This is a genomic window from Pseudomonas fluorescens, from assembly GCF_902497995.1.
Classification (GTDB): Bacteria; Pseudomonadota; Gammaproteobacteria; order Pseudomonadales; family Pseudomonadaceae; genus Aquipseudomonas; species Aquipseudomonas fluorescens_BK.
Genome location: NZ_CABVII010000003.1, coordinates 284,615 through 339,905, shown reverse-complemented (window position 1 = coordinate 339,905; position 55,291 = coordinate 284,615). Strand labels below are relative to the sequence as shown.

Below are 55,291 nucleotides of genomic sequence, written 5' to 3'. Positions count from 1 at the left end.
GCATGGTGCCGGTAGGCACGTCGGTACGCATCATCAGCGATCCGTACAAGTTCGGCGTCAGTGGCGGCAAGGTGTATCTGGAAGCGCACACCCCGCTGGACGACGCCGGCAACCCGTCGGTGGTGGACAAGCACACCGCCGTGATCAACGCGATGCTCAAGCGTGAGGACATCACCAACAACCTGCGCATGGACTGGGATGTGGTGCGCGACGTAGTGGCCGCTGAAGATGGCCTGCCGGTGGAAATCGGCGTGCCGGACGCCTCGGCATCGATGATGACGAGTGCGCCGATCGATCCACTGCAGTAACGCTTGAAACGAACCCGCCGATGCTGACCGCGTCGGCGGTTTTTTTTGCCTGTACGAAACAGCGGGCAAAAAAAAGCCGACCCATGAATGGGTCGGCTTGATAACAATCCCGAAGGACTATTACTTGCGGCTAGCTTTTTCCAGCATGCGCAGAGCACGCTCGTTAGCTTCGTCAGCAGTCTGTTGTGCTTTTTGAGCAGCAGCCAGAGCTTCATCAGCTTTACGGTAAGCTTCGTCTGCACGAGCCTGGGAGCGAGCAGCTGCGTCTTCAGTAGCAGTCAGACGTGCTTCGGTTTCTTTCGATACACTGCTGCAACCGGTAGCCAGAACTGCGGCCAGCGCCAGAGCAGAGAATTTCAGAACGTTGTTCATCGTGTTCCCCTTCAAGGACTTTCTATTTAGTAGCTGTCTCCTCAGAGTGAGGAAATCGCCGGCGTACATACTACCCATTACTTCTAGTAAGTAAACTGACGTGTAGCAACGAGCAAAAAAATTGTAGGCTTTGATTCTTTTTCAAGCAACTTTTAACTGCGTTGTTTAAAAAACATCCAGCTGTGAGGCCCGGGTTGAGCGAGCCTGGGTAAAAAAGTTCCCCGTGCCCGCAGCTGTTTTACCGGTCTTGGCCAAAGTCTGTCTACATGGATTCGTCTACACTTTTGTTCAGCATGTGTGCGCCACCTCTCACATCTTTCTCCTAGTTGAGGTGACTTTAACGAGGGGCGCTCGTCTTAAGTCTCAACATCCGGCAATGTTCGGGCTCCGACCCGGGGAATACCCGGTCGAGCCGTCCCTGCTCAACCCGGAGCGGCACCCGCCAACCTGCGTGATGACGAGCGTACCTTGAGCATTTTTGCCAATGGTGCCTACTATTTGTTCGTGCCCGGTTGCGCGAGATCGTGCAGCTCTTCTCGGTGTCCATTCAGGCACGGGGTGGCGTAGCTGTTCCTTCGCCGGAAAAACATCGGTAAGGTAGGGGTCTAAATTCAAGACCCGCGAGGAGTAGTGATGAGCGAGGCGTTGTCCATCCACCATGACCAGGCTGGTCATCAATTCGAGACCAATGTGGACGGTCATCGTGCCTACCTGACCTATATGGATCTGGGGAAACAGACCCTGGATATCTATCGCACCTTTGTGCCCAATGCATTGCGTGGTCGCGGCATTGCAGCCGCCTTGACCGAAAAGGCGCTGGAGTACGCCGAGGAAATGGGCTACACCGTCATTCCTTCGTGCTCCTACGTGGAGCGCTACATGGAGCGTCATCAGCGGCATGCGGCCAAGCTGAGCCAGTAAAACCAACGCATAAAAAAAACGCCGGGCTCAGCCCGGCGTTTTTTTGTCTGGCGCTTTTTTTTCTGAAGCAGCGATCAGGTGCGATCGCGTTTGGGCAGCACATCCTTGAGCTTGGCATGCATGCTGCGCAAGGTGGTTTCGGTGGCGGTCCAGTCGATGCAGGCATCGGTGATCGACACGCCGTATTGCAGGTCGGCGAGGTCTTTGGGGATCGCCTGGCAGCCCCAGTTCAGATGACTTTCGACCATCAGCCCGATGATCGACCGGTTGCCTTCGAGGATCTGGTTGGCGACGTTCTCCATCACCAGCGGTTGCAGGGCCGGGTCCTTGTTGGAGTTGGCGTGGCTGCAGTCGACCATGATGTTCGGCTTGATCGTCGCCTTGTTCAGCGCTTGCTCGCAGAGCGCGACACTCACTGAATCGTAGTTCGGCTTGCCGTTACCGCCACGCAACACCACATGACCGTAGGCGTTGCCCTTGGTGGTGACGATCGACACGCCACCTTCCTGGTTGATGCCCAGGAAACGGTGTGGGCTGGAAACCGATTGCAGGGCATTGATCGCTACGGTCAGGCCACCATCGGTACCATTCTTGAAACCGACAGCCGAGGACAGGCCGGAAGCCATTTCACGGTGAGTCTGGGACTCGGTGGTGCGTGCACCGATGGCGGACCAGCTGATCAGGTCCTGCAGGTACTGCGGGGAGATCGGGTCGAGGGCTTCGGTCGCGGTCGGCAGGCCCATTTCGGCCAGGTCCAGCAGCAACTGCCGGCCGATGTGCAAGCCGTCCTGAATCTTGAAGGAGTCGTCCAGGTACGGGTCGTTGATCAAGCCTTTCCAGCCGACGGTGGTGCGTGGCTTCTCGAAATACACGCGCATGACCAGATACAGGGTATCGGACACTTCGGCCGCGAGTGCCTTCAGGCGCTCGGCGTATTCGTGGGCCGCCTTGATGTCGTGGATCGAGCAGGGCCCGATGACGACAAACAGGCGATGATCGGTGCCATCAAGAATGTTGCGAATGACTTCGCGACCCTTGGTGACGGTGCGCAGGGCAGCGTCGCTCAGAGGGATATCACGCTTGAGCTGATCAGGAGTGATCAGCGTCTCGTTGGAGGCGACGTTTAGGTCGTTGATCGGTAAATCAGCCATCGTTTACTCGTCAGGTCACGGGTGCCGGCCGCCAGCGAACCCGCGCGGCGGAGCACAGCAAATTAAGCGCGTCGGGGAGCCGAACCTTAGCGCGTTACACCGTGGCTCGACAATGGGCAGACAGCGGTTTGCGGCAACAACGCGGCGGGAAACCCACCGAGAACGCTCCCTAATCCAGCACCGGCTGTGCAAATGCCCGGCGAACCTTGTCTTGGGAGAACTCGTCGGCGTGCTCCTGGACCCATTCGAGGGCCAGTGCCTGGTTATCGTGCAAATCGCTGTGGGTGTCACGCATGCGGCAATAACGTTCGATCTGGCACACCTGCTCGCCCATCCGCGCAACGAACAGCGTCTGTTCGTCAACGAAGGCAATGCCCACCAGATAGCCATGCTTTCGTCGCAGGCACCAGGCTACGTAGCCCAGGCAGCGCAAGTCCGGGTTCACCGTCGGCATGCGCACTTGCAACGCCGTCCCGTGGCGCCACGCACGGTGGTAATTGCAAGCCATGCCCCCGAGGCTGATAGTGTGCAGCTGTTGCCGCGAAATACACTCGGGTGTGAGCAACGTCAATTCTACGGGTACATCGTCAGTATGAGGAAGAAAACGTCCCATGAGCACGGACTCCATGTGTCGGCCATCTGACAGTGTTCCCACCAGTATAGTGGTCGAATTGGAGCTGACGGATTTCGACGCCGACCAACGGCTACTGGCGATGAGCGGTGTTTCGCTGGTGATTTTCACCAGTGTCGGTTGCGCCAACCAAAGGGGAAAGGGGCATGGCCAAGACTATCGATGACAAACTGGTGCTGGCGATTTCCTCGCGAGCGCTGTTCGACCTGAGCGAGAGCCACAAGGTCTACCTGTCGAGCGGCGTTGAGGCCTATCGCCAGTATCAGATCGACCATGAAGACGAAATCCTCGAGCCCGGCGATGCATTCCCGTTGGTGCAGAAACTCCTCAACCTCAATACCCAACTGGGCCGCGCCCGGGTCGAGGTGATCCTGGTGTCGCGCAACAGTGCCGACACCGGCCTGCGGGTGTTCAATTCGATCCACCACTATGGCCTGGCGATTTCCCGGGCGGCATTTGTCGGTGGGCGCAGTCCTTATCCTTACCTCAAGGCCTTTGGCTGCGACCTGTTTCTCTCGACCCATGCCGAAGACGTGCGCAGTGCGCTGGAGGCCGGGTTCGCCGCGGCGACCATTTTGTCCGGCGGCGCCAGTCGTGCCGCAAGCGATGAGTTGCGCATAGCCTTCGACGGTGATGCGGTGCTGTTTTCCGACGAATCGGAGCGCGTCTATCAGGCCGCTGGCCTGGAAGCCTTTCAGGCCAGCGAACGTGAAGCGGCCCGCGAGCCTTTGCGCGGCGGCCCGTTCAAAGGCTTCCTGGCAGCGCTCAATCTGTTGCAACGTGAGTTTCCCGATGACGCCTGTCCGATTCGTACGGCCCTGGTGACGGCGCGTTCGGCACCGGCCCATGAGCGGGTGATCCGCACCTTGCGCGAATGGGATATTCGTCTGGATGAGTCGTTGTTCCTCGGCGGCCTGACCAAGTCGGCGTTTCTCGAAGCCTTCGCCGCCGACGTGTTTTTCGACGATCAGGCCGGTCACTGCGAGTTGGCCCGGGAGGTGGTCGCCACCGGCCATGTGCCCCATGGCATAAGCAACGAGCAAAAGGTTTAAGCCCGCGCTTCAAGGTGTTGCACGGCACGTCGTACTCGCCAAGGCACTGCTAAGCTGAATCAATCTCCGCCATGTTGGCACTCGAGGAGGTCATATGATTCGTTCAATGCTATATGCCACTGACCTCGGCCTGTACGCGCCTTTGGTGATGCAGCATGCCCTGGCGCTGGCGAAAACATTCAACGCCGATCTCTACGTGGTTCACGCCGTCGAACCGATGGGGTTGTTCGCCGAATCGGTGCTCCAGAGTTACCTCGATGAGCAGGCGCTGAACGAGTTTCACAGTCAGGGCTTGAATACGGTGATTGCCAATATCGAGCGGCGGGTACTCGACAGCTTTCGTGAAGAACTGGGGGAGGACGGTGAGCAGGACCTGGAACGGATCAAGGCGGTGCGGGTGCTGCAGGGCGATCCGTCGCAGGTGATTCTCGACCAGGCGCAGAAACTCTCGGTGGATTTGTTGATCGTAGGTAGTCATAGCCATGGGGCTGGCGCGGAAACGCCGCTGGGCAGGACCGCCGCGCGGGTACTGCAATTGTCTCGGGTTCCGGTCTATCTGGTGCCGCGGGTGGAGCGTCGGCGCCAGGATCGCTAGAACACGAATAATGGCCATTTGACAAAAAAGTTCTAGATTTATTCTTCAAACCATTAATATAGTTATATACCGTCGCTGATGCCCGTGGCGTCTACCTGCTTTGAGGGATTGATATGAAGCTTCAACAACTGCGCTACATCTGGGAAGTGGCGCACCACGACCTCAACGTCTCGGCCACCGCCCAAAGTCTGTACACCTCGCAGCCGGGCATCAGCAAGCAGATCCGTCTGCTGGAAGACGAATTGGGCGTCGAGGTCTTCGCCCGCAGCGGCAAACACCTGACCCGTGTCACTCCGGCTGGCGAGCGCATCATCACCACCGCCGGTGAGATTCTGCGCAAGGTTGAAAGCATCAAGCAGATCGCCCAGGAGTTCTCCAACGAGAAGAAGGGCACCCTGTCGATCGCCACCACGCACACCCAGGCACGTTATGCGTTGCCGCCGGTGATCAGTAATTTCATCAAGCAATACCCGGACGTTGCCCTGCACATGCACCAGGGTTCGCCGATGCAGATCGCCGAAATGGCCGCTGACGGCACCGTGGATTTTGCCATTGCCACCGAAGCGCTCGAGCTGTTCGGCGACCTGGTGATGATGCCGTGCTACCGCTGGAACCGCTGCGTGGTCGTGCCGCACGGCCACCCGCTGACCAAGCTGTCGAAGCTGACCCTCGAAGCGTTGGCGGAATACCCGATCGTGACTTACGTGTTCGGTTTTACCGGTCGTTCGAAGCTCGACGAAGCCTTCAGCCATCGCGGTCTGACGCCCAAAGTGGTGTTCACGGCGGCCGATGCCGACGTGATCAAGACTTACGTGCGGCTGGGCCTGGGCGTGGGCATCGTGGCGAAAATGGCGGTCGATGCCAAACTCGACAGTGACCTGGTGGTGCTCGATGCCAGCGAGTTGTTCGAATCCAGCATCACCAAGATCGGTTTCCGTCGCGGCACCTTCCTGCGTGGCTTCATGTGCGACTTCATCGAGAAGTTCGCCCCGCACCTGACCCGCGAAGTCATGGCCAAGGCCATCCAGTGCCACAACAAGCAGGAACTGGAAGAACTGTTCGACGGCGTCGAACTGCCGGTCCATTGATTTCCTTCAGATCACCTCGGTGACAGCAAACTGTTGCCGAGCGCCCGCCACCAGAATCTCCACCTCGTCGCCGTCGAACTTGCCCAGCAGGCTTTTGCCCAGAGGCGAGCGAGGGGTGATGACGGTGATCGACTGCCCCACCAGATCGATCTTCAATCCGGCCGCGTCGGGGGCCAGGAACAGCCATTGCTCACGACCCTTCTCGTCTTCCAGGCCGAGCAGGGCGCCGACTTCAATACCGCGCTGGTTGTCGTAAGGACGCAGGATCAAGTTCTGGCACAGCGCCAGTGACTGCCTGATCTCTTCCACTCGCCTGGCCTGTCCGGCCGCCAGGTAAGACGCCTCCAGCCCCAGGGTGTCGTACTTGTTTTCGGCGATGTTTTCTTCATGGGTCGCGGTTTCGTAAGCGGTTTGCGCGGCACGCTCGGCGATGTCGAGATCGATGCGCAGCTTGTCGAGAATCAGTTGGTGAACGGTTTGTTTATTCATGGATCGGCAACGGACGGCGCGGGTCGGGACGGTAGGGCATGGCTGCCTCCTGGCGGGTGGTCGCGGGCAAGTGGCGATTGTCGCATGAAGATTAATCGCCGTCGGGTCTTCTGTACGGGGTAATTTATGCGGACAATCGGCGCCTTTGCCAACGGGAGCCTGGAATGCCTGAACTGAACACCCGCTGGGATATTTTTTGCACCGTGGTCGACAACTATGGCGACATCGGTGTGACCTGGCGCCTGGCCCGACAGCTGGTGGCCGAACATTCGGTGACGGTCCGTTTGTGGATTGACGACCTGCGGGCCTTCGAGCGCTTGTGCCCGGACATCGACATTGACGCTTCGCAACAGTGGCAGCAGGGCGTCCAGGTGTGCCGGTGGCGTGCCGACTGGCAACCCACCGAAGCCGCTGATGTGGTGATTGCCGCGTTCGCCTGTCAATTGCCGAGTGCCTACATGGACGCCATGGCCGAGCGGGAAAAGCCGCCGCTCTGGATGAATCTCGACTACCTGAGTGCCGAGGACTGGGTTGTCGGCTGCCATGGCTTGCCGTCGGTAAAGTACAAGCACGTGCAGAAGTTCTTTTTCTTCCCCGGGTTCCAGGAGGGCACCGGTGGCTTGCTGCGTGAAAGCGGATTGCTGGAGCGGCGTCGGCAGTTTCAGCAAAGTCCAAAGGATCAGCGAGAATTCCTCCAGGGCCTGGGGGTTGATCGTGCAGAAGGCGCGCTGCTGATCTCGCTGTTTGCCTATGAAAATAGCGGCCTGGCGAGCTGGCTCGAGACGATGGCCAGTGATTCGACACCCACGCATCTGTTGGTGCCCGAAGGGCGGATTCTCGCTGATCTCGAACACTGGCTGGGGGTGGACGGGTTGGCGGCCGGGGCCGTGCATGTGCGCGACGCCTTGACCGTGCAAGTGCTGCCGTTCGTCCGACAGGATCAGTATGACCTGCTGCTGTGGAGTTGCGATTTCAACGCCGTTCGCGGCGAAGATTCCTTTGTCCGTGCCCAATGGGCGGCGCGGCCACTGCTCTGGCACATCTATCAGCAGGAAGAAGATGTCCACCTGGACAAGCTCGAAGCCTTCCTTGAACGCTACGTGAAAGGTCTTTCGCCGCCCGCCAGCGAGGCGATCAGTGGTCTCTGGCGGGCGTGGAACGCGGGTGAGACAATGGGCGATCACTGGCAATCGACCCGCAAACATTGGCCCGAGCTGCAAAAACATGCCGACGCGTGGTGTCTGGAACAGGCCTTGCAGGCTGATCTTGCCGCGGCGCTGGTACAGTTTTATGTAAATTGGATATGATACGCGGCCTAGATTTATGTAAATCCCATCCAAATTCGGATATTCGCAATGAAAACTGGTAAAGAACTGAAACCCGGTACCGTGATCCGTCTCGAAAACGATCCTTGGCTGGTTCAGAAAGCTGAATTCACCAAGTCCGGTCGTAACAGCGCGATCATGAAGACCAAGCTGAAAAACCTGCTGACCGGTTACAAGACCGAGATCGTTTACAGCGCTGACGACAAACTGGACGACGTAATCCTCGACCGCAAAGAAGCGACCTTGTCCTTCATCAGCGGCGACACCTACACGTTCATGGATACCACCGACTACACCATGTACGAGCTGAACGCTGAAGACATCGAAGCCGTTCTGCCTTTCGTTGAAGAAGGCATGACCGACGTTTGCGAAGCGATCTTCTTCGAAGAGCGTCTGGTTTCCGTAGAACTGCCGACCACCATCGTGCGTCAGGTCGACTACACCGAAGGTTCCGCGCGCGGCGACACTTCCGGCAAGGTCATGAAGCCTGCCAAACTGAAGAACGGTACCGAGCTGTCGGTGGCTGACTTCATCGAAATCGGCGACATGATCGAGATCGATACCCGCGAAGGCGGTTCCTACAAAGGCCGTGCCAAATAAGCACCGCTTCAGGAATGAAAAAGCCCGACCATTGAGTCGGGCTTTTTTGTGCGCGCCACAAACATGCGGGCCGATGCGCGGCCGGGTGCATGCCCCATCCCCTGTAGGAACTGGCTTGTCGGATCGCCGCACCGCAGCGAAGGCGTACTGTCAATCGACAACAACTTCGGATGAGATACCGTCTTCGCGGGCAAGCCTCGCTCCTACAGGGAGGGCGGTGTTATTTCAGAGTTGACTGCGTAGGATGAACGCACTGACACAAGGGAATGGGCAAGTGATTGAGTTTTTGATGTATGCAGTGTTTGGCGCTGCCTTGGGGACCCTCGGTGGATTGTTCGGGATCGGCGGCGGTTTGGTCGCGATTCCGCTGCTGGGCGTGCTGTTCGGACTCGATCAGCAGATCGCACAAGGCACGGCGCTGGTGATGGTCGTGCCGAATGTAATGCTGGCGCTGTGGCGTTATCACCAGCGCAACCGTATCGAGATGCGCCATGCATTGCCGCTGGCTTCGATGGGCTTCTGTTTTGCCTGGATCGGTTCGATCTGGGCAGTGGGCATAGATGCGCAAACCATGCGTATCGCTTTTGTAGCCTTCCTGATTGCTCTGTCCGCCTACAACCTGGTGCGAATGTTCACCACCCCCACGCCGCCTTCTGCACAGATGAACCACTCGCCACGATGGCTGGGTGTGCTCGGTGCCGCGTCGGGCAGCATTGGCGGATTGTTTGGCGTGGGCGGGGCGGTGGTGGCGACGCCGGTGCTGACCAGCATCTTCGGCACCAGCCAGGTGGTGGCGCAGGGGCTGTCACTGGCGCTGGCATTGCCCAGTACCGGCGTCACCCTGGTGACTTACGCGGTGCACCAGGAAGTGAACTGGACGATCGGCGTGCCCTTGGCGGTCGGCGGTCTGATGAGCATCAGTTGGGGGGTGAAGGTCGCCCACGCCTTGCCGGAACGGCTGTTGCGCGGGCTGTTCTGCGGTTTCCTGGTGCTGTGCGCGGTGATGCTCGTCTTTAAAGTTTGAAGCCTTCGACGATGTGCTCGGCCAGGCACTCGGTGATCGGCGACGGGTTGTGCAGGTTGCGCACCAGCATGATGCTCGCCTCCGGCAGCACCGGAAGGTCCTCGGCGTCCCCCAGAATGCGCATGTCGGGTGTGATCAGGCTTTCCAGTTGCGCGGTGATGGCCAGGCCGGCGCTGACCACCGCCATGATCGCCGACAGGCTGGAGCTGTTGTAGGCGACGCGGTAATCGCGGCCCATGGCGTCCAGCGCATTGCAGGCCCACAGCCTGCAGAAACAGTCACTGTTGAACATCGCCAGCGGCAACGGCGTCTGCTCATGAACGCTGTAGCACTGCGCTTCGGCCCAGACAAACCGCTCCTTGCGCAGCAACTGGCCGATTTCGTTGCCCGGTTCCCGGGTGACGATGGACAAGTCCAGGTCCTGACGCAGCAGCAGTTGTTTTGATGATTCGCAGTGCACCTCGATCTGGATCAGCGGATAAGACTGGGCAAATCGGCGCAGGATCCCCGGCAGAAAACGCATGACGTAGTCGTCCGGCGTGCCGATGCGCACCAGGCCGACCATGTGCGGTTCGCGCAAGGTATTGAACACCTCGCTGTGCAGCTTGAGGATGCGCCGGGCGTAACCCAGCAGCACCTGGCCTTCAGCCGTCAGCCGCACCTGCCGTCCATCGCGCTGGAATAATTGGCGCTGCAGCACGTCCTCTTCCAGTCGCTTCATCTGCATGCTCACGGCGGACTGGGTGCGATTGACCAGTTCGCCGGCGCGGGTAAAACCGCCCTGGTCGGCGATGGCGACGAAGGTGCGCAGCACTTCGGTGTCGATACTCGGGTAGGCGGACATTCATCAATCTCCGAGATGTGTTGCATAAGAAACATTCGTTGGATTGATCTTAGCCCCGGCGCGACACTTGAGCCATCCAAACGGAGGGCAACACGATGAAAGGTCAAAAAGGTTTTATCACCGTTGAAAAACATTCCATCCACCTGGTGACCGACCTGCTGCACAAGATCAATCGCTGGTACGAACTGCACCGCGAACGTGAAATGTTGGCGGGTATGAGCGATGAAGCGCTGAAGGATATCGGCCTGACCCGTGCAGACGTCGCGCAGGAAGCCGATCGACACTTCTGGCAGGACCCCCTGAGCAATGGAAAATAGGCTGAACGCTCTGCGGGAAATCCCTGGTCACAACCCCATGATTGCGGCGCAAGCCCCTGAAATGGGGTTCGTGGCGACCTGAAACAGACGGTCATAGACATTCGCTGGAGCCTGCCCGACACCTGGCCAAGACTGCCGCCTCGACGCTGAGGAGCATCATCATGGAACGATTATTTATTGCAAGGCGCAGCACGTTACAGGCATTGAGCCATGGATTGGGCAGGTTCTGCCTGCCGCTGTCCCGGGCAACGGCGCAACTGATGCGCTGGCGACAACTGAGTAGGAATCGTGCCGAAATGGCGCGCTTGAGTGATGACTGCCTGCGGGATATCGGCTTGAGTCGGGCTGACATCATATTGGAGTCGTCCCGGCGGTTCTGGGACGATCCGCTCAAGGGATGAAGCGGCGGCGCTGGCGTTTTATGCGCAGGTCGCTAAGGTGGGGGGAGACCTCGCCATGAGCCGTTGAATGTCTACTTCCTCGAGCTTTTCCTTGAAACAGGCCAGGCGCCTGGTGCTGACCGCCCAGGGTTTTACCGGGCGTCAGCCGTCAGCGCCGGTCAAGCCGGCCCGGATCAATCGATTGATCGAGCGGCTGGGTACGGTGCAGATCGACTCGGTCAATGCGTTGGTGCGTTCGCACTACCTGCCCCTGTTCTCCCGCCTCGGCCATTACTCGCATGATTTGCTCGACCAGGCGGCCTGGGGTCAAGGCCGGCAGCGCACGCTGTTCGAATATTGGGGGCATGAAGCCTCGCTGCTGCCGTTGTCGATGTACCCGCTGATGCGCTGGCGCATGTTGCGCGCGAGCCGTGGCGAGGACATCTATCAGCAACTGGCGCGTTTCGGCCGTGAGCAGCAGGACACGATACGCCGGGTGCTGGCCTCGGTTCAGGCGCTTGGCGCGCTAGGGGCCGGGAGCCTGTCGACCCGTCAGGAGCGGGCAGGGCCCTGGTGGGACTGGAGCGCGGAAAAACATGCACTGGAATGGTTGTTCGCCGCCGGTGAAGTGACCGTGGCGGGGCGGCGCGGGTTCGAGCGCCTTTATGATTTGCCGGAGCGGGTGATTCCTTCGGCGATTCTCCAGCTGCCTCTACTGTCGGAAGCCGAGGCGCAGCGGGGTTTGCTGCTGCACGCCGCAACAGCCTTGGGTGTCGGTACGGAAAAAGACCTGCGCGACTATTTTCGCCTGGGTCCTGCAGACAGTCGTCCGCGGCTGGCGGAGTTGGTCGAGGCCGGTGACTTGCTGGCTTGCGAGGTTCAGGGTTGGCGGCAAGCGGCTTTCTGTCTGCCCGAGCCGAAGGTGCCGCGCAAGGTCGAGACCAGCGCGCTGCTGTCACCCTTCGACTCGTTGATCTGGGAGCGCAGCCGCACCGAGCGGCTGTTCGATTTTCGCTATCGCCTGGAAATCTACACGCCCCGGGACAAGCGAGTCTACGGCTATTACGTGTTGCCGTTTTTGCACAACGAACGGATTGCCGCGCGGGTGGACCTGCGCGCCGAGCGAGCGCTGGGCAGGCTGGCGGTGCACGCCGTGCATGAGGAAGAGCCGGGGCTGGACGAGGAGGGGATGCTGGCGCTGGCGGGCAATCTGCGGCGCATGGCGCAGTGGTTGGGGCTGGAGCGGGTTCAGTTGAATTGTCCGCGGGCGAGTGCGGTGCGGTTGCGGGTGGCATTGGCGCAGTTTGGTGGTGATTGAACCGACGCCTTCGCGGGCAAGCCTCGCTCCTACAGGATTTGTGTCGCCCACATTGCCGATGGACAACAAAAATCTCGTAGGAGCGAGGCTTGCCCGCGAAGGCAGCGACGCGATTTAACGCCGGACTTGCTTCAACGTCTCGGCAATCAAAAACGCCAACTCCAGCGATTGATCGGCATTCATCCGCGGGTCGCAATGGGTGTGATACCGATCCGACAACCCATCTTCGGTAATCGGCCGTGCCCCACCGATGCACTCGGTCACATTCTGCCCGGTCATCTCGATGTGAATACCGCCGGCATAACTGCCTTGCGCCTGGTGAACCTGGAAGAACTGCTTCACTTCGCCAAGGATCTGCGCAAAATCGCGGGTCTTGTAGCCGCTGCTGGCCTTGATGGTGTTGCCGTGCATCGGGTCGCAACTCCAGAGCACCTGCTTGCCTTCACGCTGCACCGCCTGGATCAGCTGCGGCAAGTGATCGCCGACCTTGTTCGCCCCCATCCGCGCAATCAGGTTCAGGCGCCCCGGATCGTTGTCCGGGTTGAGCACGTCGATCAGGCGGATCAAGTCGTGAGGGTTCATGCTTGGGCCGACCTTGACCCCGATCGGATTGTTCACCCCGCGCAGGAATTCGACATGAGCGCCATCCAGCTGACGGGTGCGGTCACCGATCCACAGCATGTGCGCCGAGCAATCGTAATAATCGTTGGTCAGGCTGTCGCGACGGACGAAGGCTTCTTCGTAGTTCAGCAGCAGCGCTTCGTGGGCAGTGAAGAAACTGGTTTCGCGCAATTGCGGCGAACTGTCCATGCCACAGGCACGCATGAACGCCAGGGTTTCATCGATGCGATCGGCCAGGTGGCTGTACTTTTCAGCCAGTGCCGAATTGGCGATGAAGTCCAGGTTCCACTTGTGCACCTGATGCAGGTCGGCAAAACCGCCCTGGGCAAAGGCGCGCAACAGGTTCAGGGTCGCGGTGGACTGGTGGTAGGACTGCAGCAGGCGCTCCGGGTCCGGCACGCGGCTTTTTTCGTCGAAACCGATGCCATTGACGATGTCGCCCCGGTAGGCCGGCAGGGTCACGCCATCGATGGTTTCGTCATTGGCCGAGCGCGGTTTGGCGAACTGCCCGGCCATGCGCCCGACCTTGACCACCGGGCAACCGGCAGCAAAGGTCATGACGATCGCCATTTGCAGCAGCACTTTAAAGGTGTCGCGGATTTTCGCAGCGGAGAACTCGGCGAAACTCTCGGCGCAGTCTCCGCCCTGCAACAGAAACGCGCGACCCTGGGTCACTTCGGCAAACTGACGGCGCAACTCCCGGGCCTCACCGGCAAACACCAGCGGCGGATAACTGGCCAGGGTTTGCTCGACGTGCTGCAAATGTGCGGCGTCGGGGTAACGGGGTTGTTGCTGGATCGGCAGGGCGCGCCAGCTGTCAGGGCTCCAGGGTTGGCTCATCACGGTCTCTAGTGTTTTACGCTCGGACTGTCATGTTATCAGCAATTAGTGCGTGACCTGCTCCCGTCGCTTCGCGGACAATCGCCCCTTTGCCGCGCCACGCCGCGGTTTCAATGTGTTGCCTGCCGGGCGACGATCAGGAGACAAGATGACTGAGGAGCGCGTCGAGCATTTGCTCGCCGAGGTACAGGATGAGTTCGGCGTGATTCGCGTGCTGGAAGTGGCCGATTACCGTTTTCTCGAGTTCGGTGATGCCATCGAGCAGAGCTGCGTGTTCACCGCGGACCCCAGCTGGCTCGAATACGATTACACCCGGGCGATGCTGATCGGCGCGCTGTGCCACGAACAGCCGGAAAACGCGCTGTTCCTCGGATTGGGTGCCGGTACCTTGACCCAGGCCTGCCTCAAGTTTCTGCCGCTGGAAGACGTCGAAGCCATCGAGCTGCGCCCCGACGTACCGCGCCTGGCCCTCGAATACCTTGGGCTGGATGACGATCCGCGGCTGTATATCCGAGTCGGCGATGCACTGGAGCTGCTGGATACCGCGGAACCGGCGGACCTGATTTTCGTCGACCTCTATACCGATGTCGGCCCGGGTGCCGGGCATCTGGCGTGGAGTTTCCTGGAGAACTGTCAGAAACGCCTGAATCCGGGTGGCTGGCTGGTGATCAACCAGTGGGCTACCGATGACGGCAAGCCGTTGGGCGCGGCGTTGTTGCGCGGGCTTTATCACCGGCATTACTGGGAACTGCCGGTGAAGGAGGGCAATGTGATTCTGCTGGTGCCTTCGGAGCTGGATCAGGCGCTGGACATGGACGGACTGATGGCCCGGGCCGAAGGGCTGGCGCCGCGGCTGGGGTATTCGTTGCAGGCGTTGATCAAGGCCATCCGCCCGGCGACATAATTGGGTGTCTGGGAGGGCCTCTTCGCGGGCAAGCCTCGCTCCTACGGGTTCAGCGAACATCTGTAGGAGCGAGGCTTGCCCGCGAAGGCAATATCCGTATCAATACACCTCTCAAAACCCTTTGAAAACCCCTGGTCGCTTTTCGATCATCGACCGCACCCCCTCCTTGGCATCCTCACTGGCCAGCAACTGCTTCACCAACGCCGGCAACCCCTGCGCCGCCGCGGTTTCTCCTTCGTAACGCGCCTGCCGGGCCGACATCAGCGTTGCCTGAACCCCAAGCGGCGCCTGCCGGGCGATCCGCTCAGCCAGCTCAAGCGCTCGCGGCAGCAAATCCTCGCTGGCCATCACTTCCTGCACCAATCCCAGATGCAAGGCGTCATGGGCATCGAATTCATCGCCGGTCAGCAGCCAGCGCATGGCATTGCCCCAGCCCGCGACTTGATGCAGGCGCAACGTCGCGCCGCCGAAAGGGAAAATCCCGCGCTGCACTTCTTTCTGGGCGAATCGGGTATTGCTCGCGCACAGGTTGATGTCGGCGGCCAGCATCAACTCGATACCGATGGTCAGGCAGTAGCCTTGTGCGGCGACGATCACCGGTTTACTCACCCTGGGCCCGGCAAACACCCCCCACGGATCACAGCCGCCCGGCGGTGCCTGCCAGCCTTCGGCCAGGGCGGCGCTGGCATTGATCAGGTCGAGCCCGGCGGTGAAATGCTCACCATGGCCAAACACCACCGCCACCCGCGCTTCGCTGTCGGCCTCGAATTCGCCGTACGCCAGGCTCAATTCATTGAGCAGGTCGAGATCGAAGGCATTGCGCTTGGCCACCCGGTCCAGACCGAGCAACAGGACATGACCGCGTCGTTCACGGGTTACACGACTGTGACCGGGCTGATTCATGGGGCATTTCCTCGGGGTGGGAAGGGATTGTCCGACTGCCGGTGTGCGGCGCAGGGGTGAACCGTTTTAGCGCGATCGCCAGCAGGGCCGGGGCCTTTGAAAAATAGACCCTTGCACGATTATCCGCAAAGCCTGTGACACAACGGTGTATACGTCAGTTTCCCGACAAATAATGCTCCCTTTTTGGCCGAATTCCGGTATAGTGCGCGCCGGCCTTTAACCGGGCCGCGTTTAGGTAGCGCAATTCCCCGAAGCCAGCTTCGGCTGCACGTCCGCACACCGGACTCTCCCTTGACGAATCTTTTTCATTCATTCGTTTTCGCAAATCCCCGCCGACAAAGCAGCCAGGGCGACTCTTGAGTCTTACACGGCATGCGCAGCTTTGGAGCATGGGTCTTTGCGGATGCACTTAGAGGCAGACCCATGACCCAGGAAACCGGCGGCTTCGCCGCTTTTAATCTTAATCCGAACATCCTTGCAGCCGTCATCGCGACTGGCTACGAAGAACCTTCGGCTATTCAGCAGCAATCGATCCCGATCATCATGGCCGGCCAAGACATGATTGGCCAGGCGCAAACCGGTACCGGTAAAACCGCCGCGTTCGCCCTGCCTATCCTGCATTGCATCGATCCTGCGAAGCGCGAGCCGCAAGCCCTGATCCTGGCGCCAACCCGTGAGTTGGCGCTGCAAGTAGCAACCGCTTTCGAAACCTACGCCAAGCAAATGCCGGGCGTTACCGTTGTGGCCGTTTACGGCGGCGCCCCTATGGGTCCACAACTGAAAGCAATCCGTAATGGCGCACAGATCGTTGTCGCCACGCCGGGCCGTCTGTGCGACCACCTGCGTCGCGACGAAAAAGTCCTGTCGACCGTGAACCACCTGGTTCTCGACGAAGCTGACGAAATGCTCAAGCTGGGCTTCATGGACGACCTCGAAGTCATCTTCAAGGCCTTGCCTGCAACCCGTCAGACCGTATTGTTCTCGGCCACCCTGCCGCAGTCGATCCGTGCCATTGCCGAACGCCATCTGCGCGATCCGCAACACGTGAAGATCCAGACCAAGACTCAGACCGTTACCGCGATCGAACAGGCTCACCTGTTGGTTCACGCTGACCAGAAGACCTCGGCTGTATTGAGCCTGCTGGAAGTCGAAGATTTCGACGCCCTGATCATGTTCGTGCGCACCAAGCAAGCGACCCTGGACCTGGCCAGTGCCCTGGAAGCCAAAGGCTACAAAGCCGCTGCGCTGAACGGTGACATTGCCCAGAACCAGCGTGAGCGCGTCATCGACTCCCTCAAGGATGGCCGTCTGGACATCGTTGTGGCGACCGACGTTGCCGCTCGTGGCCTGGACGTTCCGCGTATCACCCACGTGTTCAACGTTGACATGCCGTACGATCCGGAATCCTACGTGCACCGTATCGGCCGTACCGGCCGTGCCGGTCGCGAAGGTCGTGCACTGCTACTGGTGACGCCGCGTGAGCGCCGCATGCTGCAAGTGATCGAGCGTGTAACCGGTCAGAAGGTTGCCGAAGTTCGCCTGCCGGACGCCCAGGCCGTTCTCGATGCCCGCATCAAGAAACTGACCAACAGCCTGTCGCCGCTGGTTGGCGATGCCGAGTCGACCCACGGTGATCTGCTGGACCGCCTGACCGCCGACATCGGTTGCACCCCGCGTGCACTGGCTGCCGCTCTGCTGCGCAAGGCCACCAACGCTCAGGCGCTGACCCTGGCCGCGATCGAGAAAGAACGTCCACTGGTGCCGAACAACGCACCTCGTGGCGATCGTCCAGAGCGCACCGGTGATCGTCCGGACCGTGGTGATCGCGAGCGTCGTGCTCCGGTTCCATTGGCCGAAGGTCGTGCCCGTTGCCGTACCGCGCTGGGCGCGCGTGACGGTATCGCGGCCAAGAACCTGCTGGGCGCCATCCTCAACGAAGGCGGCCTGGCCCGCGAAGCGATCGGTCGCATCCAGGTGCGTGACAGCTTCAGCCTCGTCGAGTTGCCGGAAGATGGTCTGGAGCGTCTGCTGACCAAACTGAAGGACACTCGCGTTGCCGGCAAGCAGTTGAAGCTGCGTCGCTATCGCGAAGATTGATCCGCTCTCGGGCTGATTGATCGAACATAAAAAATCCCCGACGAGTTCGGGGATTTTTTTATGCCCGGGTTTTGTAAACGCTGCCGATTCCGTGATTGGCTGCGAACCCTGTAGGAGCCGGCTTGCCGGCGATGGACGTGAACGATGACGTTTGCAGTCTGGATAAACGCGGTGCCTATACGTCCATCGTCGGAACGCCGCCCGGAGCAAGCTCGCTCCTACAGGGTGGGAGTTAATCCGCGGCTGGACCGCCGCCCGCCGTGATCACCTGCACACTCATGCGCGGCGTCGCCAGATCGAGCCCGGCTTCATCCAGGTGGCGTTTCAGGGACAGGTTGAACGCCCGGGAAACTTCCCACTGCTTGATCGGCGCGGTCTTGAACCGGGCGCGCAGGATCGCGTTGCCCGACTCGAAACTCTCGACCCCCTGAATCTCCAGTGGCGACCATATATTGCGCCGTTGCAGCGGATCGGTGCGCATCTTCTGCCCGACTTCGCGCATCAGTTTGATCGCGTTATCGATGTCCATGTTCGAAGGCACTGCCACCCGGAAGATCGCGTAGCCGAATTCCCGGGAATAGTTCTTGATGCTTTTGATTTCGCTGAACGGAATGGTGTGGACGATGCCGTCGATGTCCCGCAGGCGTACGGTGCGGATGGTCAGGCCCTCGACGGTGCCCAGGTGGCCGCCGACGTCCACGTAGTCGTCGATGGCCAGGGAGTCTTCGATGATGATGAACAGCCCGGTGATCAGGTCGGCGACCAACGACTGCGCACCGAAACCGATGGCCAGGCCGATCACCCCGGCACCGGCCAGCAGCGGCGTGACGTTCATGCCCATGTTGGCCAGGGCGACGATCAGCGCAATGATGAAAATCGCCACGAACAAGACATTGCGGATCAGCGGCATCATCGTCTGTGCGCGGGCATTCGCCAGGCCTTTGCGCGAGCGGGTGAGGGCGTGGTGCACGGCGGTGTCGCTGAGAATCCAGATCAGCCAGGCAAAAATCAGCGTGCCGCCGAGGCTGAACAGTTTGACGCTGATTTCATGGCCTTCGCCTTCAGTGAAGGCGATCAGCGACAGGCCCCAGACCCGTAGGCCGAGCTCGATGAATGCCAGCCACACCAGCAGATGGGCGAGGGTGTAGAAGAAGCTTTTCAGGCGCTCGGAGTACAGCGCATGACGCTTGGCGCTGCGCTGCGGCTTGAGGGAATGGCGGCGCACCAGTCCGTTGATGACCATGCACAGCACCAGCAGCACGGTGCAGATCAGCGACTGGCGCAACGCAGTGCTGGTGTCGCCGGCCGAGACGAAGGTGGCGAACAGGGAGATGGCCACCAGCACCAGTGCCGGCACGTACCAGAAGGTGCCGAGGATTTCGATCGTGTCGCTCAGGGCGCGTCGGGTCAGGCGTCGGGACAGCGGTTGGTTGCGGATCAAATGAGCGATCGGGCGGCGGAACCGCAGGATGAACAATCCCGTGAACAGCGCCGCCAGCACGTTGGCAATCGTCGCGGCGGTGTGCGCCAGGTGACTGCCGAGGCTGGCGACCAGTCGCGGGTCGCCCAGGGCTTCACCGAAGGCGGCGAAACTGCCGATCAGCCACAGCGGCCGAAAGGCTTGATGGCGCAGGATGTACAAGGCGCGGTGGCGGTGCGGGCCGTCGAGCACGGAAAACGCGATCACGCAGATCGCCGAGAAACAGGTGCCGACCACCAGGGCATAAGCCAGCACCATGGCCAGGCTTTTGCCCAGCGACGAGGGCAGGGCATAGCTCATGTACACCGTAATGACCAAGGCGATCAGCCACGGCCCCAGTTTGCGCAGGGCAAAGCGCAGCATGTCCAGGGCCCTGGGGTGTTGCGGCAGTTCTTCGGTCAGGCCGAAGCGCATCCGCACCCGGTGCCCGAGCCAGATCAGCGCGGCGGCCAACAGGCTCCAGATCATCAGGATCATGGCGAAGGCAAAGATGATCGGCAGCCATTCATTGGCTGGTAGCACCAGCGCCGCCAGTTCATCCTCGGCCAGTTCGAACTCTTGCGTCCAGCGCGTGAGTGGGCTGTCGGCTCCGGAGAACTGTTTTTCGAAACTGGCCAGGGTGCCGCCGATCAGGCCCAGAACGCCTGTTTCAGTGGTGGGCCGGGCTTTGAGGGTGGCGTCGCGCAGCTTCTTCAGGTCGGTCAGCAACTGGGTCCGTTGCTGATCGTTCTCCAGCGACTTGATGACTTCGTCCAGGGACTGGCCCAGGGGTTCTTGCGCCTCGGGCTGGGATTTCGCCGAACCGCCGAGCAAGCCCGGCAAGCCGACCGCCTGGGCGGGGGCCAGCGGCAGCAGCGTCATGAGGCAGACGAGGAAAAGAGACGGCAGGGCAAAAAGACGAGCGAACACTGGGCGGTCAACCTCGGATGAGCGGATCGGCCGAGTGTACGAGCCCGTCAAAATCAATGCGAGCCGGGGTGGAGGATTTATTCGTTGAGTTTGGCGAGGATCTTGAACACCACGGTGGCGAGGATCGTCAGCATGCCGACCCACATCGCGAACACGCCGAGGTTCTTGTCGCGAAAATTGAAGCCGATCGCCAGCATGATCATTCCGGCGAGAATCGGGATCAGCATGGCGTGGAACGAAGACATCGAGATCATGAGCGACGGCCTTGTCGAGAAGGGTAGTTAAAGTCTAGGTGGCTTTTGTGCGTTGGTGAGGTGTATCAGAAATGAGTCAGCTGGATCTTTAAATTAGCGTTGTCTGGGCCGGCGCCTTCGCGAGCAAGCCCGCTCCCACATTGGAATGCATTTCAAATGTGGGAGCGGGCTTGCTCGCGAAGCTTTTGATCCGACGGTTACGGCAACTCGCGGCAGGCGTAGAACGCGCTCAGCACCTTGACCAGGTGCGCCAGGTCATGGCTGCCGCACAGCTCGCGGATCGAGTGCATGGCGAACGTCGGCAAGCCGATGTCGACGGTGCGCACGCCCAGGTGGCTGGCGGTGATCGGGCCGATGGTCGAGCCGCAGCCCATGTCGCTGCGCACCACGAAGCTCTGCACCGGGACTTCTTCGGCCATGCACAGATGGCGGAAGAACCCGGCGGTTTCGCTGTTGGTGGCGTAGCGCTGGTTGCTGTTGACCTTGATCACCGGGCCGGCATTGAGTTTCGGGCCGTGGTTGGCGTCGTGCTTGTCGGCATAGTTGGGGTGCACGCCGTGGGCATTGTCGGCCGAGACCAGCAGGGATTTCTGAATGGTCCGTACGAATTCATCACCCGCGGGCAGCAGGCGACGCAGGGTTTGCTCGAGCATCGGGCCATCGGCACCGCAGGCGGAGCAGGAGCCGACTTCTTCGTGGTCATTGCAGACCAGCACGCAGGTTTCGTCGGTCTCGGTCGTCAGCAAGGCTTGCAGGCCGGCGTAGCATGACAGCAGGTTGTCCAGGCGCGCACCGGCGATGAAGTCGCCATGCAGGCCGATGATCGCGGCGCTTTGGGTATCGTAGAAGCTCAGCTCGTAATCCAGCACCACGTCGGCGTTCAGCCCGTGTTCCCGGGCGAGCTGGTCGGTGAGTACGGCGCGGAAGTCGACCCGTTCGTCACCGGCAAATTGTGCGAGGATCGGTGGCAGTTCGGTCTGGGCGTTGATGGCCCACCCCATGTTGGCTTCGCGATTGAGGTGAATGGCCAGGTTCGGGATGGTGGCGATCGGTGCCTTGAAGTCGACCAGCTGACTCTCGACCTTGCCGTCACGGCGGAAGGTCACGCGGCCGGCCAGCGACAGATCACGATCGAACCACGGCGCCAGCAGCGCGCCGCCATAGACTTCCACACCCAGTTGCCAGAAGCCCTGGCGTTGCAGTTCCGGTTGAGGCTTGACCCGCAGGCAGGGACTGTCGGTGTGGGCGCCCACCAGGCGAATCCCGCCGTGCAGCGGCGAATGACGGCCCATCTTGATGGCGACGATCGAGGAGTCGTTACGGGTGACGTAGTAACGACCATTGGTTTCGGTGGTCCATGGCTCGCGCTCGTCGAGGCGTTGATAGCCCGCCGCTTCCAGGCGCTGTACCAGGCTGGCGGTGGCATGAAACGGGGTAGGGGAGGCCTTGAGGAAGTCGATCAGGCCTTGGTTCAACTCTTCGCGCATAAGTAGCTCCAGACAGCAGTGGAGCCAGTTTAACGTATTGGTCGGGGGCTTTGGGCACGACGTGAACCGCTCACGTCAGCTCGCAGCCTCGACCCGATTTTTCAGGTACTTCATGATGATCCGCTCATCCTCGGGTTTTTCCGGCCGGGGCAGTTGCGCAGGCCAGCCCTGCTTCGTCTCCAGCAGCTTTTTCTGACGGCTGCGGTCCCAACGCAGAATCTCCCGCGAGGCACTTTCCCACCACTCGTGGCGACACGCCGTGTAGTACGGGTGGTCGGGTGCCGCGCTGCCGTAAAGCAGATCGCGTCCGACCTTTCTCAACGGGCCGCGCTGGTGACGCAGCTTCCATTTTATTTTCAGTCGCTGCCAGGCCGAAGGGAAGGGTTTCGCGCTCGGCACGTCACGGCACAGTTCGACCAGGTTCTGACTGAACGCTTCGCCATGCCGAGAGAAGAAAAGCGCCTGCATCGCGTGGAAAAAGCGTTTATCGGCAAAGTAGTGATAGATGGATTTTTTGGCTTCACCCACAGGCTTGCCATGCAGGGCGAACGACAGGGCGATCTGTTCGATGGTGTGAATATCGAAGCCGTCGCGGGTCCATTCGTCGATGAAGCGGATGGACGCGTCGAACAACGCCGTATCGCGATCGGTCACGCCGCACACGCCGCTGTTGAACAGCTTGAAACCGTTATCCGCGGTGACGCCATGAGCGCGCAGGCAACCGCCGAGCTTCACATAGTCAGGGCGTTCGTGGACGTCTTTCCAGTCGTATTCGAACCGATCCATCAAGTACTGCCCAGGCTCAATCCGCTCGAAGATCTGCATCGGGTCGCGGGTGAACAAGGTGTCGGTGTCGACGAACAGGGTCTTTTGCGCCAGCGTCAGCCCATAGGCAATCGCGCAGGCCTTGCGACGATGGTGATAGCCGTTTGCGCCTTGCCACAGGGTCAGGGTTTCCTGGGTCAGGGTGACGGTTTCCACTGGCCAGCCGGCATAGTCCTGCGGACGATCCGTCAGGATTCTGATGCTCGGCAGCTTGCCGTTCGTGGCGTAGGACAGTGCGGTCAAGATACTGAACTTGGCTTCCCGCCGGTACACGTCATGGTCGCCGTAGATCAGGTAAAGCAGTTGGTGTCGGGTTTTTTCGACGGGTACCGCCAGGAAATCAGTACAACTCATCCGGATTACTATCCTTTCTCTGAAGCGGTGTGCTTAAAACGGAGCCGGGCATTCGAAGCGCAAGCGTTCGCCCGTCTGAGGATGGGTGAAGCTGAGCATGCTCGCGTGCAGGCACAGACGCGGCCAGGCGGCCAGGGCCTGTTCGTGTGCATAGAGCCCGTCACCCAGCAGCGGATGACCGATGGACAGCATGTGCACGCGCAGTTGATGGGAGCGGCCGGTGATCGGTGTCAGTTCGACGCGGCACCAGTCGCCGCAACGTTCCAGCACGCGCCAGAAGGTCAGGGCATGCTTGCCGAACTCATGGTCCACCACGTGGCGTGGTTTGGTCGGCGGGTCGTAACGCAATGGCAGATCGATGCTGCCACTGTCGAGTGCCGGTTGGCCCCAGCACAGGGCGGTGTAGGCTTTTTCGGTTTCGCGGTCGTGAAATTGCCGAGACAGCTCGCGATGAGTGTCCGGATCACGGGCCAACAGAATGATGCCGGACGTTTCCCAGTCCAGTCGATGGACGATTCGCGCTTCCGGGTAGCCGTTTTCTTGCAGGCGAGTAATCAGGCAGTCCTTGTTGTCGTCAGCCCGGCCAGGGACGGAGAGCAACAGGGTCGGTTTATCCACCACCAGTACGGCGGCGTCCTGATGGATGATGCGGATGTTGGACAACGGCATTAAAACAGCCTCGTAACAAACGCCAACGGCGGCTCAGACCCCGCGCCCTGTAGGAGCGAAGCTTGCTCGCGAATGCGTCACCTCGGTCTATCAGATACACCGGGTTGCCTGTGTTCGCGAGCAAGCTTCGCTCCTACGGAGTGCGTAAGGACCTGAGCCGCCGTGGCTCCTTTCGGATCGACTCAGCGATCTGGCAGGGTGATATTGAGTTCCAGGATCGAACAGCTGCCCTGGTTTTCCAGAGCGACGTGCACGTCATCGGACCCGATATTGACGTACTTGCGGATCACTTCCACCAGTTCCTTCTGCAAGGCTGGCAAGTAGTCCGGCGTACTGCGCTGGCCGCGTTCATGCGCCACGATGATCTGTAGACGCTCTTTCGCTACCGAGGCGGTACTTGGCTTCTTGTTGGCACGAAAGAAGTCAAAAATGTTCATTTACCTACCTCCAAACAGGCGCTCGAAGAATCCCTTCTTCGTGACATCGAGGAAGCGGTGCTCCACGGTTTTACCCAACAGGCGATCGACCGCATCGCTGTACGCCTGGCCGGCGTCGCTCTGATCGTCGAGAATCACCGGCACACCCGAGTTGGAAGCCTTGAGTACCGCCTGGGATTCCGGAATGACACCCAGCAGGGCGACCGCCAGGATTTCCTTGACGTCTTCGACGCCGAGCATCTCGCCGTCACTGACCCGTTGTGGGTTGTAACGGGTCAGCAGCAAGTGTTCCTTGATCGGATCTTCGCCCTTTTCCGCGCGGCGCGACTTGCTGGCCAGCAAGCCCAGCATGCGGTCCGAGTCACGTACCGAGGACACTTCCGGGTTGGTCACGATAATCGCTTCATCGGCGAAATACATCGCCAGGTGAGCACCTTTCTCGATGCCGGCCGGGGAGTCGCAGACGACGAACTCGAAGTCTTGCTTGAGCGCCATCAGGACTTTTTCCACGCCGTCGACAGTCAGCGCGTCTTTGTCGCGGGTCTGGCTGGCGGCCAGTACGTAGAGGTTTTCCAGGCGTTTGTCTTTGATCAGGGCTTGCTGCAGGTTGGCTTCGCCGTTCACCACGTTGACGAAGTCATACACCACGCGGCGCTCGCAACCCATGATCAGGTCGAGGTTACGCAAACCGACGTCGAAGTCGACGATGACTGTTTTGTGACCACGCAGAGCGAGGCCGGTACCGATAGCGGCGCTGGTGGTGGTCTTACCCACACCACCCTTGCCGGATGTAACCACGAGAATCTTGGCCAAGGTGTTTCACCCCTAAGGAAAAAGGACTTTTAGCCCCTGAAAACATCTCTTGAAAACTACTGCAGTCGGACAGCCCTGGCTGGAAGCCGGTTCAGAGGAGCACTTACCTGAGATAAGCACTACTTGTAGCCTTTTTCCTACTTAGTTTGAGCCGTTTTCGCTATGTTTTAGAGATGCTTGGAAAATGCGGCAGTATCCGTTAAAGCCGAATGATGTTCAACACATCGCCCGACAGGCTGATCTGCACGCCCGACCCCCACAAAGGGTCGCGGCGCAGATCCTCGGAAACCTTGTAATGGCCTGCGATGGAGACCAGTTCAGCGCTCATCTGCTGACAGAAAATCCTGGCTTTGGTGTCGCCTTTGACCCCGGCCAGCACACGACCGCGCATTGGGCCGTATACATGGATGTTCCCATCGGCGAGAAGTTCCGCTCCCGGACTGACCGACGAGACCACCACCAGGTCGCAACCCTGGGCATAAATCTGCTGGCCACCGCGTACCGGCGACGTGATGATCTTGGTCGGCTTGATCGTCGGCTCCGGCGGTTTTTCCGGTTTTTTCTTCACCTCGCCTTCGAGCGCGTCCAGCGGCCGTTCCCGGGCACCGGACGGTGGCAGCACCGGGAGGTCGACCGCGATGGCGGCGGCGATGTCCTCGATGCGGCTGGCACGGATCGCCAGGGTGCGCAGGCCGTGCTGGCGGCAGATGCGCATCAGGCCAGGCAGATCGACGGCGCCTTCGTGGGCCGGCAGTTTGTCCAGGGCCAGCACCAACGGCGCGTTACTGAAGAAGTTAGGCGCCTGGGCAACCTTGGCGGCCAGTTGCCGATCGAGGCTCTCGAGGTCGTTACGGGCCAGTTCCAGCACCGTAATGGCGAGCATGCTGCCCTTCAACTGGAACACGGGATCTTGGTCTAACGGATCGGATTTGCTCATGGCGGCATACAACGGCTTGTCACTAAAAGTGCCGAGACTTATAACGAGAACGCCCGCGGGCCGCAAGCCGGGTCGAACGATGTAGAATGCGCAGCCACTGTCTTGACGGAAGCTTCAATGGATCGCCCGCGTTTTCGAACAGCATTTATTTCTCCGCGTTTCTGGCCGCTGTGGTGCGGGCTGGGGCTGTTGTGGCTGATTGTCCAGTTGCCGTATCCGGCATTGCTGGGTATCGGTCGCGCCCTGGGCGCATTGATGTATCGAGTGGCGGGCGACCGACGGCGCATTGCCAAGCGCAATCTCGAGCTGTGTTTCCCTGAAAAATCCCCTGCCGAGCGCAAGCGGCTGCTCAAGGAAAACTTTGCCTCCACCGGCATCGCGTTTTTCGAGATGGCGATGAGTTGGTGGTGGTCGCGCGAACGCCTGGCGAAACTGGCCCATGTCGAAGGGCTGGAGCATTTGCAGAAGGCACAACGCGAAGGCAAGGGCGTGATCCTGATGGCGGTGCATTTCACCACGCTGGAAATCGGCGCGGCGCTGCTCGGCCAGCAGCACACCATCGATGGCATGTACCGCGAGCACAAAAATCCGTTATTCGACTACATCCAGCGCCTCGGTCGCGAGCGGCACAACCTCGACTCGCTGGCGGTGGAGCGCGACGACGTGCGAGGCATGCTCAAACTGCTGCGGGCCGGCCGGGCCATCTGGTACGCACCGGACCAGGACTACGGCGCCAAGCAAAGCATCTTCGTGCCGTTGTTCGGCATTCAGGCCGCGACCGTCACCGCCACCAGCAAGTTTGCGCGGCTTGGCAAGGCGCTGGTGGTGCCGTTCACACAACAGCGTCTGGCGGATGGCAGCGGTTATCGACTGGTCATTCATGCACCGCTCGAGGGTTTCCCCGGCGAAACCGAAGAAGCCGATTGCCTGCGGATCAACCAATGGGTCGAAGGCGTTCTGCGCGAATGCCCGGAGCAATACCTGTGGGCCCATCGCCGCTTCAAGAGCCGTCCGCCGGGCGAGCCCAAGCTGTACGCAAAACGCGATTGAATCATCGATCCCTGTCGGAGCAGCCGGTCGACGCTCGATTGCTCGCGAAAACCATGGAGTGTTGCCATGAGTCCTGCTGAACCGGTGACAGGCTTGATTCTTTCCGGTGGCGGGGCCCGGGCGGCCTATCAGGTCGGTGTGCTGGCGGCGATTGCCGAACTGCTGCCGGTGGGTGCTAGCAATCCGTTTCCAGTGATAGTCGGCACGTCGGCCGGGGCGATCAACGCGGTCAGCCTGGCCAGTGGGGCGATGGATTTTCGCGGCGCCATCGAGGGTCTTACCGCCTTCTGGCAGGGCTTTCGCAGCCACTTGGTGTTGCGCAGTGACTGGCCCGGGGTAATCCATCAGGCCAGCCGTTTTGTCAGTCACAGTCTGCTGGGCATCGGTGTTCATGTTCCGGTGGCCCTGCTCAACAGTTCGCCGCTGCGCGGGTTGCTCAACGACAAACTGCACATGAGCGGTATTGACGAGGCCATTGCGCAGCAGCAACTGCAGGCCGTGGCGGTTACCGCGTTCGGTTACGAGTCCGGCCAGGCGGTGACCTTCTATCAGGGTGGCGGCACCATCGACGCCTGGTTGCGCCATCGACGAATCGGCGTGCCGACCCAATTGACGGTCGAACATTTGCTGGCGAGTTCCGCGATCCCCTTGCTCTTCGCCCCGGTGAAAATCGGTGAAGAGTATTTCGGTGATGGCGCGGTACGCCAATCGGCACCCATCAGCCCGGCCCTGCATCTGGGCGCCAGCCGGGTGCTGGTGGTGGGTGTCAGCGGCAACCCGCGGGGTGTCGACCCGCAGCAACCGCTGCAACGCGCCTACACCGGTCAGCAGCCGACCCTGGCGCAGATCGGCGGGCACATGCTCAACAGCACGTTCATTGACAGTCTGGAAAGCGACATCGAGTTGCTGCAGCGTCTGAATCAGTTCAGTCATCTGCTGCCCGACGGCACACCGAGCCGCGCGCTCGGCGTGGCACCGGTAGAGGTGCTGGTGATTTCGCCGAGCCAGCCGATCGACGAAATCGCCGCGCGTCATCGCCAGGAACTGCCGACGGCGCTGCGCCTGTTCCTGCGCGGGCCGGGGGCGACCAAGACCAGTGGGGCGGGGGTGTTGAGTTATTTGCTGTTCGAGGCGGGGTATTGCAGCGAGTTGATTGATCTGGGGCGGCGGGATGCGTTGGCCAAGCGTGGGGAGTTGTGTCGGTTTCTTGGGTTGGCGGAGTCTGTGGTTCCGGATTGAGATCGGCGGTGTAGCCTTCGCGGGCAAGCCTCGCTCCTACAGGATTCGTGTCGTACGCCAATTATGTGAACGACACGAATCCTGTAGGAGCGAGGCTTGCCCGCGAAGGCGTCATTGCAGACGCCGCCGGATCAGAAGTGCAGCTTCACCAGGAAGCTCGTGGTGCTCTGATCGGTCTTGAAGACCTGGCTATCCTTGATCCCGTACTTGTCCGACCAATAGTCGTACTCGACCCCCACATACAACTGCTTCTCACCAAAATTCAACGCCTTGCCCAGGTCGTATTTAACCTGCGGGTTGAAGTGCAGGTTGGCGTGGTAGTCGCCTTTGGCGTTCGAGTCGTTGTCCACCACCCAGTCCATGAAACCATCGATCAGGATGTTCGAGTCACCCACGGGAATGGTGTAGGACCAGACCGGAGTGATCTGCCAGACGTTGTCGCCCGCACGGCTGCCCTCGGTGTGGCGCTGATAGAAGTTCAACTGGAAGTAGTCGAAGCCCGGGATTGCCAGGTCGAAACCCGGGCCGATCAGGTAGGACTCGGTATCGCCTTCACCGAACTCGTAGGTCATGGCCAGCAGGACGTCTTTGATCGGGCCGAATTCGATTTTCTGGTCGAGGACCTTGCCCAGGGAAATACGCGGCTGGAACTCACCGTAATAGGTGTTCGGGCCGGCATTGAAGTCTTTTTCGCCGTTGTAGAAAATCTTGTCGACGAAGAAAAAGTTATCCCCATAGGTCCAGGCGTCGGCATGCTCGAAGGTCACGGTCTGCTGAATGCGCGGGTTGACCTGGAAGTCCTTGCCATACAGATAGGTCAGGCTGTTGTTCTGCCATTGCAGCAAGTCGCCGGCCATGGCCTGGCCACCGGCCAGCAAGGATCCCGCGAGCATCAGGCTAGTGCACGTACGTTTCATTCGGTTGCTCCCAAAAAGTAGGTGTTCCACGGTATTTTTTTAAGGTCGGCGCTCTGGTTTGGCGCCTTGTTCTCAAGCTGTAAAAAATCATCCAATCGGTCGGCTGCCGTGCTGTTGGCAAGTGCTGCGCCAAGGCGTTCGAAAAGCACAAAACCTCCCGCACGGCTGTTCGGGAACAGTCGATTGAGAGGTGGGTTGGAATGCCTTGATACCGTCCAGAGCCGGGATAAGTTGGCTTTCTGGTCAGGAATTAAATCCGGGCTTTTTTTTAAAGCGGATTTCGGCGGCCGCGGAGAATACTGACTCCTTGGCCAGGTCTCAAGTGCCCCGCAACAGCGCATCGATGACAGGTTTGCAGCGCGGTTGCGGGTCATCTTAAAAGTGCACCTTCACCAGCAGGCTGGTGGTGTTTTCATTGGTGTCGAAGTTGGCGCTGTTTTCGATGCCGTACTTGTCTTTCCAGTAGCTGTATTCGACGCCGACGTACACCTGTTTCTCCCGCCAACCCATGGCCTTGCCCAGGTCGTACTTGATCTGCGGGTTGAAGTGCAGGTTGGCGTGATAAGTGCCATGGGAGTTCTGGTCGTTATCCACCACCCAGTCCATGTAGCCGTCGATCAACAGGCTCGAATTGCCCAATGGCAGGGTGAAGGACCAGGCCGGCGTGATCTGCCAGACATCGTCGCCGGGACGCGAGCCTTCGGTCTGGCGATAGTAGAAGTTCAAGGTGAAAAAATTGAAGCCCGGTACCGCGAGGTCGAAACCGGGGCCGATCAGATAGGCCTCGGTATCGTCTTCGCCATTCTCGTAGGTCATGGCCAGCAACACGTCCTTGATCGGGCCGAATTCGAAGCGGCGGTCAAGGATTTTGCCGAAGGAGAGGCGCGGACTGAACTCGCCGTAATAGGCGTGAACGCCTTTGTTCCGATCCTTCTCGCCGTTGTAGTACGTGCTGTCGACGAACAGGAAATTGTCGCCGTACTTCCAGCGGTCGGCATGCTCGAACGTCACCGTTTGCTGGATCGACGGATTGACCGCGAAGTCCTTGCCATACAGGTAGCTCAGACTGTTGGTTTGCCACAGCAGTAAATCGCCGGCCATGGCTTGGCTCGCGGCGAACAGGCCAGCGCCCAACAGCATGCTTGTCTGGGTCCGAATCATCTGTTGCTCCCTCTTGTTGTTATTGTTCGAGGCACAGGCATCCACCCTGTGGGAGCGGGCTTGCTCCGGGCGGCGTTCCGACGAAAGCGGTGTGTCAGAAACATGAATGTCGACTGATACGACGCCTTCGTCGGAACGCCGCCCGGAGCAAGCCCGCTCCCACAGGGTTTGTATTGTTACTTGTTAGTGCGCTTGGCAGTCGTTGATGGCTGCGCGTTCGGCGCCGCCGAGGATGTTGAACAGCAGGTTCAGCGACAGCGCACTCAACGTGGCCATCGCAATGCCGCTATGGGTAATCGGGCTCATCCACAGCGGCAGGTGCGCGAAAAATTCCGGGCGCACCACCGGGATCAACCCCATGCCGATGCTCACCGCCACCAGCAACTGGTTGCGACGGTCACCGATGTCGGCTTCCTGGAGAATCTTGATCCCGGTAGCGGCGACCATGCCGAACATGGCGATGGCCGCACCGCCCAATACCGCCGGTGGAATCGACGCCACCAGGAATGCCGCTTTCGGCAGCAGGCTCAGCACCACCAGCAAACCGCCCGCAACGATTGTCACCGAGCGGCAACGCACGCCGGTCATCTGCACCAGGCCGATGTTCTGGGCGAAGGAGGAGTGGGTGAAGGTGTTGAAGAAGCCGGCGAAGAACGATGCGCCGGCATCACAGAGCAAACCGCGACGCAGCATCCGCGGGCAGACTTCCTGGCCGGTGATCTTGCCCAGCGCGAGAAACATCCCGGTGGACTCGACGAAGATGATCACCACCACCAGGCACATGGAAAGAATCGGCGCGAGTTCGAACTTCGGCATGCCGAAATGCAGCGGGGTGACGATCTGCAACCATGGCGCCTGAGCCATGCCGCTGAGGTCGACCATGCCGATCAGCCCGCAAACCATATAGCCCAGGCACATGCCGATCAGCACGGAAATGTTGACCCAGAAACCGCGCATGAAGCGATGAACCAACAGAATGGTGGCCAGTACCAGGGCGGCGATGGCCAGGTAAATCGGCGAGCCGAATTGTGCGGCGCCAGCACCGCCACCGGCCCAGTTCACCGCCACGGGAAACAGCGACAAACCGATCGAGGTGATGACCGTGCCGGTGACCAGCGGCGGGAAGAAGCGTACGACCCTGGACATGAACGGCGCGATGAGCATGCCGAAGAACCCGGCGGCAATGGTCGCGCCGAAGATCCCCTGCATACCGATGCCCGGCATGCCGGCCATGGCCACCATGCTGCCGACGGCCGCGAAACTGGCGCCCATCATCACCGGCATGCGGATGCCCATGGGGCCGATGCCCAGCGATTGCACGATGGTCGCGATCCCGGCAACCAGCAGGTCGGCGTTGATCAGGAAGGCGATTTCTTCACGACTCAGGCCAGCGGCCTGTCCGATGATCAGCGGCACGGCAATGGCTCCGCCGTACATCAGCAAAACGTGTTGCAGGCCCACCAGGATCAGTTGCAAAAGGGGCAAACGCTGAATGGCGGGTGCGTCGGGGATGCGGGCTTCGGATAGCTCGGACATGCAACACCTCGGATCTTTTTTATTCTTGTGATTTTGTGCATCAGGCAAACCTGTGGGAGCGGGCTTGCTCGCGAAGAGGCCAGTACATTCAACATCGTTGTTGACTGACCCGACGCTTTCGCGAGCAAGCCCGCTCCCACATGGATTTGCGTTGCACCTGTAGGAACTGGCTTGCCCGCGAAGCTTTTCAGCGATTATTGGGTCGCAGCGCCCTGCACAATCCACGCACCGATCAGGTCACGCTCCTGCTGGGTCATCTGGGTGATGTTACCCAGTGGCATGATCTGGCTGGTGACGGCCTGAGCCTGGATACGCGCCGCGTTCTGGCGGATTTGCTCGGGGGTATCGAACATCACGCCCGCCGGGGCCGCGCTGAACAGCGGGCTGGTCGGTTTGGCCGAATGGCAGACCGTGCAGCGTTCCTGAATCACAGTGTGCACCTTGTCAAAGCCCGGGCCGGCGTTGGACGCCTGGGCCGGTGCCGTTGCAGATGCCGCCGGTGCCGCCTCAACCGGCTTCTTGTCACCGCCAAGGGCGGTTTCCGGTAGCGGCTGGTACTCGATGACGCCAGCGGCCTTCGCGACTTCAGGGGCGCTGGACATCGGCTTCGGTCCCGATACGTAGGCCAGGCAAATCATCCCCACCGCTGCCACGGGCAGGGTCCAGGCATATTTGTGGCTGTCGTGACGGGTGTTGAAGTAGTGACGCACCAACACCGCCAGCACCGCGATCCCGGCCAGGATCAGCCAGTTGTACTGGCTGCCGTAGGTGCTCGGGAAGTGGTTGCTGATCATGATGAACAGCACCGGCAAGGTGAAGTAGTTGTTGTGACGCGAACGCAGCAGGCCTTTGGCCGGCAGCGCCGGATCGGGGGTGCGGTTCGCGGCGATCGCCGCCACCAGTGCCCGTTGCGCCGGCATGATGATGCGGAACACGTTGCCGACCATGATGGTGCCGATGATCGCGCCGACGTGCAGGTACGCACCGCGACCGCTGAACACTTTGCTGAAGCCGTAGGCGGCGCCGATGATCAGCACGAACAGGATGAAACCCAGCAGGGCAGGGCGTTTGCCCAGGGCCGAGTCGCAGAGGAAGGAGTAGATGAACCAGCCGATGAACAACGAGCCAAGACCGATGGCCACGCCTTCAGGGCCGCTCAGGGTGCTGCCCGGTGCCAGCAGGTACAGCGTCGGGTTGGAGTAGAACACCACGCACAGCAGCGCGATCCCCGACAACCAGGTGAAGTAGGCTTCCCATTTGAACCAGTGCAGGTTGTCCGGCATGGTCGGTGGGGCCAGTTTGTATTTTTCCAGGTGATAGATACCGCCGCCGTGGATCGCCCACAAATCGCCGGCCAGGCCGTTTTTCGGATTGACTCGATTGAGGTTGTTCTCCAGCCAGACGAAATAGAACGACGCGCCGATCCAGGCCACGCCAGTGATCATGTGAACCCAGCGTACGCTCAGGTTCAGCCATTCCAACAGATGTGCTTCCACAGTCTTTACCTCTCGCCCGTCACGCTTATGTCGCGTGATCGGACCTTCTCTTATTGGTGGGGGGCGAGGATCAAACGCTCATCCTCTTTGAAGAAATGCTCATCGCAGTTGTTGCCTTTGCCACTGCGATCAACCACCAGGAAGTCATCCCGCTTTTCGATCGTCAGCACCGGATGGTGCCAAACGCCGCGATGGTAATTAATGCCCTGCCTGCCGTTGGTGAGGAAGGCGCGGACCAAGCCCGATACAGGTACATCGCCAAGTGGCGCGACCACGATCAGAAAGGGGTTGCCGAGCAGCGGAATGAAAGCCTGGCTGCCCAGCGGGTGACGCTCCAGCATGCAGACGGTCAGCGGCATGTCCTGCGCGTCGGCGCGGAAGATGCTGATGATCGCGTTGTCCTCTGGCGTGGCGGTTTCCACCGTCGCCAGTTTGTGAAAGCGCATCGTCGAACCGTTGTTGATCATGAAGTGATCGCTGCCGTCGGTTTCGATCACGTCACCGAAAGGGGCGAAGGCTTCTTTGGTCAGCGGTTCAATCGTCAATGTGCGCATGCTGGTCTTCTTTTCGTTGAGTTCTGTGTTGTTTGATCTGGCGCCTTCGCGGGCGAGCCTCGCTCCTACAGGGTTTGCGTGAGACCTGTAGGAGCGAGCGGTGCGGCGATCCGACTTGCCCGCGAAGGGCGCGACGCTTATTTAGCGACCTTGCCCAATACACGCAGGCGGCTCACACCACCATCCGGGAACACGTTCAGGCGGATGTGGGTGATCGGCCCCAGTGCCTTGATCTGCTCGGCGAAGCTGTGTTCGGCGTGCATTTCCAGTTTCTGCGCCGGCAGCAGTTCGCGCCAGAACAGCGATTGGGTTTCGATCTGGCTGTCGGTGCCGCCTTTGACGAACGCGCCCTGGATCGAGCAAGTGTCCGGGTAGTTGCCCTTGAAGTGCAGGGTATCGACGATGACTTTCTCGATCTCGCCGGCATGACCCAGCGCGACGATCACCCAGTCATTGCCTGGCGTACGACGGCGTGCGGTTTCCCAGCCGTCGCCCATGTTGATGCCGCGGCCCGGGTTGAGAATGTTGCTCATGCGCCCGAAGTGTTCGTCGGAGCAGGCGAGGGCGCGGCCACCGTTGAGGGCTGCAGCCAGGTCGACTTGCTCGTTGTCACCGACAGCGGACCAGTCGCGGAACGGAATGCCGTACACGCGCAGGCGGGCCACGCCGCCATCCGGGTAGATGTTGAAACGCAGGTGGCTGAAGGCCTTGTCGTTGCTGATTTCGTGATAGTGATGGCTGTTGCCTTGCAGCTCGACGGCGGACAGCACTTCAGTCCACTGGGTGTTGTCGTCCGGCTCGCCCGAGGCCAGGAAGCAGGCTTCCAGGGAGGCAGACGGCGGGAAGTTGCCGGTGAAGAATGAGGTGTCGATGTCCACGCCTTTGATCGAGCCCGGTACGCCCAGGCGGATCACCGCGCTGTCGTAGCCTTCGAAGCGCTTGCGGCGCGACTCCCAGCCGTCCATCCACTTGCCGTTGTCATCGAACACGCCCTCCTTCCACTCAGCCGGGGTCGGCTGGAACAGGCGGTTTGCATCAGCGAACCAGTCATCGGTGACCGAGATGATTTTGGTGCCCAGGCGGGCGTCGGCCAGGTTGACGAACTTCTCGAAAGGTACGGCGTAAGCTTTCATTCTTCTAGTCTGCCTTTTATAAGTTGGCTTGGGATGCTTGCAGCCCTGGGTGTTTTCGCGTTTTTTACACCAGGGGGACTTTTTACAAGGGCTGCTCGCTATAGGGTCAGTAATCGGAACAGGGCGATCTTGTTGATCTCCGCCAGCGCGCATCTGAATTCGGTATCTGCCGAGTTGTGAATGCGCGTTTCGAACGCCGCGAGGATCTGATGCCGGTTGCTGCCTTTTACCGCCATGATGAAGGGAAACTTGAACTTGGCCTTGTAGGCGTCGTTCAGCTCGGTGAAGCGAGAAAACTCATCGCTCGAGCATTGGTGAATACCCGCGCCAGACTGTTCTTCAGTACTGGCTGCGGTAAGTTGGCCCTGGACGGCAGCTTTGCCCGCCAGGTCCGGGTGAGCGTTGATCAGTGCCAGCTGACTGGCGTGATCGGCGCTCAACAGGATGTCGCTCATGCGCTGGTGCAGGGTTTCGATCTCGTCGATCGAAGTGTCCTGGCCCAGGTCAAAGGCCTTCTCGGCCACCCATGGCGAATGTTCGTAGATATCGGCGAAGGCAGCGATAAAGGCGTCGCGGCTCAGGGTCGATGGCTTCAGGGTCTGGAAGTGGCTCATTTCGCGGCCCCTTGGTACGGGTGGGTTTCATGCCAGTGGCGAGCGATGTCGACACGACGGCTGAACCACACCTGTTCATGACTTTTAGCGTATTCGATAAAGCGCTTGAGCGAAGCCAGGCGCGCCGGACGGCCGATCAGGCGGCAGTGCAGGCCGATCGACAACATCTTCGGTGCTTCGGCGCCTTCGGCATATAACACATCAAACGCGTCTTTGAGGTATTCGAAGAAATCGTCGCCCTTGTTGAAACCCTGGACCTGGGTGAAGCGCATGTCGTTAGTGTCCAGCGTATATGGGATCACCAGGTGCGGCTTGCCGGTCGGGTTGTTCGGTTCCCAGTAGGGCAGGTCGTCGTCGTAGGTGTCGCAATCGTAGAGGAAACCGCCTTCTTCCATCACCAGGCGCCGAGTGTTCGGGCCGGTGCGGCCGGTGTACCAGCCCAGTGGCCGCTCGCCGGTGATTTCGGTAAGCACACGGATCGCTTCGAGCATGTGCTCGCGTTCCTGCGCCTCGTCCATGTACTGGTAGTCGATCCAGCGATAGCCGTGGCTGCAGATCTCGTGGCCGGCATCGACCATGGCGCGGAGCACATCCGGATGGCGCTGGGCGGCCATGGCCACGGCGAAGACGGTCAGCGGGATGTCGAATTCCTTGAACAGTTTCAGGATCCGCCAGACGCCGGCACGGCTGCCATACTCATACAGGGATTCCATGCTCATGTTGCGCGCGCCTTGCAGCGGCTGCGCCGAGACCATTTCCGAAAGGAAGGCTTCGGATTCTTTATCGCCGTGCAGGATATTGCGCTCGCCGCCTTCTTCGTAATTGAGCACGAAGGACAAGGCGATACGGGCGTTGCCCGGCCAGTGTGGGTGAGGAGGGTTACTGCCGTAACCGATCAGGTCGCGTGGATAGTCAGCGCTCACTGCAGTCTTCCTTCTTGTTCGTGGTAACAGGTTGTGCGGCGGCCTGACGAAAGGATCACAGGCTGGCGCCACAGCGATGGATTGATTGTATACAACTTTATATCGACATTGTAAGCCTGTTTTTTTGCATATTTCTCTAACGGTCATCATTGCTTGAGGTTGCAAGAAACCTGCCTGATCGGTCAGCTAATGGATAGAAGGTCCTTTTGTTTCATGGTGCGAAGGCTGATTCGTAGGCAATCCATGAATGGCGGGGGTAGGGCTAAAAATGTCGTTTTTATTGTGTACAATTTTTTTAAGAAATGTCTTAATCATTCCCTCGCCGCAGCGTTTCGTGCTCCGAACCGGTGCGGTCTCCTTTTCAACTGACTTCGGGAGGCGCGAGGCCTGACTGCTCAACGCAGCCAGGCACGCAGAATCAATGGGACGTTTGACTACACACATTTTAGACGCTGCACACGGTTGCCCGGGCAGCTCGATCAAGGTCGAGCTGTACCGCGTTGAAGGCTCGCAGCTGGAACTGGTCGCCACCGCGATCACCAACAGCGACGGCCGTGTCGATGCACCGCTGCTGCAAGGCGACGACTACCGCTCCGGGGTCTACCAGGTTCAATTCCATGCAGGCGACTACTACCGCGCCCGGGGCGTGCAGTTACCGGAGCCGGCGTTTCTGGATGTCGTGGTGCTGCGGTTTGGCATCTCTGCGGAGCAAGATCACTACCACGTGCCGTTGCTGATCTCCCCGTATAGCTATTCCACGTACCGCGGCAGCTGATCCCCCAAGCAGCTGCCTCAACCTGGAAGCGACTGCGCATAGAGCTTCTTTGGTCTTTTGCCCGCTCACACTGCGGGCTTTTTTTCGCCAGGCATAGCGCATTTGGCGACGTTCCCGCGCGGATCCGCGAGAACGTCCAGCAGTCTTCCCTGCCTCCTCCGGTAACAAAAAGGCTCGGTTGCGCAGCGGCGAGCAATCATCCTTCTCTAACGATGACGAGGGTGGTCTGATCTGCGCTGATGGGTTGGGTATTGCCCAGCAAATAGATCACCTTACTCAGGTCGAGACGATTACTCAGTTCCTGCCATTGCTCTTCGCCAATTCTGGCCCGGTACGCCGGATCGTTCAGCTCGGAGCCCGGCATAGCGTTACGTTTCATGTTGCCAAGTAGCGTAGTGAGGGGGAATCTCAACACGAATGCAGCGTCAAGGCCTTCCCGGTGAAACAGCAACGCGTCTTCGCTGAGCAGACGGGTCGTACGATTCACGGTATAGCCGTTATGTTCCAGAACAGTGCTGAACAGGCTTCGGAGGCTGCTGCCTGGGGCGTTCGTCACATATTCACTCCATGCTTGAGGGATTTGTTTTGGATCAAAGTCGAGTCGCAGCAATGCCTCGGCAGACGGCATGGGCAGTGAAATGATGGTGTCGGTGCCGCTCAGGGTCGTGGGCAGCACAGGGAGCATCATCAACGGGTCGGCCAGCTCTCGACGAGGCGCGTCGACAGTGGTTCTATCTGCCCAGTGGTGAAATGTCCGACTCAGCAGCGCGAGCCCATGCGCGTTGATGGGGGCTGAATGACTGGTGTGATTGAACACTGCTCTTGCGATCATATTTGCTGAATGATTCGACAAATACTTGAAGGAACTGGCGACGTATTGAGACAGGGACATTTCAAACGGAAGGCGTCTCTCCACCGTGTTCCATCGGCCATCCTTTTTTATGGCCCACTTTGGTTGAAACGATGGATTGTTCAGCAGCATCTGTTCGAAGGCGTCATATCCTCCAGGTGAAAATCCTGGGTGTTCCAAATAGACAAGACGCGTGCCGGGCTGCATGGCTTGCGGCACAATCGAATAGTGAAGCCCGTCTATTTCTATGGATTGGCCTGATTGCGGCTGAGTGTTTTTCCCCCAGTTTCGCCACTGAGCGTAGGACAGATCCAGTGCGATTGATTCATTCGAAAGAAGAGTGTCGGCAATGATGTCTGTATCGGGGGAGTCGCTGCTTTCGTCATCCAGGCGCCGACGTTTGCTCGGGCCGGGAGTGGGTTCATCCGTTTCGGCAGACCGTTGGCGGGTAGTTGGCTGTGAATCTTGTTGTGGGTCCGTGACGGTCTGTACTTTTTGTCGCCAAAGTTTGGTTCCGGGAATTTGTTCGAGCAGTGCACCGGACGGGATCAACTCACTGGCGGAGCTCGCCTGGTAGTGGCCGTCCTTGTTCTTGCGGACCAGGACGGTGCCCTTTTGCATATCGACATACAACCTTTTGTACTTGTCGTAACGGATCCCGTCTATGGAGTTTTCCGCTTTTGACAGCACGGCGGCAAGATGTGCTGGAACGAACCTGAGCGGTGATGGAACAGCCTGAGCTGGAGTGTGTGTACCGGATCCTGCTGATTGCCGGTCAGCGGGTTCGACACGCCAACGCAGTTGACCGTCGACTGATATCAGAAGCGGGCCTGGCATGCCTGTTGTATCGCGCAAGGGCACCTGGTATCGACGCTCGACCAGGACATGGCCATCCTCTCCAAGGTAAGCGTAGGTATTGCCGTCCGGACTCTCGAAAAGCCCGGTATCATTTCCTATTGGACGTAACAGATGAGTCTGATCCGCGGGCCAGGTAAGCGACCTGAGGTCGGTTTCAACCGAGCTTGAACCTGTGCCAGGTAAATCGCTCACCACGACGGATGGCTGATGAGCGCTGGCGTCCGGCGAGACATCCGATAAGTGCGTGCTTGTTGTTGTATCCGTGACCTGGACGTGCGAGCCAGGGATGCCGGTGTTGAAAAGGTCTCCTGGGGTCGAGTTATCCGTATGGGTCGATCTTGTGGAAGAAGGTAGATCGGTTGAACCGGAACCAGGAACTTTCTTGGGTGGCTTAGCCATTTTGATTTCACTCTGAAAAAATACTGATTTAACGCTTTGACCTTGACCGTCAGGCCAAAGAGCGACGTGGGCAGCATTGCAAGTCGTGCGATTGCACGATGCTAGCTTCTGAAAGCGAATATTGATGAAGTAAGTTCAGTGCGTGCGGTATATATGTCTGCCAGTGCAGAAAGTGTTAAGACTGTTTTCGGCGGTTATCGGGGAACTGAGTAATGGGGGGGGCGTGGTTGTCGACGTGCCAGCGGATGAATGGGCGTCGGGCGCTTTGGGTTTTACCGGTGGTTTGGCCATTTATATTATTCCCAATAAGTTGCGAATAGTTGATTTCAATCAACAGTTCATTCGTGTTTATCAGAATGGCGAAGTGTCAACCGGGCGACGTATAAATATATATACCGTTGTTTCTTTGTGTTGCGGGGTTTTGGCAGGACAGAAGCGTATTTGGCGGGGTCGTTGCGTTTTGTAATCGTCGGGGGCGAGCGACAGGCTATGGATATAACACTCTATCCATCGGTCAGGGGCAGGGTATTGGCGAAGTTCTGCCCTCCTGAGAGACTTCGCGAGTCAGGAGGGCAGCAGAGAAGGGCTACAGAAGTTACGGATACAGCTCGAAGGTATCAGTGACTACTCAGCAAGGAAGCGCCGCCCGCTCCGCCGAACAACCCGGCACTGATCCGGTTGAACCAACTTTGCCCCTTGCCACTGCGCAGGTACCGCGCTGCACCGTGCGCCCCCAGTCCATAGGCCAATTTGCACAGCAGATCCAGTACGGTCCAGGTCGCGATCATTACCAGCAACTGCGGCAGGAACGGTTGTTCGGCGCTCAAGAACTGCGGCAGGAACGCGGCGAAGAACAGGATGTCTTTCGGATTACTGGCGCCTAAAACAAACGCGCGCCCGAACAGGGCACGGAAACGCGGCACCGGCGCGGCCTGGGGCACTTCAGCGCCCACCGAGGGTTGGCGCGATTGCTGCCAGCTCTGCCAGGCGAGGTAGAACAGGTACAGCGCGCCGACGATCTTCAGGGCGCTGAACAACTGTTCCGAGGCGAGCAACAACGCGCCCAGGCCCAGCGCCGAAGCACTGAGCAAGCAGATCGACGCAAACACGCCACCCAGAAACGCCGGGTAGGAACGGCGCAGGCCGTAATTCAGACTGTTGCTGATCATCAGCAATGACAGTGGCCCCGGGATCAGGATCACCACCAGCGCAGCGCCGCTGAACAGCAGCCAGGTTTCCAGACTCATCACTTTCCTCCATTTGCACAAAAGCCTCACCCGACGGGGTGAGGCGGGTTTGATGCGTTTAAAGCTACAAGAAAACGAACTTGGCGATGAAGATCGCGCAGAGCACCCACAAACTGATGGAAATTTCCTTGTGCTTACCGGTACAAGCTTTCAGGACCACATAGGTGATAAAACCCAGCGCGATGCCGTCGGCGACCGAAAAGGTCAAGGGCATCATGATCGCGGTAACGATCGCCGGAATGCTGTCGGTCGCCTCGTCCCATTCGATGTGCGCCATGCCGCCCATCATCAACATTGCCACATAGATCAGTGCACCGGCGGTGGCATACGCGGGGATCATGCCAGCCAACGGGGCGAAAAACATTGCCGCAATAAATAACACACCTACGGTCACGGCGGTAAGACCAGTCCGACCACCTGCCGCTACACCCGCGGCACTTTCCACGTAGCTGGTGACGGGTGGAACACCGACCACGGCACCGAATACGCTGGAAGCACTATCGGCTTTCAGGGCGCGGGAGAGGTTTTCGATCTTGCCGTCGGCGTTGACCAGGCCGGCGCGCTGGGCCACGCCCATCAAGGTGCCGGCGGTATCGAACATGTGCACGAAGAGGAACGCCAGCACCACACTGATCATGCTGATGTTGAACACGCCGGCGACGTCCATGGCCATCCAGGTCGGTGCCAGGCTCGGCGGGGCCGACATGATGCCCTCGTAGTGCACCAGCCCCAGGCCCCAACCGGCCAGGGTCACGGTGATGATGCTGATGAGGATCGCACCGAATACTTTGTGGTAGCTGAGCACGGCAATCATCAGGAAGCAGATGGCCGCCAGCAATGGACCCGGTTCGCGCAGGGAGCCGAGCTTGATCAGGGTGGCCGGGCTATCGACGACGATCCCCGCGGTTTTGAGACCGATCAGCCCCAGGAACAGGCCCACACCGGCGCCCATGGCGTAGCGCAGGCTCACCGGGATGCTGTTGAGCAGCCATTCGCGAATCCGGGAAAATGTCAGGAACATGAACAGCACACCGGAAACGAATACTGCGCCAAGGGCCGTTTCCCAGTTGTAGCCCATGGTGCCGACCACAGTGTAGGTGAAGAAGGCGTTCAGACCCATGCCCGGCGCCAGGCCGACCGGCCAGTTGGCGTACAGGCCCATCAACAGGCAGCCCAGCGCGGCGGCGATGCAGGTGGCGACGAACGCAGCCCCGTGATCGATCCCGGCGTCGGCCATGATGTTGGGGTTGACGAAGATTATGTAGGCCATGGTAATGAAGGTCGTCAGACCGGCTATCAACTCGGTCTTCACCGTGGTGCCATGCAAGCTGAGTTTGAAGATGCGCTCCAGCCAGCCATTGCGTATCGGCGGCGAGAGTTCCAGGGTCGAGGCTTCGGATTTGCGGCTTTCCACAGCGAGTACTCCTCAAGAGTTTTATTGTTATTTCCAGGGGCGGACCCATGAGGGTGGCAGCGGCCCTTTGAGGTACTTGCGAATTTGTTGACCTTTTGGTCAGGAACTCGCACGAAGTGGATTATGCTTTTGTATACAAATAAAGCAAATAATGTTTTTGGTTTTGTAGACGAAAAGTTTGGCAATCGGGATATATGGCCGTTCGGCTGCCTTCGCGAGCAGGTCGAATCGTCGCACCGTCGCTCCCACAGGAATTTTGCGTTGTGAAGGAGATTTTGGCGGCGGTGGTGGTGGTGGTGGGGCAGGGTCAGGCGGCGAGCGTGGCCTGAGGGGAGGGCAGGAACGAATAAACCGGCGCATGGGCTAATGCCAGTCAGTTAATACGCGGAACCTGTGGGAGCGGGCTTGCTCGCGAAAGCGGTGTATCAGGCGAGATCAATATTGACTGGGCCGCCGTCTTCGCGAGCAAGCCCGCTCCCACATGAATTGTGCTTAACTGACTGGCATTGGGCGCATGGGCCGGTTTATTTTTGTCTGAAGATTTGCGGCGTTTGTGCCGGCCCCTTCGCGGGCAAGCCCGCTCCCACAGGGGATTTGTGGTGTAAATGGGATTTGTAGTTAAAACAGATCCCATGTGGGAGCGGGCTTGCCCGCGAAGGGGTCATCAGCACCACTACAAATGCATCAGGCCGCCGCAAACCGCTTATCCAGATAATCGATAATCACCTTGGACTCATACATCCAGGTGGTCTGCCCATTCTCTTCAATACGCAGGCACGGCACCTTGATCTTGCCGCCTTGCTTGAGCAACGTCTGGCGATCCTGTTCATTGTTCTTCGCGTCGCGCAACGCCACCGGCACGTTCAGGCGGCGCAGGGTGCGGCGGGTTTTCACGCAGAAGGGGCAGGCATGGAACTGATACAGGGTCAGGCCCTTGGCTGCCGTGTTGACCTGAGCCTGAACCTCGGCCGGGCGTTGCTTCTTGCCAGGACGGGTGATGAAGTCGATGAAGATGATCAGTTGGCCAAGGCCGACACGAAGCGCTTTAACGAACACGGGATAAGCCTCACAGGGCAAACGGAAGGCGCGCAGCTTACCTGATTTTTCGCCGACGAAAAAAAACCGGCGATGAACGCCGGTTTTCTTCGTGGTGCGACTTACTTGATCAGGCTGAGAAACTCACTGCGGGTAGCCGCATTTTCGCGGAACTCACCGAGCATCACCGAAGTGATCATTGTCGAATTCTGCTTCTCCACACCGCGCATCATCATGCACATGTGCTTGGCCTCGATCACCACCGCCACGCCCAGGGCGCCGGTGACTTCCTGGACCGCGTCGGCGATCTGGCGGCTGAGGTTTTCCTGGATCTGCAGGCGGCGGGCGTACATATCGACGATCCGCGCGACTTTCGACAGCCCCAGCACCTTGCCGCTCGGGATGTAGGCGACGTGGGCCTTGCCGATGAACGGCAGCAGGTGGTGTTCGCACAACGAGTAGAGCTCGATGTCCTTGACCAGCACCATTTCGCTGTTGTCGGAGCTGAACAAGGCACCGTTGGTGACCTCTTCCAGTGTCTGTTCATAACCACGGCAGAGGTACTGCATGGCTTTGGCGGCACGCTTTGGCGTGTCGAGCAGGCCCTCGCGGGACACGTCCTCGCCCAGTTGGCCGAGAATCGCGGTGTAATTCTGTTCCAGGGACATGAAACTACCTGTGGGATTTTTACGCAAAGGCCAAGGGTACGGTGGCGGACACGGCGCTGCAAGCACGAAGCGACAGCCTCACTCGTCGCGACCTTCCATCATGGTCCGTTTAAGCATCACATAAACCGCTCCGGCGCCGCCGTGTTTAGGCTGGCACGAGGTGAAGCCGAGGACCTGGGAATGCTGGCGCAGCCAGGTGTTGACGTGGCTTTTGATCATCGGGCGCTTGCCGTCCAGACGCACAGCCTTGCCATGGGTGACGCGCACGCAGCGGATTTCGAATCTGGTCGCTTCGGCCAGAAAAGCCCAGAGGGTCTCCCGGGCCTTTTCAACATTCATGCCGTGCAAGTCGAGGCTGCCTACGAACGGAATCTGTCCGATCTTGAGTTTGCGCATCTGGCTTTCCTGCACCCCGTCGCGCGCCCACATCAGCTCGTCTTCCGGGCCAACGTCGATGACGAACTGATCGGACAGCCCGTCGACGGTGGTGGCATCGGTGCGCACGGTAGCGGCCTGGCGCAGCTTGGCGATCTGCGCGCGGTCAGCTTTGGGTTTGCCGGTTTCGGCGCGATCGTGCTTGATCGGCTTGACGCCTTGGATCGCGCTTTTGAACAGGGAAAAATCGTCGTCTTGCATGTCAGCCTCCGCGAAGGGCGGCCAGTTTACCCAACTCGGGACGAATGCGGCGCGACAAAACGCCTGAGGGTTCGACTCAGTCGTGTTTTTTCATCAGGTGCGGAGCAATGTTCAGCTCCCGCGACTGGCGCGCACGGCGGCGGCAGCGGCGCCACAGCGCCACGCCCAGGTACAGCACGAACAGGCCGACCGCCAGAACGATTGTCGAGCCCAACGGGCTGGCATTCAGCTCGCCGAGTGCCGGTGGGCGGCCCAGCAGGCTGGCCGCACCGGCCATCGCCAACAGCACGCCACAGGTCGCCAGCAAGGCAGCAAAGGCTGCGCCGAAGCGAAAACGCCAGTTGCTTTGGCCTTTGGGTCGCAAGCGGCGAGCGTCAAATCCATCGGATAACTTCATTCCGACCTTCCTCAATGGGTATCGGCCCTTCGACCGGGAGTTGACCGGGATGTTCCTGAGGCTAAGACAATTACAGCACACAATAGGCTTTAGCGGATGAGCGGCGGTATGAACCGCTCATCGAGCGTCGATCAAATCAGCTCGCGGGTCACGGCGAGGGTGGCGAAGTTGTCCGCCATGATCGCCATTTCGGTGTGCTGCACGTGCTCGGCACTCAGGACTCCACCTTTGTACGGCAGGTCGCGAGTGGCACAGGCATCTTCCACCAGGGTGCAACGAAAGCCCAGGTTCTTGGCGGCGCGCACGGTGGTGCTGACGCTGGAATGACTCATGAAACCGCAGACGATCAAATCCAGGGAGCCAAGATTCTGCAGGCGCTCCAGCAGTTCGGTACCGTGAAACGCACTTGGCAGCAATTTGCCGATGATGGTTTCGTTGCGCTGCGGTTCAAGCCCCGGAATGAATTCACCGCGCTCGCCCTGTGGATCGAACAGCCCACCGACGGTGCCAAGGTGATGCACATGCACGATCGGCCGGCCGACTGCGCGGGCAGCGGCCATCAGTTGCTTGATGTTCGCGACGGCAGCATCCATGCCGACCAAGGCCAGCGGACCGCTGAGGTATTCTTTCTGGGCATCGATGATGACAAGGGTCGCATTGCTCAGATTGGCTGCAGCGTAACCGCGGCCGCTGAGTTGAAACATCGTTTTTGGAACGGACATTCTGGGGCTCCTTCGGGTGGGGCTTTTGCGACATTGTCCTCTGGCTGAGCGCTTCTGTGAATCGCTACTATCGCAGGCGCCGTCGTTGTTGGCTCGCAGCTTTGTCAATAGGCCTGTTTTGTTCAATAGCCAGGCTAAAAAACAGAATAGTCCTACAGCGTGGCGGGTGCTTTTTCCAGCGTCGTCGTGGCGCGGTTTGGCTGTTAGAATCGCCAGTCGTTTTTTCTGGAGTTTGCCGCCGTGATCACTTCCCGCCTTCGTACCCTGCGCGACCATATTCGTTGGGCCGTCAGTCGCTTCCATGGGGAGGATCTGTTTTTTGGCCATGGGACCGACAATGCCTGGGACGAAGCCCGTCAACTGGTGTTGGGTGCGCTGCACTTGCCCTGGGAAATGTCTGATAGCTACCTCGACTGCAATCTGGAAGACGATGAACTGGTCAAGGTGCAGCGTTTGCTCAAGCGTCGCATCGAAGAACGCATTCCGACCGCGTACCTGCTGGGTGAAGCCTGGTTCTGTGGCATGTCGTTCATCGTCGACGAGCGCGTCCTGATCCCGCGTTCACCGATTGGCGAGCTGATCGAAAAACGTTTCGCACCCTGGCTGGGTACCGAGCCTGCGCGCATTCTCGACCTGTGCACCGGTTCCGGCTGCATCGGTATTGCCTGTGCCTACGAGTTCCAGAACGCCGAAGTGGTGTTGGCCGATCTGTCGTTCGAAGCACTGGAAGTGGCGAACCAGAACATCGAGCGCCACGGTGTCGACGAACGGGTATACACGGTGCAGGGCGATGGTTTCGATGGTTTGCCGGGACAGCGTTTCGACCTGATCGTGTCGAACCCGCCCTACGTCGATGCGGAAGATTTCGCCGACATGCCGGACGAATATCAACACGAACCCGAGTTGGGCCTGGCCTGTGGTGACGATGGTTTGAACCTGGTGCGCCGCATGCTCGCCGAAGCGGCGGACCATCTGACCGAGAAGGGCTTGCTGATGGTCGAAGTGGGCAACAGCCAGGTTCACGTCGAGGCGCTGTACCCGGAAGTCGACTTCGCCTGGCTCGATTTCAAGCGTGGCGGGCATGGGGTGTTCATGTTGACGGCGCAGCAGTGCCGGGAGCATCAGGCCCTGTTCGCGTCCCGCGTTTAACCGTCAAAAGCTTCGCGAGCAGGCTCGCACACATTGATTGTTGTCGATCACAAACATGCGGTCAGACACAAATCCAATGTGGGAGCGGGCTTGCTCGCGAATGGCCGCGCCGCGGTCTCAGATCTTCATCGATGCATTGCTTAACGGGTGCGAAGTCCGTCAATAAAACCGATGATTCGCGAACCCAGTTCGGCCGCCAACGGCAATTGCGGATCCTTGTAGGAAGCCAGTTGCCGCTTGACGTCGTTGGGCACTATGCGCATCACATGGTTCATGCCCTCGATCAGTGCCAGTTCGGCGTCCGGTTTGGCGGCCTTGAGCAGCCGGGCGTCGTTGACACCGACCTGGATATCGTTGCTGCCCTGGATGATCAGCGCCGGCATCTTCAATTGGCCAAAGGCTGCCGCCGGGTCCTGGCGGAACAGCGAAATCAGGTACGGTTGCACGCTCGGGCGGAAAATCACCTGCAGTTGCGGCGGCACGTTGTCGTCGGTGCGGCCGGCCTTGAGGCTGTCGAGCAGTTCGTTGCTGCGCAGCATCAAGGCGGGCGGCAAGCGATTGCCCAGTTGCTGGCGCAACACCTGGTCGACCGGTCGGGCGCTGCCGGACATGGAAATCACGGCGGCGGCGTCGAGGCTCGGCGCCGCGAGGCTGGCGATCAAGGCGCCCTCGCTATGGCCGAGCAGGATCAGTTGGCCAAAGCGCGGATCGGTTTTCAGCTTCCGGCCCCAGGCTTCGGCGTCGGCCACATAGGCCTCCACTGTCAGGTTGCGTTCGTCCGGCGTCGCCGCGAGGCTCGCCGCCACGCCGCGCTTGTCGTAACGCACGCTGGCGATGTTGTGTTTGGCCAGGACCCAGGCCAGACGCTTGAGGCTGTCATTGCGTCCACCGTCGGGGTTGTTGCCATCGCGATCCGTAGGACCGGAGCCGGAAATGATCAGGACGACCGGCACTGGTTGGTCGGATTTTGGCAGCAACAACGAGCCGAACAGCTCGCCGGTGCCGGTATCCAACGTGATCGGCCGTTGCAGGACAGTGGCCTGTACAAATCCGCTAAACAGGGTAAGGCTCAAGGCTAGAACTCGCAGCATCATCACGCCATCATGAACAAGATGCCGGTTGGACTCGCAGGCATCCATAAGGTTCGAGGATGAACTAGTTGGGTAGCCTGCGTATACTGGCGCGCATTACGTATTCAGGTTCGATTTCACGGAGCGTCCCGCATGTCCGGCAATACCTACGGCAAGCTGTTCACTGTCACCACCGCAGGCGAAAGCCATGGTCCGGCGTTGGTCGCCATTGTCGACGGCTGCCCGCCGGGTCTGGAGATATCCCTCGAAGATTTGCAGCGCGACCTCGATCGCCGCAAACCCGGCACCAGCCGCCACACCACTCAGCGCCAGGAAGCCGACGAAGTCGAGATCCTTTCCGGCGTGTTCGAAGGTCGCACCACCGGTTGCGCCATTGGCCTGTTGATCCGCAATACCGACCAGAAGTCCAAGGACTATTCGGCGATCAAGGACCTGTTCCGCCCGGCCCATGCCGATTACACCTATCACCACAAATACGGCGAACGCGATTACCGCGGCGGCGGTCGCAGCTCGGCGCGGGAAACCGCCATGCGCGTGGCGGCCGGCGCTATCGCCAAGAAATACCTGGCCACACAGGGCATCGTCATTCGCGGCTACATGAGCCAGCTCGGCCCGATCGAAATCCCGTTCAAGACCTGGGATTCGGTGGAAGAGAACGCCTTCTTCAGCCCCGACCCGGACAAAGTGCCGGAGCTGGAAGCCTATATGGACCAGCTGCGCCGCGACCAGGATTCGGTTGGCGCGAAGATCACCGTCGTCGCCGAGGGCGTGATGCCAGGCCTCGGCGAGCCGATCTTCGACCGTCTCGACGCCGAACTGGCCCATGCGCTGATGAGCATCAACGCGGTCAAGGGCGTGGAAATCGGCGCCGGTTTCGCCAGCGTTGCCCAGCGCGGCACCGAACACCGCGATGAAATGACCCCGCAAGGTTTCCTCAGCAATAACGCGGGCGGCATTCTCGGTGGCATTTCCTCCGGTCAGCCGATCGTCGCGCACCTGGCACTGAAGCCGACCTCGAGCATCACCACACCGGGCCGTTCCATCGACATCCACGGCAACCCGGTGGAGGTCGTCACCAAAGGCCGTCACGACCCCTGTGTCGGCATCCGCGCCACGCCGATTGCCGAAGCGATGATGGCCATCGTGCTGATGGATCACCTGCTGCGTCACCGCGGGCAGAACGCCAATGTACGCGTGAGCACTCCGGTGCTGGGTCAGCTTTAATGCCTGGCCTCATAGCCGCTGCGGTTTGACGACTGTGGCGGCGCTCCCCTACTGGCGGCTTTCCAGTTTCTATCTGTTCTATTTCGCCTTGCTCGGTTCGACGGCGCCGTTTCTGGCGCTGTACTTCGATCACCTGGGCTTTTCCAGCGCACGTATCGGCGAACTGGTGGCGATCCCGATGTTGATGCGCTGCGTGGCACCGAACATCTGGGGCTGGCTCGGTGACTACACCGGCCAGCGCCTGGCCATCGTGCGCTTCGGCGCGGTCTGCACCCTGCTGACGTTTTCCTTGATTTTCGTCAGCCAGACCTACGCCTGGCTGGCGATGGTCATGGCCTTGCACGCCTTCTTCTGGCACGCCGTGCTGCCGCAGTTCGAAGTCATCACCCTGGCGCATTTGAAGGGGCAGACGTCCCGCTACAGCCAGATACGGTTGTGGGGTTCCATCGGCTTCATCATCACCGTAGTCGCGCTGGGCCGGCTGTTCGAATGGCTCAGCCTCGACATCTATCCGGTGGCGCTGGTGCTGATCCTGGCCGGGATCGTGGTCAGCAGCCTGTGGGTGCCGAACGCACAACCGCTTCAGGGGGAGCGACTGGCGGGGGACGGTTTTCTCAAGCAATTGCGCAGCCCCGGGGTGTTGGCGTTTTACGCTTGCGTGGCACTGATGCAGCTGAGCCACGGTCCGTATTACACCTTTCTGACCTTGCACCTTGAGCGACTCGGTTACAGCCGTGGCTTGATCGGCATGCTCTGGGCCGTCGGCGTGGTCGCCGAAGTCCTGATGTTTCTGGCCATGAGCAAGATCCTCGCGCGCTTTTCCGTGCGGCGGGTGCTGCTGGCGAGTTTTCTGCTGGCGGCGCTGCGTTGGTTGTTGCTCGGTTCGTTCGCCGAGTATCTGTGGGTATTGCTGTTCGCCCAGGTCCTGCACGCGGCCACCTTCGGCAGCTTTCATGCCGCGGCCATCCAGTTCGTGCAACGTAGTTTCGGCGCACGCCAGCAAGGGCAGGGGCAGGCGTTGTACGCGGCACTGGCCGGCACCGGCGGCGCACTGGGCGCGTTGTACGCCGGCTATAGCTGGAACGCCCTCGGGGCCACATTGACCTTCAGTATTGCCAGTCTCGCCGCTTTCGCGGCTGCCGTCATGATTGCGACCTGCATGCACGAGGACAGGCCATGAGCCTTGCCTGTGAACAATTGAGGAAATCACCATGAGTAGTCTGTCTGTTTACCCTGTCAGCAGTCCGGAACTGCCGAACAAGGTACTGACCCACTTCGAAGACATCGCGTCGACCCTGGCTGAATTGGGCGTGCGCTTTGATCGCTGGCAAGCTGTGACGAAGATCCAGCCCGGCGCCAGCCAGGAAGAAATCATCGGCGCGTACCAGATGCCAATCGACACGCTGATGACCGAACTGGGTTATGTCAACGTCGATGTGGTCAGCCAGAGCAGCGATCACCCGCAAAACGCCGAACTGCGCGCCAGGCTTCTCGAGGAACACCGCTGTGGCGAAGACGTCGTGCGATTTTTCGTTGCCGGCCGTGGCTTGTTCAGCCTGCATATAGGCGATTACGTCTACGCGGTGCTTTGCGAGAAAAACGACCTGATCTCGATCCCGGCCGGTATCTCCCACTGGTTCGATATGGGTGAGCATCCACATTTCGTCGCGATCCGGTTGTTCAATAATCCGGAAGGCGGGGTGGCCAATTTCACCGGCGAGGACATCGCCAGTCGCTTTGAGCTGCTTGAGGATTGAGCAGGTAATCCTGTAGGAGCGAGACTTGCCCGCGAAGGCGGCCTCAAGCCCCGCACCGCCCATGAAGACGCCTTCGCCGGCAAGCCTGGCTCCTACGGGCTTTAGCGTTTCCCACCATCCATTGGTACGCAGGTAATCCTGTAGGAGCGAGGCTTGCCCGCGAAGGCGGCCTCAAGCCCTGCACCGCCCATGAAGACGCCTTCGCCGGCAAGCCTGGCTCCTACGACGGCCTGTGTGTTTACAGCGCGCAAACGGTTTACGCCGAGTGATAGGTCGGCAGGGCAAACCGTTGCTGGCTTTGCAGCATGGAGATCTGCGGCAGTTCGCTGGCCTGTTCGGCAACGTCACGGCGGATCGCGCTGATCACCCATGACAGCTGATCGCCAGCATGCAATTGCTGGTAGGAAATCGAGCGCTTGAACACTTTGCCTTCCGTGCTGCGCAGGGTCAGCAGGATGCCACCGTCAGGACGTGGCTGGGTGCTCACTTCAAAGTTGGAGAATAGCGACGAAAATTTTTCTTGGATCAGGCTCATGTCTATCGGCTCCGTTAGCACTTGATTGGCAAGCATGGAGAGGTAGTTGCAGCCTTTGTGCCAGCCTTTTATTTTTTAAAAAACCTTTGAAATCAATTACTTAGTCAAATTGTAATTTCAGCCGTTCGTGCAATCTGCATGAACGTCCATCGTGCATCCTGCATTTTGCGTGGTCGTCGCTGTTTCAATGGCACCAATCGCCAGGCTGAGGCTCGCGATTTCGACTGCAGCGGAACGTGGATACAAAACATTTCAAAAACCGCGTGTACAGCCCAGGAAGCGCTGACGTATTTTCGGCCTCAATCAAACGCCGCCCGACAATAAAAAACATCGAACGGGAGCCTCCATGGGCACGCCGCACGACACGATTACCTGGGGCATGATGCTCCGCAAGTTGCCTTCCATTGCCAAAGCCATCCCTCGGGTGGTCAAAGGCATGAAAGCGGCGAACGTCAAGGACCCGACCCAACCCTGCGGCCTGGGCTGGAGCTTCGAGCAGGCAACCTTGCGCAATCCCGATGGCCCGGCATTGCTGCAGGGCGAGGTGGCGCTGACTTATGCGCAGGTCAACCAATGGGCGAATCGCATTGCCCATCACCTGATTGCCCAAGGCATCCGCAAGGGCGATGTGGTGGCGGTGTTCATCGAGAACCGCCCGGAATTGCTGGTGACGATTCTGGCAGTGGCCAAGGTCGGTGCGATCAGCGCCTTGCTCAATACCTCGCAAATCCGCGAGACCCTCGCCCATAGCCTGAACCTGGTGACGCCGGCTGCAATTATCGTCGGGGAAGAGCTGGAACTGGCTTTTTCGGCAGTACGCGAACGGGTGTCGATCGAGCCTGCGCATACCTGGTTCGTCGCCGATCAAGACACCCATGCTCATCCGGGTATTGCGCCCGACGGCTTCATCAACCTGATGGCGGCCAGCATGGACGCTTGCCGTGACAACCCCGCCAGCAGCCAGCAGGTTTTTCTCGACGACCCTTGTTTCTACATCTACACCTCAGGCACCACCGGATTGCCCAAGGCCGGCGTGTTCAAGCATGGCCGCTGGATGCGCAGTTCCGCCAGCTTCGGGATGATCGCGTTGGATATGCGCCCGGAGGATGTCGTCTATTGCACCTTGCCGCTCTATCACGCCACCGGGCTGTGCGTGTGCTGGGGTTCGGCGATCAGTGGCGGCTCTGGTTTTGCCATCCGCCGCAAGTTCAGCGCCAGCCAGTTCTGGAACGATGTGCGCAAGTACCGCGCGACCACCCTCGGCTACGTCGGCGAACTGTGCCGTTACCTGGTGGATCAACCGCCCGCTACCGACGACAACAAGCACCGCGTGACGAAGATGATCGGCAATGGCCTGCGTCCCGGCGCGTGGCGCGAATTCAAGACGCGATTCGGCGTCAACCATATCTGCGAGCTGTACGCCGCCAGTGACGGCAACATCGGCTTCACCAACGTTCTGAACTTCGACAACACCGTGGGTTTTTCCCTGATGTCATGGGCGCTGGCGGCATACGACCACGACAGTGGCTTGCCGACACGCAACGCCAAGGGCTTCATGCGCAAGGTTGCCAAAGGCGAGCAGGGCCTGTTGCTGGCGAAGATCGACGACAAGGCGCCACTGGATGGCTACACCGATCCGCAGAAGACCGAAAAGGTCGTGCTCCACGATGTATTCGAGCAAGGCGACCGTTACTTCAACACTGGCGACCTGCTGCGCAACATCGGTTTCGGTCACGCGCAGTTCGTCGATCGTCTGGGTGACACCTATCGCTGGAAGGGCGAAAACGTCTCGACCACCGAGGTCGAGAACATCCTCCTGCAGCACCCGAACATTGGCGAAGCCGTGGCCTATGGCGTGGAAATCAGCAACACCAACGGTCGCGCCGGAATGGCCGCGATCACCCCCGCCGAATCCCTGGCGACCCTGGATTTCAGCGAGCTGCTGGCCTTCGCCCGGGAGCGAATGCCGGCCTATGCCGTGCCCTTGTTCCTGCGGGTCAAAGTGAAAATGCAGACCACCGGGACCTTCAAATACCAGAAGACCCGGCTCAAGGACGAAGCCTTCGACCCCGCCAAGACCGGCAATGACCCGATTTACGCCTGGCTGCCCGGCACCCGGACTTACGTGCAGGTCTCCGAGCAGTTGCTTGCGGACATTCATGGCGGCAAGTACCGTTATTAATGTGGCTTTTATTGAATGTGGCTATGGCCGCCCATGAGAAAAAACAAGTGACAGTTTCAGGACTCATCGGGAAACTGTCGGCTTTGCGAATAACCGAAAGTGGAGTCCCCGATGTCAGACCAAAGCCGCCAGATGAGCCCCGAAGAAGCCGCTGAATTTGCCGAACAGGTATTCAACAAGGCGCGCGAGGGCGATGCGGCCATGATGGCTGCGCTGCTGACCAAGGGCCTGCCGCCGAACCTGCGCAACCACAAGGGCGATACCTTGTTGATGCTGGCCGCTTACCACGGCCATGTGGAGACGGTAAAAGTTTTGCTCGAGCACAAGGCCGACCCGGAAATCCGCAACGACAACGGCCAGAGCCCGATTGCCGGCGCTGCGTTCAAGGGTGACCTGGCGGTGGTCAAGGCGTTGGTCGAAGGCGGTGCGCAGGTTGAAGGTTCGTCCTTCGACGGTCGTACGGCGCTGATGATGGCGGCGATGTTCAATCGCGTCGAAATCGTCGACTACCTGATCGGCAAGGGCGCCGATCCGAAGGCCAGGGACGCCAATGGCATCACTGCGCTGGATGCGGCCAAGACCATGGGCGCGGTGGATACCACGGCGCAACTTGAGAAACTGCTCGGCTGATCGGCAACGTCCTCAGGCAAGCCAAACGCCTTAGTGAGGGGAGTGAAGACGCGGAATCTGGCTGGCATTGGGGCCTGCCCCTTCGCCGCAGGAGTCCACTGACGCAAAGGATATTTCTAGATCAACCAACGCCTCAATACACCCACACCTCAACCCGCCGGTTCTTGATCCGCCCCTCGTCCGCGCTATTGGCCGCCACCGGCATCTCGGCGCCAAAGCCGCGGATCTCGCGCAACACCACACCGCCTTTCACCAGCTCCCGGCGCACTGCCATGGCGCGTAGTTTCGACAGCAGATCCGCCCGCGCCGGATCACTCTTGGCGTCGCCAAACCCCACCAGCGTCACCTGGCGACGGGTCTTGTCGTGCTGCTTGATGTAGTCGAGCACCCTTGAGAGGTCCTGCCGGGCCTTGTTATCCAGGGTCGCACTGCCTTCTTCGAAACGGAAGTTGACCGACAGCCGCTGGGCATGGCGGCTGAGCGCCTGATAACCCTCGGGCATCAGCGCATTCGGCGTGACGGCCATGGCCTGGACGGTCTGGGCGATAAAACCATTGGCGGCGACGATGGCCTGACCCTGGCTGCCTTGGGCGAAGGCGACCAACGCTTCGGCCCAGGGATTGTTCCCGGTGGGAGGCCGATAAAAAAACAGTCGACGGGACAGTGGGTAGTCTTCCGTGGCGATCAGGCTGTCGAGCGGGAGCATGGCCTGGGATTGGCCGTCGGCAATGGCCACGGCTTTGGCCTGGCGCACGTACGGCAGGCCGATGAAGCCGATGCCTTGCGGATCCAGACTCACAGCGTCGGACAGCTGCTCACTGGATTCGAAACGTTTCGCGGTGCTGCTCAGAATTTTCCCACGACCGGCGAGGACCAGTTCCTTGAACGTGTCATAAGTGCCCGATTGGTCATCCCGCGCATAAAGATGAATCGGCCCACCGCTGCCGCCGAGTGCTTCCCAGGTGCTTGCCTCGCCGCTGAAAATCCGCGCCAGTTGTTCGGTGTCGAGTTGATTCAACGGGTTTTGCGGATGAAGGATGATCGCCAGGCCATCGATGGCGATCACCTGCTCGGCGCCGGGTTGTTTCAGATCGCCCAGGGATTGCAGGGCCATCCGTTCGCTGTCCTTGATCGGGCGCGAGGACGCGGCGAGA

At 59.8% G+C, this 55,291-nt stretch carries 57 protein-coding genes and 1 pseudogene (2 of these 58 cut by a window edge); 23 read left to right on the top strand and 35 right to left on the bottom strand.

What is annotated here, in order from left to right:
• Positions 1 to 308 carry the 3' end of a L,D-transpeptidase family protein gene (locus F8N80_RS05535; protein ID WP_150783381.1) on the top strand. Its footprint begins 664 nt before the window's first position, so 308 of the gene's 972 nt are visible here — the last part of the coding sequence; the start codon falls outside the window, past its left edge; the stop codon is at positions 306 to 308.
• Positions 309 to 428: 120 nt separating this feature from the next.
• Here the strand turns inward: F8N80_RS05535 and oprI are convergent, their stop codons facing one another.
• On the bottom strand, positions 429 to 680 hold the full coding sequence (oprI, locus tag F8N80_RS05530) for an outer membrane lipoprotei OprI (protein ID WP_003172710.1): 252 nt from the start codon (positions 678 to 680) through the stop codon (positions 429 to 431).
• A gap of 633 nt (positions 681 to 1,313) precedes the next feature.
• Here oprI and F8N80_RS05525 point away from each other — a divergent pair.
• Positions 1,314 to 1,601, top strand: coding sequence for a GNAT family N-acetyltransferase (locus F8N80_RS05525; RefSeq protein WP_008057026.1), 288 nt, complete (start codon positions 1,314 to 1,316; stop codon positions 1,599 to 1,601).
• Between the two features lie 74 nt (positions 1,602 to 1,675).
• Here F8N80_RS05525 and F8N80_RS05520 read toward each other — a convergent pair whose 3' ends face one another.
• Positions 1,676 to 2,752, bottom strand: coding sequence for a 3-deoxy-7-phosphoheptulonate synthase (locus tag F8N80_RS05520; protein WP_150747255.1), 1,077 nt, complete (start codon positions 2,750 to 2,752; stop codon positions 1,676 to 1,678).
• Positions 2,753 to 2,921: 169 nt separating this feature from the next.
• Positions 2,922 to 3,365, bottom strand: a complete 444-nt coding sequence (locus F8N80_RS05515; protein ID WP_150747256.1) for a PilZ domain-containing protein — start codon at positions 3,363 to 3,365, stop codon at positions 2,922 to 2,924.
• On the opposite strand from F8N80_RS05515, the pseudogene F8N80_RS05510 reads away from it, so the two are divergent.
• From F8N80_RS05510 to cysB, 4 genes and pseudogenes are all read left to right on the top strand, one after another.
• Positions 3,364 to 3,519: pseudogene (locus F8N80_RS05510) on the top strand (thioredoxin); the annotation flags it as partial. The gene F8N80_RS05515 and the pseudogene F8N80_RS05510 overlap by 2 nt on opposite strands.
• A gap of 10 nt (positions 3,520 to 3,529) precedes the next feature.
• Complete coding sequence (locus F8N80_RS05505) at positions 3,530 to 4,435, top strand: 5'-nucleotidase (protein WP_150747257.1); 906 nt, start codon at positions 3,530 to 3,532, stop codon at positions 4,433 to 4,435.
• 94 nt (positions 4,436 to 4,529) lie between these two features.
• Positions 4,530 to 5,030, top strand: coding sequence for a universal stress protein (locus tag F8N80_RS05500; protein ID WP_150747258.1), 501 nt, complete (start codon positions 4,530 to 4,532; stop codon positions 5,028 to 5,030).
• A gap of 113 nt (positions 5,031 to 5,143) precedes the next feature.
• Positions 5,144 to 6,118 carry an HTH-type transcriptional regulator CysB gene (cysB, locus tag F8N80_RS05495; protein WP_150747259.1) on the top strand — a complete coding sequence of 325 codons (975 nt, stop codon included), beginning with the start codon at positions 5,144 to 5,146 and terminating at the stop codon, positions 6,116 to 6,118.
• 6 nt (positions 6,119 to 6,124) lie between these two features.
• On the opposite strand, the gene F8N80_RS05490 is transcribed toward cysB, so the two are convergent.
• The gene (locus F8N80_RS05490; protein ID WP_150747260.1) at positions 6,125 to 6,607 is read right to left on the bottom strand and encodes a GreA/GreB family elongation factor; all 483 of its coding nucleotides are present in this window, start codon (positions 6,605 to 6,607) and stop codon (positions 6,125 to 6,127) included.
• Positions 6,608 to 6,771: 164 nt separating this feature from the next.
• Here F8N80_RS05490 and earP point away from each other — a divergent pair, with 164 nt between their 5' ends.
• The 3 genes from earP (at position 6,772) to F8N80_RS05475 (ending at position 9,556) form a co-directional block, all read left to right on the top strand.
• Entirely contained in the window at positions 6,772 to 7,914 is a 1,143-nt protein-coding gene (gene earP, locus F8N80_RS05485) for an elongation factor P maturation arginine rhamnosyltransferase EarP (RefSeq protein WP_150747261.1), read from the top strand.
• A gap of 48 nt (positions 7,915 to 7,962) precedes the next feature.
• Positions 7,963 to 8,532 carry an elongation factor P gene (locus F8N80_RS05480; RefSeq protein WP_007943632.1) on the top strand — a complete coding sequence of 190 codons (570 nt, stop codon included), beginning with the start codon at positions 7,963 to 7,965 and terminating at the stop codon, positions 8,530 to 8,532.
• Between the two features lie 274 nt (positions 8,533 to 8,806).
• The gene (locus F8N80_RS05475) at positions 8,807 to 9,556 is read left to right on the top strand and encodes a sulfite exporter TauE/SafE family protein (RefSeq protein WP_150747262.1); all 750 of its coding nucleotides are present in this window, start codon (positions 8,807 to 8,809) and stop codon (positions 9,554 to 9,556) included.
• On the opposite strand, the gene F8N80_RS05470 is transcribed toward F8N80_RS05475, so the two are convergent.
• Positions 9,546 to 10,400, bottom strand: a complete 855-nt coding sequence (locus tag F8N80_RS05470) for a LysR substrate-binding domain-containing protein (RefSeq protein ID WP_150747263.1) — start codon at positions 10,398 to 10,400, stop codon at positions 9,546 to 9,548. The genes F8N80_RS05475 and F8N80_RS05470 overlap by 11 nt on opposite strands.
• Positions 10,401 to 10,495: 95 nt before the next feature.
• On the opposite strand from F8N80_RS05470, the gene F8N80_RS05465 reads away from it, so the two are divergent.
• From F8N80_RS05465 to F8N80_RS05455, 3 genes are all read left to right on the top strand, one after another.
• Positions 10,496 to 10,717, top strand: a complete 222-nt coding sequence (locus F8N80_RS05465) for a DUF1127 domain-containing protein (protein ID WP_150747264.1) — start codon at positions 10,496 to 10,498, stop codon at positions 10,715 to 10,717.
• A 161-nt stretch (positions 10,718 to 10,878) separates the two neighbouring features.
• The gene (locus F8N80_RS05460; protein WP_150747265.1) at positions 10,879 to 11,118 is read left to right on the top strand and encodes a DUF1127 domain-containing protein; all 240 of its coding nucleotides are present in this window, start codon (positions 10,879 to 10,881) and stop codon (positions 11,116 to 11,118) included.
• Positions 11,119 to 11,185: 67 nt separating this feature from the next.
• Positions 11,186 to 12,415 (top strand): winged helix-turn-helix domain-containing protein, encoded by a 1,230-nt coding sequence (locus tag F8N80_RS05455; protein ID WP_150747266.1) that lies wholly within the window; start codon positions 11,186 to 11,188, stop codon positions 12,413 to 12,415.
• Between the two features lie 114 nt (positions 12,416 to 12,529).
• Here F8N80_RS05455 and F8N80_RS05450 read toward each other — a convergent pair whose 3' ends face one another.
• A complete protein-coding gene (locus F8N80_RS05450) occupies positions 12,530 to 13,876 on the bottom strand; it encodes a class II 3-deoxy-7-phosphoheptulonate synthase (protein WP_150783380.1) in 1,347 nt (448 codons plus the stop codon).
• A gap of 148 nt (positions 13,877 to 14,024) precedes the next feature.
• Between F8N80_RS05450 and F8N80_RS05445 the strand changes: the two genes are divergently transcribed.
• Positions 14,025 to 14,780 carry a spermidine synthase gene (locus tag F8N80_RS05445; RefSeq protein WP_150747268.1) on the top strand — a complete coding sequence of 252 codons (756 nt, stop codon included), beginning with the start codon at positions 14,025 to 14,027 and terminating at the stop codon, positions 14,778 to 14,780.
• A 111-nt stretch (positions 14,781 to 14,891) separates the two neighbouring features.
• On the opposite strand, the gene F8N80_RS05440 is transcribed toward F8N80_RS05445, so the two are convergent.
• Entirely contained in the window at positions 14,892 to 15,683 is a 792-nt protein-coding gene (locus tag F8N80_RS05440; RefSeq protein ID WP_150747269.1) for a crotonase/enoyl-CoA hydratase family protein, read from the bottom strand.
• A gap of 423 nt (positions 15,684 to 16,106) precedes the next feature.
• On the opposite strand from F8N80_RS05440, the gene F8N80_RS05430 reads away from it, so the two are divergent.
• Complete coding sequence (locus F8N80_RS05430; RefSeq protein WP_150747270.1) at positions 16,107 to 17,780, top strand: DEAD/DEAH box helicase; 1,674 nt, start codon at positions 16,107 to 16,109, stop codon at positions 17,778 to 17,780.
• 232 nt (positions 17,781 to 18,012) lie between these two features.
• Here F8N80_RS05430 and F8N80_RS05425 read toward each other — a convergent pair whose 3' ends face one another.
• From F8N80_RS05425 to minC, 8 genes are all read right to left on the bottom strand, one after another.
• Entirely contained in the window at positions 18,013 to 20,169 is a 2,157-nt protein-coding gene (locus F8N80_RS05425; protein ID WP_150783379.1) for a mechanosensitive ion channel family protein, read from the bottom strand.
• 77 nt (positions 20,170 to 20,246) lie between these two features.
• A complete protein-coding gene (locus tag F8N80_RS31115; RefSeq protein ID WP_191632859.1) occupies positions 20,247 to 20,423 on the bottom strand; it encodes a hypothetical protein in 177 nt (58 codons plus the stop codon).
• A gap of 197 nt (positions 20,424 to 20,620) precedes the next feature.
• Positions 20,621 to 21,910 carry a M18 family aminopeptidase gene (locus F8N80_RS05420; RefSeq protein ID WP_150747273.1) on the bottom strand — a complete coding sequence of 430 codons (1,290 nt, stop codon included), beginning with the start codon at positions 21,908 to 21,910 and terminating at the stop codon, positions 20,621 to 20,623.
• 75 nt (positions 21,911 to 21,985) lie between these two features.
• Positions 21,986 to 23,089, bottom strand: a complete 1,104-nt coding sequence (locus F8N80_RS05415) for a hypothetical protein (RefSeq protein WP_150747274.1) — start codon at positions 23,087 to 23,089, stop codon at positions 21,986 to 21,988.
• 33 nt (positions 23,090 to 23,122) lie between these two features.
• A complete protein-coding gene (locus F8N80_RS05410) occupies positions 23,123 to 23,758 on the bottom strand; it encodes an RluA family pseudouridine synthase (protein WP_064676607.1) in 636 nt (211 codons plus the stop codon).
• Positions 23,759 to 23,940: 182 nt separating this feature from the next.
• Complete coding sequence (minE, locus tag F8N80_RS05405) at positions 23,941 to 24,195, bottom strand: cell division topological specificity factor MinE (RefSeq protein WP_007944431.1); 255 nt, start codon at positions 24,193 to 24,195, stop codon at positions 23,941 to 23,943.
• The gene (gene minD / locus F8N80_RS05400) at positions 24,196 to 25,008 is read right to left on the bottom strand and encodes a septum site-determining protein MinD (RefSeq protein WP_150783378.1); all 813 of its coding nucleotides are present in this window, start codon (positions 25,006 to 25,008) and stop codon (positions 24,196 to 24,198) included.
• A 199-nt stretch (positions 25,009 to 25,207) separates the two neighbouring features.
• Positions 25,208 to 25,945: a septum site-determining protein MinC gene (minC, locus tag F8N80_RS05395; RefSeq protein WP_150783377.1), complete on the bottom strand. Its 738-nt coding sequence runs from the start codon at positions 25,943 to 25,945 to the stop codon at positions 25,208 to 25,210.
• 117 nt (positions 25,946 to 26,062) lie between these two features.
• Here minC and F8N80_RS05390 point away from each other — a divergent pair, with 117 nt between their 5' ends.
• Together F8N80_RS05390 and F8N80_RS05385 are read left to right on the top strand one after the other, a co-directional pair.
• On the top strand, positions 26,063 to 26,995 hold the full coding sequence (locus F8N80_RS05390) for a lipid A biosynthesis lauroyl acyltransferase (RefSeq protein WP_150747277.1): 933 nt from the start codon (positions 26,063 to 26,065) through the stop codon (positions 26,993 to 26,995).
• Between the two features lie 66 nt (positions 26,996 to 27,061).
• Positions 27,062 to 28,234, top strand: coding sequence for a patatin-like phospholipase family protein (locus F8N80_RS05385; RefSeq protein ID WP_150783376.1), 1,173 nt, complete (start codon positions 27,062 to 27,064; stop codon positions 28,232 to 28,234).
• 131 nt (positions 28,235 to 28,365) lie between these two features.
• Here F8N80_RS05385 and F8N80_RS05380 read toward each other — a convergent pair whose 3' ends face one another.
• The 9 genes from F8N80_RS05380 to puuE all read right to left on the bottom strand — a co-directional run bounded on the left by F8N80_RS05380 (position 28,366) and on the right by puuE (position 36,568).
• Positions 28,366 to 29,151: an outer membrane protein OmpK gene (locus tag F8N80_RS05380; protein ID WP_150783375.1), complete on the bottom strand. Its 786-nt coding sequence runs from the start codon at positions 29,149 to 29,151 to the stop codon at positions 28,366 to 28,368.
• The gene (locus tag F8N80_RS05375; RefSeq protein ID WP_150747280.1) at positions 29,148 to 29,525 is read right to left on the bottom strand and encodes a hypothetical protein; all 378 of its coding nucleotides are present in this window, start codon (positions 29,523 to 29,525) and stop codon (positions 29,148 to 29,150) included. Before F8N80_RS05375 ends, F8N80_RS05380 begins: the two co-directional genes overlap by 4 nt.
• Before the next feature lies 1 nt (position 29,526).
• Positions 29,527 to 30,312 carry an outer membrane protein OmpK gene (locus tag F8N80_RS05370; protein ID WP_150747281.1) on the bottom strand — a complete coding sequence of 262 codons (786 nt, stop codon included), beginning with the start codon at positions 30,310 to 30,312 and terminating at the stop codon, positions 29,527 to 29,529.
• Positions 30,313 to 30,495: 183 nt separating this feature from the next.
• Positions 30,496 to 31,848: a nucleobase:cation symporter-2 family protein gene (locus tag F8N80_RS05365; protein WP_150747282.1), complete on the bottom strand. Its 1,353-nt coding sequence runs from the start codon at positions 31,846 to 31,848 to the stop codon at positions 30,496 to 30,498.
• A 194-nt stretch (positions 31,849 to 32,042) separates the two neighbouring features.
• Positions 32,043 to 33,344: a urate hydroxylase PuuD gene (locus F8N80_RS05355; protein ID WP_150783374.1), complete on the bottom strand. Its 1,302-nt coding sequence runs from the start codon at positions 33,342 to 33,344 to the stop codon at positions 32,043 to 32,045.
• A 50-nt stretch (positions 33,345 to 33,394) separates the two neighbouring features.
• Positions 33,395 to 33,898: an ureidoglycolate lyase gene (locus F8N80_RS05350; RefSeq protein ID WP_150783373.1), complete on the bottom strand. Its 504-nt coding sequence runs from the start codon at positions 33,896 to 33,898 to the stop codon at positions 33,395 to 33,397.
• Positions 33,899 to 34,035: 137 nt separating this feature from the next.
• A complete protein-coding gene (gene alc, locus F8N80_RS05345) occupies positions 34,036 to 35,031 on the bottom strand; it encodes an allantoicase (RefSeq protein WP_150783372.1) in 996 nt (331 codons plus the stop codon).
• Positions 35,032 to 35,129: 98 nt separating this feature from the next.
• The gene (uraD, locus tag F8N80_RS05340; RefSeq protein WP_150783371.1) at positions 35,130 to 35,645 is read right to left on the bottom strand and encodes a 2-oxo-4-hydroxy-4-carboxy-5-ureidoimidazoline decarboxylase; all 516 of its coding nucleotides are present in this window, start codon (positions 35,643 to 35,645) and stop codon (positions 35,130 to 35,132) included.
• Positions 35,642 to 36,568: an allantoinase PuuE gene (gene puuE, locus F8N80_RS05335; RefSeq protein WP_150749120.1), complete on the bottom strand. Its 927-nt coding sequence runs from the start codon at positions 36,566 to 36,568 to the stop codon at positions 35,642 to 35,644. Before puuE ends, uraD begins: the two co-directional genes overlap by 4 nt.
• Positions 36,569 to 36,989: 421 nt before the next feature.
• On the opposite strand from puuE, the gene uraH reads away from it, so the two are divergent.
• The gene (uraH, locus tag F8N80_RS05330; protein ID WP_150749121.1) at positions 36,990 to 37,343 is read left to right on the top strand and encodes a hydroxyisourate hydrolase; all 354 of its coding nucleotides are present in this window, start codon (positions 36,990 to 36,992) and stop codon (positions 37,341 to 37,343) included.
• Between the two features lie 196 nt (positions 37,344 to 37,539).
• On the opposite strand, the gene F8N80_RS05325 is transcribed toward uraH, so the two are convergent.
• From F8N80_RS05325 to F8N80_RS05285, 8 genes are all read right to left on the bottom strand, one after another.
• Positions 37,540 to 39,450, bottom strand: coding sequence for a hypothetical protein (locus F8N80_RS05325; RefSeq protein ID WP_150783370.1), 1,911 nt, complete (start codon positions 39,448 to 39,450; stop codon positions 37,540 to 37,542).
• Positions 39,451 to 40,067: 617 nt separating this feature from the next.
• Positions 40,068 to 40,697, bottom strand: a complete 630-nt coding sequence (locus F8N80_RS05320) for a LysE family translocator (protein WP_150749123.1) — start codon at positions 40,695 to 40,697, stop codon at positions 40,068 to 40,070.
• 64 nt (positions 40,698 to 40,761) lie between these two features.
• Positions 40,762 to 42,111, bottom strand: coding sequence for an NCS2 family permease (locus F8N80_RS05315; protein ID WP_150749124.1), 1,350 nt, complete (start codon positions 42,109 to 42,111; stop codon positions 40,762 to 40,764).
• A 684-nt stretch (positions 42,112 to 42,795) separates the two neighbouring features.
• Positions 42,796 to 43,167 (bottom strand): glutathione S-transferase N-terminal domain-containing protein, encoded by a 372-nt coding sequence (locus tag F8N80_RS05305; RefSeq protein WP_150749217.1) that lies wholly within the window; start codon positions 43,165 to 43,167, stop codon positions 42,796 to 42,798.
• A gap of 101 nt (positions 43,168 to 43,268) precedes the next feature.
• Entirely contained in the window at positions 43,269 to 43,814 is a 546-nt protein-coding gene (gene folE, locus F8N80_RS05300; RefSeq protein WP_150749216.1) for a GTP cyclohydrolase I FolE, read from the bottom strand.
• A gap of 78 nt (positions 43,815 to 43,892) precedes the next feature.
• Positions 43,893 to 44,450, bottom strand: coding sequence for a Smr/MutS family protein (locus tag F8N80_RS05295; RefSeq protein ID WP_150783369.1), 558 nt, complete (start codon positions 44,448 to 44,450; stop codon positions 43,893 to 43,895).
• A gap of 76 nt (positions 44,451 to 44,526) precedes the next feature.
• The gene (locus F8N80_RS05290; RefSeq protein ID WP_150783368.1) at positions 44,527 to 44,847 is read right to left on the bottom strand and encodes a hypothetical protein; all 321 of its coding nucleotides are present in this window, start codon (positions 44,845 to 44,847) and stop codon (positions 44,527 to 44,529) included.
• A gap of 131 nt (positions 44,848 to 44,978) precedes the next feature.
• Entirely contained in the window at positions 44,979 to 45,569 is a 591-nt protein-coding gene (locus F8N80_RS05285) for a cysteine hydrolase family protein (RefSeq protein ID WP_150747969.1), read from the bottom strand.
• A gap of 240 nt (positions 45,570 to 45,809) precedes the next feature.
• Here F8N80_RS05285 and prmB point away from each other — a divergent pair, with 240 nt between their 5' ends.
• Positions 45,810 to 46,718, top strand: a complete 909-nt coding sequence (gene prmB / locus F8N80_RS05280) for a 50S ribosomal protein L3 N(5)-glutamine methyltransferase (protein WP_150783367.1) — start codon at positions 45,810 to 45,812, stop codon at positions 46,716 to 46,718.
• 140 nt (positions 46,719 to 46,858) lie between these two features.
• Here prmB and F8N80_RS05275 read toward each other — a convergent pair whose 3' ends face one another.
• Positions 46,859 to 47,857 carry an alpha/beta hydrolase gene (locus F8N80_RS05275; RefSeq protein WP_150747971.1) on the bottom strand — a complete coding sequence of 333 codons (999 nt, stop codon included), beginning with the start codon at positions 47,855 to 47,857 and terminating at the stop codon, positions 46,859 to 46,861.
• An 84-nt stretch (positions 47,858 to 47,941) separates the two neighbouring features.
• On the opposite strand from F8N80_RS05275, the gene aroC reads away from it, so the two are divergent.
• From aroC to F8N80_RS05260, 3 genes are read left to right on the top strand one after another with little or no spacing between them, the layout of a single operon-like run.
• On the top strand, positions 47,942 to 49,033 hold the full coding sequence (gene aroC, locus F8N80_RS05270; protein ID WP_150747972.1) for a chorismate synthase: 1,092 nt from the start codon (positions 47,942 to 47,944) through the stop codon (positions 49,031 to 49,033).
• 34 nt (positions 49,034 to 49,067) lie between these two features.
• On the top strand, positions 49,068 to 50,213 hold the full coding sequence (locus F8N80_RS05265) for an MFS transporter (RefSeq protein WP_150747973.1): 1,146 nt from the start codon (positions 49,068 to 49,070) through the stop codon (positions 50,211 to 50,213).
• A gap of 31 nt (positions 50,214 to 50,244) precedes the next feature.
• Complete coding sequence (locus tag F8N80_RS05260) at positions 50,245 to 50,790, top strand: 1,2-dihydroxy-3-keto-5-methylthiopentene dioxygenase (protein ID WP_150783366.1); 546 nt, start codon at positions 50,245 to 50,247, stop codon at positions 50,788 to 50,790.
• 256 nt (positions 50,791 to 51,046) lie between these two features.
• Here F8N80_RS05260 and F8N80_RS05255 read toward each other — a convergent pair whose 3' ends face one another.
• Positions 51,047 to 51,325, bottom strand: a complete 279-nt coding sequence (locus tag F8N80_RS05255; protein ID WP_150747975.1) for a DUF3509 domain-containing protein — start codon at positions 51,323 to 51,325, stop codon at positions 51,047 to 51,049.
• Positions 51,326 to 51,671: 346 nt separating this feature from the next.
• Here F8N80_RS05255 and F8N80_RS05250 point away from each other — a divergent pair, with 346 nt between their 5' ends.
• Together F8N80_RS05250 and F8N80_RS05245 are read left to right on the top strand one after the other, a co-directional pair.
• Entirely contained in the window at positions 51,672 to 53,507 is a 1,836-nt protein-coding gene (locus F8N80_RS05250) for a long-chain-acyl-CoA synthetase (RefSeq protein ID WP_150783365.1), read from the top strand.
• Positions 53,508 to 53,618: 111 nt separating this feature from the next.
• A complete protein-coding gene (locus F8N80_RS05245; RefSeq protein ID WP_150783364.1) occupies positions 53,619 to 54,137 on the top strand; it encodes an ankyrin repeat domain-containing protein in 519 nt (172 codons plus the stop codon).
• A gap of 133 nt (positions 54,138 to 54,270) precedes the next feature.
• Here F8N80_RS05245 and F8N80_RS05240 read toward each other — a convergent pair whose 3' ends face one another.
• A protein-coding gene (locus F8N80_RS05240; protein ID WP_150783363.1) for a substrate-binding domain-containing protein crosses the window boundary here: on the bottom strand, positions 54,271 to 55,291 show its 3' portion. 320 nt of this gene lie beyond the right edge of the window; only the last 1,021 of its 1,341 coding nucleotides appear in the window; its start codon lies beyond the right edge, outside the window; it ends in the stop codon at positions 54,271 to 54,273.

What these genes read in the sequence shown, in the direction of transcription:
- F8N80_RS05445 (WP_150747268.1), top strand. Translation starts at nt 14,025, where the DNA reads ATGACTGAGGAGCGCGTCGAGCATTTGCTCGCCGAGGTACAGGATGAG.
- F8N80_RS05465 (WP_150747264.1), top strand. Translation starts at nt 10,496, where the DNA reads ATGAAAGGTCAAAAAGGTTTTATCACCGTTGAAAAACATTCCATCCAC.
- F8N80_RS05365 (WP_150747282.1), bottom strand. Translation starts at nt 31,848, where the DNA reads ATGTCCGAGCTATCCGAAGCCCGCATCCCCGACGCACCCGCCATTCAG.
- F8N80_RS05515 (WP_150747256.1), bottom strand. Translation starts at nt 3,365, where the DNA reads ATGGGACGTTTTCTTCCTCATACTGACGATGTACCCGTAGAATTGACG.
- F8N80_RS05380 (WP_150783375.1), bottom strand. Translation starts at nt 29,151, where the DNA reads ATGAAACGTACGTGCACTAGCCTGATGCTCGCGGGATCCTTGCTGGCC.
- minE (WP_007944431.1), bottom strand. Translation starts at nt 24,195, where the DNA reads ATGAACATTTTTGACTTCTTTCGTGCCAACAAGAAGCCAAGTACCGCC.
- F8N80_RS05415 (WP_150747274.1), bottom strand. Translation starts at nt 23,089, where the DNA reads ATGAGTTGTACTGATTTCCTGGCGGTACCCGTCGAAAAAACCCGACAC.
- F8N80_RS05260 (WP_150783366.1), top strand. Translation starts at nt 50,245, where the DNA reads ATGAGTAGTCTGTCTGTTTACCCTGTCAGCAGTCCGGAACTGCCGAAC.
- aroC (WP_150747972.1), top strand. Translation starts at nt 47,942, where the DNA reads ATGTCCGGCAATACCTACGGCAAGCTGTTCACTGTCACCACCGCAGGC.
- F8N80_RS05440 (WP_150747269.1), bottom strand. Translation starts at nt 15,683, where the DNA reads ATGAATCAGCCCGGTCACAGTCGTGTAACCCGTGAACGACGCGGTCAT.
- F8N80_RS31115 (WP_191632859.1), bottom strand. Translation starts at nt 20,423, where the DNA reads ATGATCTCGATGTCTTCGTTCCACGCCATGCTGATCCCGATTCTCGCC.
- F8N80_RS05420 (WP_150747273.1), bottom strand. Translation starts at nt 21,910, where the DNA reads ATGCGCGAAGAGTTGAACCAAGGCCTGATCGACTTCCTCAAGGCCTCC.
- F8N80_RS05290 (WP_150783368.1), bottom strand. Translation starts at nt 44,847, where the DNA reads ATGAAGTTATCCGATGGATTTGACGCTCGCCGCTTGCGACCCAAAGGC.
- F8N80_RS05285 (WP_150747969.1), bottom strand. Translation starts at nt 45,569, where the DNA reads ATGTCCGTTCCAAAAACGATGTTTCAACTCAGCGGCCGCGGTTACGCT.
- F8N80_RS05320 (WP_150749123.1), bottom strand. Translation starts at nt 40,697, where the DNA reads ATGAGTCTGGAAACCTGGCTGCTGTTCAGCGGCGCTGCGCTGGTGGTG.
- F8N80_RS05295 (WP_150783369.1), bottom strand. Translation starts at nt 44,450, where the DNA reads ATGCAAGACGACGATTTTTCCCTGTTCAAAAGCGCGATCCAAGGCGTC.
- F8N80_RS05375 (WP_150747280.1), bottom strand. Translation starts at nt 29,525, where the DNA reads ATGACCCGCAACCGCGCTGCAAACCTGTCATCGATGCGCTGTTGCGGG.
- F8N80_RS05480 (WP_007943632.1), top strand. Translation starts at nt 7,963, where the DNA reads ATGAAAACTGGTAAAGAACTGAAACCCGGTACCGTGATCCGTCTCGAA.
- F8N80_RS05410 (WP_064676607.1), bottom strand. Translation starts at nt 23,758, where the DNA reads ATGCCGTTGTCCAACATCCGCATCATCCATCAGGACGCCGCCGTACTG.
- F8N80_RS05350 (WP_150783373.1), bottom strand. Translation starts at nt 33,898, where the DNA reads ATGCGCACATTGACGATTGAACCGCTGACCAAAGAAGCCTTCGCCCCT.
- F8N80_RS05385 (WP_150783376.1), top strand. Translation starts at nt 27,062, where the DNA reads ATGAGTCCTGCTGAACCGGTGACAGGCTTGATTCTTTCCGGTGGCGGG.
- F8N80_RS05470 (WP_150747263.1), bottom strand. Translation starts at nt 10,400, where the DNA reads ATGTCCGCCTACCCGAGTATCGACACCGAAGTGCTGCGCACCTTCGTC.
- earP (WP_150747261.1), top strand. Translation starts at nt 6,772, where the DNA reads ATGCCTGAACTGAACACCCGCTGGGATATTTTTTGCACCGTGGTCGAC.
- F8N80_RS05250 (WP_150783365.1), top strand. Translation starts at nt 51,672, where the DNA reads ATGGGCACGCCGCACGACACGATTACCTGGGGCATGATGCTCCGCAAG.
- F8N80_RS05245 (WP_150783364.1), top strand. Translation starts at nt 53,619, where the DNA reads ATGTCAGACCAAAGCCGCCAGATGAGCCCCGAAGAAGCCGCTGAATTT.
- F8N80_RS05370 (WP_150747281.1), bottom strand. Translation starts at nt 30,312, where the DNA reads ATGATTCGGACCCAGACAAGCATGCTGTTGGGCGCTGGCCTGTTCGCC.
- cysB (WP_150747259.1), top strand. Translation starts at nt 5,144, where the DNA reads ATGAAGCTTCAACAACTGCGCTACATCTGGGAAGTGGCGCACCACGAC.
- F8N80_RS05505 (WP_150747257.1), top strand. Translation starts at nt 3,530, where the DNA reads ATGGCCAAGACTATCGATGACAAACTGGTGCTGGCGATTTCCTCGCGA.
- minC (WP_150783377.1), bottom strand. Translation starts at nt 25,945, where the DNA reads ATGAGCAAATCCGATCCGTTAGACCAAGATCCCGTGTTCCAGTTGAAG.
- F8N80_RS05325 (WP_150783370.1), bottom strand. Translation starts at nt 39,450, where the DNA reads ATGGCTAAGCCACCCAAGAAAGTTCCTGGTTCCGGTTCAACCGATCTA.
- F8N80_RS05490 (WP_150747260.1), bottom strand. Translation starts at nt 6,607, where the DNA reads ATGAATAAACAAACCGTTCACCAACTGATTCTCGACAAGCTGCGCATC.
- F8N80_RS05450 (WP_150783380.1), bottom strand. Translation starts at nt 13,876, where the DNA reads ATGAGCCAACCCTGGAGCCCTGACAGCTGGCGCGCCCTGCCGATCCAG.
- F8N80_RS05500 (WP_150747258.1), top strand. Translation starts at nt 4,530, where the DNA reads ATGATTCGTTCAATGCTATATGCCACTGACCTCGGCCTGTACGCGCCT.
- folE (WP_150749216.1), bottom strand. Translation starts at nt 43,814, where the DNA reads ATGTCCCTGGAACAGAATTACACCGCGATTCTCGGCCAACTGGGCGAG.
- F8N80_RS05525 (WP_008057026.1), top strand. Translation starts at nt 1,314, where the DNA reads ATGAGCGAGGCGTTGTCCATCCACCATGACCAGGCTGGTCATCAATTC.
- uraD (WP_150783371.1), bottom strand. Translation starts at nt 35,645, where the DNA reads ATGAGCCACTTCCAGACCCTGAAGCCATCGACCCTGAGCCGCGACGCC.
- F8N80_RS05430 (WP_150747270.1), top strand. Translation starts at nt 16,107, where the DNA reads ATGACCCAGGAAACCGGCGGCTTCGCCGCTTTTAATCTTAATCCGAAC.
- F8N80_RS05460 (WP_150747265.1), top strand. Translation starts at nt 10,879, where the DNA reads ATGGAACGATTATTTATTGCAAGGCGCAGCACGTTACAGGCATTGAGC.
- alc (WP_150783372.1), bottom strand. Translation starts at nt 35,031, where the DNA reads ATGAAAGCTTACGCCGTACCTTTCGAGAAGTTCGTCAACCTGGCCGAC.
- F8N80_RS05275 (WP_150747971.1), bottom strand. Translation starts at nt 47,857, where the DNA reads ATGGATGCCTGCGAGTCCAACCGGCATCTTGTTCATGATGGCGTGATG.
- F8N80_RS05255 (WP_150747975.1), bottom strand. Translation starts at nt 51,325, where the DNA reads ATGAGCCTGATCCAAGAAAAATTTTCGTCGCTATTCTCCAACTTTGAA.
- oprI (WP_003172710.1), bottom strand. Translation starts at nt 680, where the DNA reads ATGAACAACGTTCTGAAATTCTCTGCTCTGGCGCTGGCCGCAGTTCTG.
- F8N80_RS05520 (WP_150747255.1), bottom strand. Translation starts at nt 2,752, where the DNA reads ATGGCTGATTTACCGATCAACGACCTAAACGTCGCCTCCAACGAGACG.
- uraH (WP_150749121.1), top strand. Translation starts at nt 36,990, where the DNA reads ATGGGACGTTTGACTACACACATTTTAGACGCTGCACACGGTTGCCCG.
- F8N80_RS05390 (WP_150747277.1), top strand. Translation starts at nt 26,063, where the DNA reads ATGGATCGCCCGCGTTTTCGAACAGCATTTATTTCTCCGCGTTTCTGG.
- F8N80_RS05455 (WP_150747266.1), top strand. Translation starts at nt 11,186, where the DNA reads ATGTCTACTTCCTCGAGCTTTTCCTTGAAACAGGCCAGGCGCCTGGTG.